General features: G+C 72.1%; 56 protein-coding genes (2 of these 56 running past the window's edge). 27 read left to right on the top strand and 29 right to left on the bottom strand.

Annotation, left to right across the window (positions count from 1 at the left end; genetic code table 11):
• The 5 genes from B5D80_RS12350 to B5D80_RS12330 form a co-directional block, all read right to left on the bottom strand.
• Positions 1-275, bottom strand: the start of a protein-coding gene (locus B5D80_RS12350; RefSeq protein ID WP_088643980.1) for a rhomboid family intramembrane serine protease. It extends 379 nt beyond the left edge of the window; only the first 275 of its 654 coding nucleotides appear in the window; it begins with the start codon at positions 273-275; the stop codon falls past the left edge of the window.
• Between the two features lie 114 nt (positions 276-389).
• Complete coding sequence (locus tag B5D80_RS12345) at positions 390-1,085, bottom strand: aggregation-promoting factor C-terminal-like domain-containing protein (protein WP_088643979.1); 696 nt, start codon at positions 1,083-1,085, stop codon at positions 390-392.
• Positions 1,086-1,372: 287 nt separating this feature from the next.
• Positions 1,373-2,788, bottom strand: coding sequence for an RNA 5'-3' helicase PhoH2 (gene phoH2 / locus B5D80_RS12340; RefSeq protein ID WP_088643978.1), 1,416 nt, complete (start codon positions 2,786-2,788; stop codon positions 1,373-1,375).
• A gap of 342 nt (positions 2,789-3,130) precedes the next feature.
• A complete protein-coding gene (locus B5D80_RS12335) occupies positions 3,131-3,472 on the bottom strand; it encodes a hypothetical protein (protein ID WP_088643977.1) in 342 nt (113 codons plus the stop codon).
• A gap of 31 nt (positions 3,473-3,503) precedes the next feature.
• A complete protein-coding gene (locus tag B5D80_RS12330; protein WP_088643976.1) occupies positions 3,504-3,848 on the bottom strand; it encodes a hypothetical protein in 345 nt (114 codons plus the stop codon).
• Between the two features lie 265 nt (positions 3,849-4,113).
• Here B5D80_RS12330 and B5D80_RS12325 point away from each other — a divergent pair, with 265 nt between their 5' ends.
• The 3 genes from B5D80_RS12325 to otsB all read left to right on the top strand — a co-directional run bounded on the left by B5D80_RS12325 (position 4,114) and on the right by otsB (position 5,985).
• Positions 4,114-4,554: an XRE family transcriptional regulator gene (locus tag B5D80_RS12325; protein ID WP_088643975.1), complete on the top strand. Its 441-nt coding sequence runs from the start codon at positions 4,114-4,116 to the stop codon at positions 4,552-4,554.
• Between the two features lie 162 nt (positions 4,555-4,716).
• Positions 4,717-5,070 carry a hypothetical protein gene (locus B5D80_RS12320; RefSeq protein ID WP_088643974.1) on the top strand — a complete coding sequence of 118 codons (354 nt, stop codon included), beginning with the start codon at positions 4,717-4,719 and terminating at the stop codon, positions 5,068-5,070.
• Positions 5,071-5,160: 90 nt separating this feature from the next.
• Positions 5,161-5,985 (top strand): trehalose-phosphatase, encoded by an 825-nt coding sequence (otsB, locus tag B5D80_RS12315; protein WP_088643973.1) that lies wholly within the window; start codon positions 5,161-5,163, stop codon positions 5,983-5,985.
• 55 nt (positions 5,986-6,040) lie between these two features.
• Here otsB and B5D80_RS12310 read toward each other — a convergent pair whose 3' ends face one another.
• From B5D80_RS12310 to B5D80_RS12300, 3 genes are all read right to left on the bottom strand, one after another.
• Positions 6,041-6,811, bottom strand: coding sequence for an isoprenyl transferase (locus B5D80_RS12310; protein ID WP_088643972.1), 771 nt, complete (start codon positions 6,809-6,811; stop codon positions 6,041-6,043).
• 112 nt (positions 6,812-6,923) lie between these two features.
• Positions 6,924-7,784 carry a hypothetical protein gene (locus B5D80_RS12305; RefSeq protein WP_088643971.1) on the bottom strand — a complete coding sequence of 287 codons (861 nt, stop codon included), beginning with the start codon at positions 7,782-7,784 and terminating at the stop codon, positions 6,924-6,926.
• 40 nt (positions 7,785-7,824) lie between these two features.
• Positions 7,825-9,666 (bottom strand): phosphoenolpyruvate carboxykinase (GTP), encoded by a 1,842-nt coding sequence (locus tag B5D80_RS12300; protein ID WP_088643970.1) that lies wholly within the window; start codon positions 9,664-9,666, stop codon positions 7,825-7,827.
• 139 nt (positions 9,667-9,805) lie between these two features.
• Here B5D80_RS12300 and B5D80_RS12295 point away from each other — a divergent pair, with 139 nt between their 5' ends.
• Entirely contained in the window at positions 9,806-10,561 is a 756-nt protein-coding gene (locus B5D80_RS12295; protein WP_211291467.1) for a GtrA family protein, read from the top strand.
• Between the two features lie 62 nt (positions 10,562-10,623).
• Positions 10,624-11,349: a GtrA family protein gene (locus B5D80_RS12290; protein WP_088643968.1), complete on the top strand. Its 726-nt coding sequence runs from the start codon at positions 10,624-10,626 to the stop codon at positions 11,347-11,349.
• A 42-nt stretch (positions 11,350-11,391) separates the two neighbouring features.
• On the opposite strand, the gene B5D80_RS12285 is transcribed toward B5D80_RS12290, so the two are convergent.
• Positions 11,392-11,964 carry a PH domain-containing protein gene (locus B5D80_RS12285; protein ID WP_088643967.1) on the bottom strand — a complete coding sequence of 191 codons (573 nt, stop codon included), beginning with the start codon at positions 11,962-11,964 and terminating at the stop codon, positions 11,392-11,394.
• A 116-nt stretch (positions 11,965-12,080) separates the two neighbouring features.
• Positions 12,081-12,956, bottom strand: a complete 876-nt coding sequence (locus B5D80_RS12280) for a biotin--[acetyl-CoA-carboxylase] ligase (protein WP_088643966.1) — start codon at positions 12,954-12,956, stop codon at positions 12,081-12,083.
• A 110-nt stretch (positions 12,957-13,066) separates the two neighbouring features.
• On the opposite strand from B5D80_RS12280, the gene B5D80_RS12275 reads away from it, so the two are divergent.
• Positions 13,067-14,647 (top strand): acyl-CoA carboxylase subunit beta, encoded by a 1,581-nt coding sequence (locus tag B5D80_RS12275; protein WP_088643965.1) that lies wholly within the window; start codon positions 13,067-13,069, stop codon positions 14,645-14,647.
• Positions 14,648-14,748: 101 nt separating this feature from the next.
• On the opposite strand, the gene B5D80_RS12270 is transcribed toward B5D80_RS12275, so the two are convergent.
• The 4 genes from B5D80_RS12270 to B5D80_RS12255 all read right to left on the bottom strand — a co-directional run bounded on the left by B5D80_RS12270 (position 14,749) and on the right by B5D80_RS12255 (position 18,084).
• Positions 14,749-15,657: a hypothetical protein gene (locus tag B5D80_RS12270; protein WP_088643964.1), complete on the bottom strand. Its 909-nt coding sequence runs from the start codon at positions 15,655-15,657 to the stop codon at positions 14,749-14,751.
• Entirely contained in the window at positions 15,654-16,151 is a 498-nt protein-coding gene (locus B5D80_RS12265; RefSeq protein ID WP_088643963.1) for a SigE family RNA polymerase sigma factor, read from the bottom strand. Before B5D80_RS12265 ends, B5D80_RS12270 begins: the two co-directional genes overlap by 4 nt.
• A 72-nt stretch (positions 16,152-16,223) precedes the next feature.
• The gene (locus B5D80_RS12260; protein ID WP_088643962.1) at positions 16,224-17,216 is read right to left on the bottom strand and encodes a ketopantoate reductase family protein; all 993 of its coding nucleotides are present in this window, start codon (positions 17,214-17,216) and stop codon (positions 16,224-16,226) included.
• A 124-nt stretch (positions 17,217-17,340) separates the two neighbouring features.
• A complete protein-coding gene (locus tag B5D80_RS12255; protein ID WP_088643961.1) occupies positions 17,341-18,084 on the bottom strand; it encodes a M50 family metallopeptidase in 744 nt (247 codons plus the stop codon).
• A gap of 100 nt (positions 18,085-18,184) precedes the next feature.
• On the opposite strand from B5D80_RS12255, the gene B5D80_RS12250 reads away from it, so the two are divergent.
• A complete protein-coding gene (locus tag B5D80_RS12250; RefSeq protein WP_245854488.1) occupies positions 18,185-18,736 on the top strand; it encodes a Uma2 family endonuclease in 552 nt (183 codons plus the stop codon).
• Between the two features lie 163 nt (positions 18,737-18,899).
• A complete protein-coding gene (locus B5D80_RS12245) occupies positions 18,900-19,652 on the top strand; it encodes a GH25 family lysozyme (RefSeq protein WP_088643960.1) in 753 nt (250 codons plus the stop codon).
• Positions 19,653-19,753: 101 nt separating this feature from the next.
• On the opposite strand, the gene B5D80_RS12240 is transcribed toward B5D80_RS12245, so the two are convergent.
• Both B5D80_RS12240 and B5D80_RS12235 read right to left on the bottom strand, forming a co-directional pair.
• The gene (locus B5D80_RS12240) at positions 19,754-19,987 is read right to left on the bottom strand and encodes a hypothetical protein (protein WP_088643959.1); all 234 of its coding nucleotides are present in this window, start codon (positions 19,985-19,987) and stop codon (positions 19,754-19,756) included.
• Positions 19,988-20,078: 91 nt separating this feature from the next.
• Positions 20,079-22,175, bottom strand: coding sequence for a serine/threonine-protein kinase (locus B5D80_RS12235; protein WP_088643992.1), 2,097 nt, complete (start codon positions 22,173-22,175; stop codon positions 20,079-20,081).
• Between the two features lie 91 nt (positions 22,176-22,266).
• On the opposite strand from B5D80_RS12235, the gene B5D80_RS12230 reads away from it, so the two are divergent.
• The 6 genes from B5D80_RS12230 (at position 22,267) to B5D80_RS12205 (ending at position 26,877) form a co-directional block, all read left to right on the top strand.
• Positions 22,267-22,479 (top strand): acyl-CoA carboxylase subunit epsilon, encoded by a 213-nt coding sequence (locus B5D80_RS12230; protein WP_088643958.1) that lies wholly within the window; start codon positions 22,267-22,269, stop codon positions 22,477-22,479.
• A 124-nt stretch (positions 22,480-22,603) separates the two neighbouring features.
• Positions 22,604-23,074, top strand: coding sequence for a hypothetical protein (locus tag B5D80_RS12225; RefSeq protein WP_088643957.1), 471 nt, complete (start codon positions 22,604-22,606; stop codon positions 23,072-23,074).
• Positions 23,071-24,423 (top strand): hypothetical protein, encoded by a 1,353-nt coding sequence (locus B5D80_RS12220; protein ID WP_088643956.1) that lies wholly within the window; start codon positions 23,071-23,073, stop codon positions 24,421-24,423. The genes B5D80_RS12225 and B5D80_RS12220 overlap by 4 nt, the downstream gene beginning before the upstream one ends.
• Before the next feature lie 11 nt (positions 24,424-24,434).
• A complete protein-coding gene (mycP, locus tag B5D80_RS12215; RefSeq protein WP_088643991.1) occupies positions 24,435-25,547 on the top strand; it encodes a type VII secretion-associated serine protease mycosin in 1,113 nt (370 codons plus the stop codon).
• 10 nt (positions 25,548-25,557) lie between these two features.
• On the top strand, positions 25,558-26,214 hold the full coding sequence (locus B5D80_RS12210; protein WP_088643955.1) for a Maf family protein: 657 nt from the start codon (positions 25,558-25,560) through the stop codon (positions 26,212-26,214).
• 9 nt (positions 26,215-26,223) lie between these two features.
• Entirely contained in the window at positions 26,224-26,877 is a 654-nt protein-coding gene (locus B5D80_RS12205; RefSeq protein ID WP_088643954.1) for an O-methyltransferase, read from the top strand.
• Between the two features lie 113 nt (positions 26,878-26,990).
• Here B5D80_RS12205 and B5D80_RS12200 read toward each other — a convergent pair whose 3' ends face one another.
• The 3 genes from B5D80_RS12200 to B5D80_RS12190 form a co-directional block, all read right to left on the bottom strand.
• Positions 26,991-27,746 carry an ABC transporter permease gene (locus B5D80_RS12200; protein ID WP_088643953.1) on the bottom strand — a complete coding sequence of 252 codons (756 nt, stop codon included), beginning with the start codon at positions 27,744-27,746 and terminating at the stop codon, positions 26,991-26,993.
• Between the two features lie 17 nt (positions 27,747-27,763).
• Positions 27,764-28,723, bottom strand: coding sequence for an ATP-binding cassette domain-containing protein (locus tag B5D80_RS12195; RefSeq protein ID WP_088643952.1), 960 nt, complete (start codon positions 28,721-28,723; stop codon positions 27,764-27,766).
• A 116-nt stretch (positions 28,724-28,839) separates the two neighbouring features.
• Positions 28,840-29,502 (bottom strand): PadR family transcriptional regulator, encoded by a 663-nt coding sequence (locus B5D80_RS12190; protein ID WP_245854487.1) that lies wholly within the window; start codon positions 29,500-29,502, stop codon positions 28,840-28,842.
• A 131-nt stretch (positions 29,503-29,633) separates the two neighbouring features.
• On the opposite strand from B5D80_RS12190, the gene B5D80_RS12185 reads away from it, so the two are divergent.
• Positions 29,634-31,385: an acetyl/propionyl/methylcrotonyl-CoA carboxylase subunit alpha gene (locus B5D80_RS12185; protein WP_088643950.1), complete on the top strand. Its 1,752-nt coding sequence runs from the start codon at positions 29,634-29,636 to the stop codon at positions 31,383-31,385.
• Positions 31,386-31,463: 78 nt separating this feature from the next.
• Complete coding sequence (locus tag B5D80_RS12180) at positions 31,464-32,903, top strand: GuaB1 family IMP dehydrogenase-related protein (protein WP_088643949.1); 1,440 nt, start codon at positions 31,464-31,466, stop codon at positions 32,901-32,903.
• 355 nt (positions 32,904-33,258) lie between these two features.
• Here B5D80_RS12180 and B5D80_RS12175 read toward each other — a convergent pair whose 3' ends face one another.
• Positions 33,259-33,828, bottom strand: a complete 570-nt coding sequence (locus tag B5D80_RS12175) for a TetR/AcrR family transcriptional regulator (RefSeq protein ID WP_088643948.1) — start codon at positions 33,826-33,828, stop codon at positions 33,259-33,261.
• A gap of 84 nt (positions 33,829-33,912) precedes the next feature.
• On the opposite strand from B5D80_RS12175, the gene B5D80_RS12170 reads away from it, so the two are divergent.
• The 4 genes from B5D80_RS12170 to B5D80_RS12155 are packed head-to-tail and all read left to right on the top strand — an operon-like array spanning position 33,913 to position 38,672.
• On the top strand, positions 33,913-34,359 hold the full coding sequence (locus B5D80_RS12170) for a DoxX family protein (RefSeq protein ID WP_088643947.1): 447 nt from the start codon (positions 33,913-33,915) through the stop codon (positions 34,357-34,359).
• Positions 34,360-34,384: 25 nt separating this feature from the next.
• A complete protein-coding gene (locus tag B5D80_RS12165) occupies positions 34,385-34,915 on the top strand; it encodes a MarR family winged helix-turn-helix transcriptional regulator (RefSeq protein ID WP_088643946.1) in 531 nt (176 codons plus the stop codon).
• Positions 34,909-36,642, top strand: coding sequence for an ABC transporter ATP-binding protein (locus B5D80_RS12160; protein ID WP_088643945.1), 1,734 nt, complete (start codon positions 34,909-34,911; stop codon positions 36,640-36,642). Before B5D80_RS12165 ends, B5D80_RS12160 begins: the two co-directional genes overlap by 7 nt.
• A complete protein-coding gene (locus tag B5D80_RS12155; protein ID WP_088643944.1) occupies positions 36,639-38,672 on the top strand; it encodes an ABC transporter ATP-binding protein in 2,034 nt (677 codons plus the stop codon). The genes B5D80_RS12160 and B5D80_RS12155 overlap by 4 nt, the downstream gene beginning before the upstream one ends.
• Before the next feature lie 51 nt (positions 38,673-38,723).
• Here the strand turns inward: B5D80_RS12155 and thrS are convergent, their stop codons facing one another.
• Both thrS and B5D80_RS12145 read right to left on the bottom strand, forming a co-directional pair.
• Positions 38,724-39,938: a threonine--tRNA ligase gene (thrS, locus tag B5D80_RS12150; RefSeq protein WP_088643943.1), complete on the bottom strand. Its 1,215-nt coding sequence runs from the start codon at positions 39,936-39,938 to the stop codon at positions 38,724-38,726.
• A gap of 195 nt (positions 39,939-40,133) precedes the next feature.
• Positions 40,134-40,412 (bottom strand): excalibur calcium-binding domain-containing protein, encoded by a 279-nt coding sequence (locus tag B5D80_RS12145; RefSeq protein ID WP_088643942.1) that lies wholly within the window; start codon positions 40,410-40,412, stop codon positions 40,134-40,136.
• Between the two features lie 479 nt (positions 40,413-40,891).
• Between B5D80_RS12145 and B5D80_RS12140 the strand changes: the two genes are divergently transcribed.
• Positions 40,892-41,260, top strand: a complete 369-nt coding sequence (locus B5D80_RS12140; protein WP_088643941.1) for a type II toxin-antitoxin system RelE/ParE family toxin — start codon at positions 40,892-40,894, stop codon at positions 41,258-41,260.
• Positions 41,257-41,589, top strand: coding sequence for a helix-turn-helix domain-containing protein (locus tag B5D80_RS12135; protein ID WP_088643940.1), 333 nt, complete (start codon positions 41,257-41,259; stop codon positions 41,587-41,589). The genes B5D80_RS12140 and B5D80_RS12135 overlap by 4 nt, the downstream gene beginning before the upstream one ends.
• 69 nt (positions 41,590-41,658) lie before the next feature.
• On the opposite strand, the gene B5D80_RS12130 is transcribed toward B5D80_RS12135, so the two are convergent.
• On the bottom strand, positions 41,659-43,062 hold the full coding sequence (locus tag B5D80_RS12130) for an NAD(P)H-quinone dehydrogenase (RefSeq protein ID WP_088643939.1): 1,404 nt from the start codon (positions 43,060-43,062) through the stop codon (positions 41,659-41,661).
• Positions 43,063-43,168: 106 nt separating this feature from the next.
• Here B5D80_RS12130 and B5D80_RS12125 point away from each other — a divergent pair, with 106 nt between their 5' ends.
• A complete protein-coding gene (locus B5D80_RS12125; protein ID WP_067304651.1) occupies positions 43,169-43,624 on the top strand; it encodes a gamma-glutamylcyclotransferase in 456 nt (151 codons plus the stop codon).
• Positions 43,625-43,747: 123 nt separating this feature from the next.
• On the opposite strand, the gene B5D80_RS12120 is transcribed toward B5D80_RS12125, so the two are convergent.
• From B5D80_RS12120 to B5D80_RS12105, 4 genes are all read right to left on the bottom strand, one after another.
• Entirely contained in the window at positions 43,748-44,704 is a 957-nt protein-coding gene (locus B5D80_RS12120; protein ID WP_088643938.1) for a GNAT family N-acetyltransferase, read from the bottom strand.
• 183 nt (positions 44,705-44,887) lie between these two features.
• Entirely contained in the window at positions 44,888-45,637 is a 750-nt protein-coding gene (locus B5D80_RS12115; protein WP_088643937.1) for an SCO6745 family protein, read from the bottom strand.
• Between the two features lie 31 nt (positions 45,638-45,668).
• Positions 45,669-46,649: a hypothetical protein gene (locus B5D80_RS12110; RefSeq protein WP_088643936.1), complete on the bottom strand. Its 981-nt coding sequence runs from the start codon at positions 46,647-46,649 to the stop codon at positions 45,669-45,671.
• Between the two features lie 3 nt (positions 46,650-46,652).
• The gene (locus B5D80_RS12105; RefSeq protein WP_088643935.1) at positions 46,653-47,282 is read right to left on the bottom strand and encodes an MBL fold metallo-hydrolase; all 630 of its coding nucleotides are present in this window, start codon (positions 47,280-47,282) and stop codon (positions 46,653-46,655) included.
• 121 nt (positions 47,283-47,403) lie between these two features.
• Between B5D80_RS12105 and B5D80_RS12100 the strand changes: the two genes are divergently transcribed.
• A complete protein-coding gene (locus B5D80_RS12100) occupies positions 47,404-48,420 on the top strand; it encodes a DUF4349 domain-containing protein (protein ID WP_088643934.1) in 1,017 nt (338 codons plus the stop codon).
• Here B5D80_RS12100 and B5D80_RS12095 read toward each other — a convergent pair.
• Both B5D80_RS12095 and B5D80_RS12090 read right to left on the bottom strand, forming a co-directional pair.
• Positions 48,377-49,639 carry an amidohydrolase gene (locus B5D80_RS12095; protein ID WP_088643933.1) on the bottom strand — a complete coding sequence of 421 codons (1,263 nt, stop codon included), beginning with the start codon at positions 49,637-49,639 and terminating at the stop codon, positions 48,377-48,379. The two genes, B5D80_RS12100 and B5D80_RS12095, sit on opposite strands and share 44 nt — an antisense overlap.
• Positions 49,640-50,311: 672 nt before the next feature.
• On the bottom strand, positions 50,312-51,895 hold the full coding sequence (locus B5D80_RS12090; protein ID WP_088643932.1) for an acyl-CoA mutase large subunit family protein: 1,584 nt from the start codon (positions 51,893-51,895) through the stop codon (positions 50,312-50,314).
• 230 nt (positions 51,896-52,125) lie between these two features.
• On the opposite strand from B5D80_RS12090, the gene B5D80_RS12085 reads away from it, so the two are divergent.
• The 3 genes from B5D80_RS12085 to B5D80_RS12075 all read left to right on the top strand — a co-directional run.
• Positions 52,126-54,285 carry a serine/threonine-protein kinase gene (locus B5D80_RS12085; RefSeq protein ID WP_088643931.1) on the top strand — a complete coding sequence of 720 codons (2,160 nt, stop codon included), beginning with the start codon at positions 52,126-52,128 and terminating at the stop codon, positions 54,283-54,285.
• 86 nt (positions 54,286-54,371) lie between these two features.
• Positions 54,372-56,048, top strand: coding sequence for a phospho-sugar mutase (locus tag B5D80_RS12080; RefSeq protein ID WP_088643930.1), 1,677 nt, complete (start codon positions 54,372-54,374; stop codon positions 56,046-56,048).
• 530 nt (positions 56,049-56,578) lie between these two features.
• Positions 56,579-56,673: the 5' end (the start) of a helix-turn-helix domain-containing protein gene (locus B5D80_RS12075; RefSeq protein WP_342747108.1), read on the top strand. 766 nt of this gene lie beyond the right edge of the window; 95 of the gene's 861 nt are visible here — the first part of the coding sequence; it begins with the start codon at positions 56,579-56,581; its stop codon lies off the right edge, out of view.

The following is a 56,673-nucleotide window of genomic DNA, read 5'->3' as shown; positions in this document are numbered from 1 at the left end:
GTGCCGAGCAGGATCAGCGGGATGCTGTTGCTGTAGAGGTGGTCGAAGCCGTGGTGCAGGAACGGCGAGAAGAACACCCCGTCGAGCCCCTGGACGCGCTGCGGGATGATCCCGGCGGCCACGTCGAGCCCGAAGCCGAGCCCCTGGTCGAGGGCCTCGATGAGGAAGAGGAACGGCACCACCGCGCACATGGCGACGAAGGCCCGGCCGAGCGACGCGTAGAACGCCTCGGTGCCGAACCGGTCGGGGTCGCCGCCCGTCGGGTGCAGGGTCACCCCACCATGGCTATCAGCATTCTTCGCCGACCGCCACCCGGGTCCCGTGCCACCGGGGGTACGACGACGGCGGGGCGGGTGGTCGCCCACCCGCCCCGCCGTCTGTGTCGTCGCTCAGTACCAGCCTTCGCTCTGGCTCTTGGCCCAGGCGCCGCACGGGTTGTCGTACCGGCCCTCGATGTAGCCGAGGCCCCACTTGATCTGGGTGACCGGGTTGGTCCGCCAGTCGCTGGCGATCGAGCTCATCTTGCTGCCCGGCACCGCCTGCGGGATGCCGTAAGCGCCGGACGAGGAGTTGCTGGCCTTGGGGTTCCAGCCGCTCTCCTTGTTCCAGAGCTTGTCCAGGCAGGGCATCTGGTCGATCTTGAAGCCCGCCTGGAGGAGCATCGCGCAACCGGTCTTGCGGTGCCCGCTGTACGAGCTGCACGAGGCGGGGACCGGGCCGGCGTAGGCCTTGATCTTCCCGTCCTCCGCCTTGGCCTTGGCCTCGGCCTCGCGCTCCTTCTTCCGCGACGCGGCGGCGGCCTCGGCGGCCTTGGCCCGCTGGGCGGCCTCCTTGGCCGCCGCGGCGGCCCGCAGCTTCGCCTGGTACTCGGCGGCCCGCTGCTTGGCGGACTCCCGCCGGTGGTCGGCCTGCCGGTCGCGCTGGTAGTCGTACTCGGCCTGGTCGACCTGGAGGCCGACCTGCGCGGTCAGGCCCTGTTGCTGGGTTTCGCGGTCTTCGCCCAGATAGAAACCGCCGGCAACGCCCACGGAGAGCAGTGCGACGGCGGCCGTACGGGCACCGAACCGGCTCCACAGCCGACTCACGAAGTGTCCCTTTCGTCGGGGGCAAGGACGCGGCGCGGACCGGCCCTGGACGGGCGCGGTCGTGCCGCGAGCGCCCCGACCTGAGCCGGTCGCCACCGACGCACCGGCAGAGGGCGGCGACCGGCCCCAGGACGGGACGAACGGTCACCGACACCCCCACCGGGACGTGGGCGCTCGTGGGACACGATCGCGCACAGTGAGGCCGATGGGAAACCCGGCACGCATATTGTGACCTGCGCCACAAAGTGAATGCGGACGATGGCGGGCGGACCCCGCCCCCGCGACGGTCAGCCCGGGATGTCCTCCAACAGATCCGTCACCATCGCCGCGATCGGGGACCGCTCGGACCGGTTCAGCGTGACGTGCGCGAAGAGCGGATGACCCTTCAACGCCTCGATCACCGCCGTCACCCCGTCGTGCCGCCCGACCCGCAGGTTGTCCCGCTGGGCGACGTCGTGGGTGAGCACCACCCGCGAGCCCTGCCCGATCCGGGACAGCACGGTGAGCAGTACGCCCCGCTCCAGCGACTGGGCCTCGTCGACGATGACGAACGCGTCGTGCAGGCTCCGGCCCCGGATGTGGGTCAGCGGAAGGACCTCCAGGATGCCCCGCGAGGTGACCTCCTCCAGCACGTTCTCGTGCACCACCGCCCCGAGGGTGTCGAACACCGCCTGCGCCCAGGGCGACATCTTCTCCGACTCGGACCCGGGCAGGTAGCCCAACTCCTGCCCGCCGACGGCGTAGAGCGGCCGGAAGACCACCACCTTCTTGTGCCTGCGGCGCTCCATCACCGCCTCCAGCCCGGCGCACAGCGCCAGCGCCGACTTGCCGGTGCCGGCCCGGCCACCCAGCGACACGATCCCGATCGACTCGTCGAGCAGCAGGTCCAGCGCGATCCGCTGCTCGGCCGAGCGGCCGTGCACACCGAACGCCTCGCGGTCGCCCCGCACCAGCCGGACGGTCTTGTCGGGCAGCACCCGCCCCAGCGCCGACCCCCGGGTGGAGTGCAGCACCAGGCCGGTGTGGCAGGACAGGCCGGCGGCGGCGTCCAGGTCGAGGCAGTCCCCGGCGTAGAGCCGGCCGATCTCGTCCTCGCCCAGCTCCAGCTCGGCCATCCCCGTCCAGGTCGGGTCGCTGGCCTGGCCGTGCCGGTACTCGTCGGCCCGCAGGCCGACCGAGGCGGCCTTGACCCGCAGCGGCATGTCCTTGCTGACCAGCGTCACCTCCCGCCCCTCGGCGGCCAGGTTCAGCGCCACCGACAGGATGCGCGCGTCGTTGGACTCGTTGCGGAACCCGGGGGGCAGGACGCCGTCGTCCGAGTGGTTCAGCTCCACGGTGAGCGTGCCGCCGGACTCGTTGGCGGGCACCGGACGGTCCAGGCGACCGTGCCGGACCCGCAGCTCGTCGAGCATGCGCAGGGACTGGCGGGCGAACCAGCCCAGCTCCGGGTGGTGTCGTTTGCCCTCCAGCTCCGAGATCACCACGAGCGGCAGGACCACCTCGTGCTCGGCGAAGCGGTGGAAGGCCGCCGGGTCGGACAGGAGCACCGACGTGTCCAGAACGAACACCTGGCCGGCTGGGCCGGGCTCCTCGGGGCCGGGCGGGGCGGCGGCCGCCGGACGGCGGCTCCGGGTGGCTCGGCGGGTCGTGGCAGTCGCGGCCGGGATCTGGTCGACACCGGCGGGCGTACGGCGAGTCGTCACAGGCCTGCTCCGACGGACGGGCATCCGCCATCCGCGTTCCGCCTCCTCCGGTGCCCGGGGACACGGGGTCGGATGCGGAACCCCGTGCGCGAGGTCGCAGATCCGGGCGGCCGGCTGACCCGGGAAAACCCCGGGTCATGCCTAGACGCTAGCGGCGCCGGGCCGCCTCGGCTAGAGGGTGGACGAGGATCTCCCCCGCACCGGGCAGGCGGCCTGGCGGCGGGCGACGCGGACCGGCCGGGATGCCTGCCCCCTGCGCGCATCCCGGCCGGTGGCACCGCGTCACGGGTCGACGCGGCAGGTGTCGGCACGCCGTACCGACGGCCGTCGGCTCCCGTGGGTTCAGCCGGTCCGGCGGACCAGGGTGCCGGTCGGGTGCCGGCCGGCGACCGGGCCGGGTGGGGCCGCGAACGAGGAGCCGGTGTACGTGGTGCCCTGGCGGACCGCGGGGGTGGGACGCCGCGCGGCGTTGGCCGGCACGGCCGGGGCGGTGAGCGCCGAGGCGAGCACGGCCTGGGCGTCGCGCCGCCGCCGGTTCCAGGCGCCCCGGTCCCCGTCGAAGTAGCCCTGCCGGTAGCCGAAGCGGTACCCGATGCGGTAGCTGAGCTGGCCGTGCAGCCGGCCGGCGGCGTAGCTGGCCGCTCCGAGGACGAGGACGAGGAACAGGGCGAGCAGGGGGCTCATCGGGCGGCTCCGGTGGGCCGCGGCGGCCGGGTCACCGGTCCTCCGGCTCGGCCGGGCTCGGGTCGACGACCAGCAGCCGTTCCAGGTCCTCGGTGCTGACCTCCTCGACCAGTTCGACGCTGATCCGACAGCCGTCCAGCACGACCTCGGCCATCGAGGAGCGGCGGATCTCACCACCGGCGTCGTAGACCCGGACGCTCATCTCCGGGCAGCCGAGATGGGTCCGCCAGGCGTTCCACTCGTCGCGGTCGCCGACGCTCAGTGACAGGTAGCGGCAGCCCCGGGCGAGGTAGAGCCGCCAGGGCGCGCTCAGCCCGGCGGCGACCCCCTCCGCGATCAGGCCGAAGGCCTGGGCACGGGTCGCGAGTTCGGTCACCGCGTCCCCCTCGCACCGGGAGCGTGACGCATGTGAGCACTGATCGTCTCAAGCACGTGACACACCGTAGGTTGTCCCATGAGCGTGACAGTATCAGCTTTTCGTCTGGTTCCCGGCCGCCTCGCTCGGCGGTATTATGCCCAGGTGAGACCCCTTCGTACCGACTCCTGAGCGGGTGCGGTCGACCCGGTGAGCGCGTCTCATATGCGTGACAAAGATCCGCCCCGGGCAGCCCGGACGGGCACTACGGTCGTACGGTTTCGGGGTGACCGAGACCGCCCCCGCCCGGAAGATCGCATTCGCCACCTTCGTTCGTCGGGCGCTCGACGATGCCCGGGCGATGCGCGCCTGGACCGGCACCGAGGTCTCCCGCCGCACCGGTGTCTCCCGCCAGACGATCAACCGGTGGGTGCGCGGCGACTGGGCCAGCGACCCCGAGGCGGAACGGGTGGTGGCGTTCTGTGAGGGGCTGGGCCTCAACCCGGCCGCCGCGTTCGCCGCCCTCGGCTGGGACCGCGCCGCCACCCCCCGGGGTGCCCCCGGCGCGCCCCCGATGGACCCGGACGTCGAGGCGCTGCTGCGCCGGCTGGTCGACCCCGCCGTGTCGGACGCGGAGAAGTTCCACATCCGGGAAACCATTCGTTACCTCGCATACCGCCCCACTCTCCCGCTCGATGTCCGAAAGGGCGGAGAGCAGGCCGGGTAGTTCCTCAGATGGCGAAAGAACGCCTGATCAGACCCGATCGTTTCGCTCCGGGGCGGCAACGGGCACGCTAGCGTCCCTATTCGTACTGCTTGGGCTCGTCGTCGGCGGGGGGACGGGACAAGGCCGAACTCAGCCCTGCGGGACAGAAGGAGGGGTCTGTCCATGACCCTGAAGTGGTGGGCAGTCGTGGTCGCGGCAGTCTCCCTGACCGCGTGCGTGACCGCGAACCTGGTGGCCGGCGTGGGCGGGGGCGGGCAGATCCCGCTGGTGTTCAACCTCTTCGCCCTGACCGTCGCCGGCACCGCCGTCGTCCTGGCGGTGGTCGCCGAACTGCACGACCGGCTCGACGACCGGGTCAGCGCGCTCACCGAGTTCCTGGTGGCGCGGCTCAACGAGATCGAGACCCGCACCGGCGACCGGAACACCGGTTTCGTCGAGGGTTACCTGCTCAACCAGGGCCGCGAGGCCACCGTGGTGCCGTTGGGGCGGCGGGGGCGGGGAGCCGCCGAACGCTGAGGAGAACTCGCGGACCACACACCCCGGCGGTGTCAAGAAGCCACTCCGAAGCCACGAATCAGCCACCGCCGCCGGGGTACGCTGTCGCGCGTGCCGCCGTTGAATCTGGGTAACCAGCAGCCGCAGACCCCGCTGGATGCTGAGCACGCCTGGCGTACCACCGCCGAGCGGGCCGCCGACACCGTCCTCTTCTTCGACTTCGACGGCACCCTCGCGCCGGTCGACGACGACCCCACCGCGGTACGCCCCGCGCCCAAGGTGCTCGCCGCCCTGGAGGCGCTGGCCCCGGTGGTGCAGCGGGTGGCGATCGTCTCCGCCCGTCCCGTCGACTTCCTCCGTGACCACCTCGGCGGCCTCACCGGGATCGACCTCTACGGACTGTACGGACTGGAGCACAGCCACTCCGGCGGCGAGACCGTCACCGAACCCGCCGCGCTGCCCTGGGTGCCCACCATGGCCGAACTGGCCGACCGGGCCCGCGCCGAGCTGCCCGCCGGGGCGCTGGTGGAGTTCAAGCGGCTGAGCGTGGCGCTGCACTGGCGTACCGCGCAGCAGCTCGGCCCGGCGGTCGAGCAGTGGGGGCGGGCGCAGGCCGAACGGCTCGGGCTGCGGGTGCAGGCCGGCCGGATGGTGCTGGAACTCAAGCCCCCCGTCGACCGGGACAAGGGTCTGGTCATCGGCGAGGTGGTCCGGGACGCCGGCGGGGCGTGGTATTTCGGCGACGACGTCTCCGACATCAAGGCGTTCGCGGCGTTGCGCGCCCGGTCGGCCGCCGACCCGGGGTTCCTCGGCATCTGCGTGGCGGTGGCCAACCCGGAGACCGGCCGGGAGGTCGCCGAGGCCGCCGACCTCACCATCGACTCCCCCGCCGCGCTTGGCGACTTTCTCACCCGGGCCGTGGGCCACCTCACCTGACCGCACCCGCGCGGGCGTCGCTCCGGGGTGCCCGGGGTGCGGGCCCCTCGGCGGGTCAGGTGCCGTAGCGGCGTTGCCGGGTGCCGTAGGACCGCAGGGCACGCAGGAAGTCGACCCGCCGGAAGTCGGGCCAGTTCAGCTCGCAGAAGTAGAACTCCGAGTGCGCCGACTGCCAGAGCATGAAACCGGACATGCGCTGTTCGCCGCTGGTCCGGATGATCAGATCCGGGTCGGGCAGGCCCCGGGTGTAGAGGTGCTCGGAGATGTGGTCGACGTCCAGCGTGCCGGCCAGTTCCTCGATGGTGCCGCCCTTGGCCGCGTGCTCCACCAGCAGCGACCGCACCGCGTCGGTGATCTCGCGCCGGCCGCCGTAGCCGACGGCGATGTTGACCTGTGCGCCGCCGGTGCGTTCCCGGGTGCGTTCCTCGGCGGCCTTGAGCGCCTGGGCGTGCTGGGTGGGCAGCACGTCGAGCGCGCCGACCATCCGCAGCCGCCAGGGGTTTCCCTCCTCGGCCAGTTCGGTGCTGAGATCCTCGATGATCTGGAGCAGCGGGTCCAGCTCCTCCGCCGGCCGGGACAGGTTGTCGGTGGAGAGCAGCCAGAGCGTGACGTGACCGACGCCTGCCGCGTCGCACCAGCGCAGCAGCTCCTTGATCCGCTCGGCACCCATCCGGTGCCCGTCGTTCGGATCGACGAAGCCCATCTCCCGCGCCCACCGGCGGTTGCCGTCGCACATCACGCCGACGTGCCGGGGCACCGGTCGACCCGCGAGCCTGGCCGTCAGCCGGCGCTCGTAGACGGAGTAGAGAAGTTTCCGCAGAGTCATCACCTTGCAGGGTAGCGACCCGTGCCGAACATCAGTGCCTCGGTGGCGCACTCCGCGCGTGATCAAGAGAAATACGTCGTCGGCGGGCCGTCCACTGACCGGAATCTCTTGATCACCGGGGCGGGGTGGTGGGGGTGGCGGGGGCGCGGTGCAGGGCGTAGAGGGCGAGGGTGGCCGCCGCCAGCAGGGGTGCGCCGTCGCGGACCAGGCCGTCCAGGCCGAGCAGCCACCAGCACAGCGGCAGGTTCACCGCGAGCACGCCCAGGGTGATCGTGACCAGCAGGCGGCGGGCCCACCGCCTGCCGCGCAGCAGGAACGCCGTACAGAACAGCACCAGGTAGCTGACCACGATGCCGGCGGCGAACCAGGCCAGCACCACCGGGACGACGGCGAGCCGGCCGTCCAGCACCGCACCGCCGGCCACCAGCGCCGGCACCAACATCAACGGGCTGTACGTGAACGCGGCCACCCGGCTGGTCAGCAGCCAGCCGGTCACCTCGGGACGTTTCGGGGCGACCTCCCGCCAGCTGATCGTGCCGCCCTCGACGACCAGGCCCCGGCGGTGGCGCACCAGGTGCCCGGCGACCGTGTCGGAGCGGTAGAGCAGTACCACCACGGCGAGGCAGAGCGCGGTGAGCACGGCGAAGCCGACCAGGCCGGGCAGCGGCGGGACACCCTGCCGGGGCACCACCAGCCGGCCGACCGCGAACACGGTGGTCACGGCGAGGATCAGCCCGAACGGTCTGGCCCCGGCCCGCCCCCGGTTCACCTGCCCGATCAGCACCAGGAAACCCAGCGACCGCAGCATCGCCCAGCCGGTGCGCACCGCCAGGCCGAACTCCTGCTCCGGGGCGTACCACCAGTTCAGCAGCTCGACCACGACGGTGGCGGCGGCGGTCGACGCGAGCAGGGTGGTCAGCGCCCGGACGGCGGACGGCCGCCGGACCGGTGGGGTCACGGCGGCCGTCCTCATGGTTTCCGGTCTTGCCCGGTACGGGCGACCGGCACACCTGCTACCGGGGCTGCTCCGCGTCGAGCCGGGCGCGCAGCGCGTCCAGCTCCGACCAGAGGACGGCCGGCAGCTTGTCACCGAACTTCTCGAACCACTCGGTGACCAGCGGCAGCTCGTCGCGCCACTCCTGCGGGTCGACCTTGAGGGCGATCCGGACGTCCTCCGGGGTCATGTCGAGCCCCTCGACGTCCAGCGCGTCGGCGGTCGGCACCATGCCGATCGGGGTCTCGACCGCGTCGGCGCTGCCCTCGATGCGCTCGACCACCCACTTGAGCACCCGCGAGTTCTCGCCGAAGCCGGGCCAGAGGAAGTTGCCCTCGGCATCCTTGCGGAACCAGTTCACGTAGTAGATCTTGGGCAGCTTGGCGGCGTCGCCGTCGACGCCCTTGCCCATCTCGATCCAGTGGTTGAAGTAGTCACCGGCGTGGTAGCCGATGAACGGCAGCATCGCCATCGGGTCGCGGCGCACCACGCCGACCGCGCCGGACGCGGCGGCGGTGGTCTCCGAGGACAGCGTCGCCCCCAGGTACACCCCGTGCACCCAGTCGCGGGCCTCGGTGACCAGCGGGATGGTGTCCCGGCGGCGGCCACCGAACAGGATCGCGTCGATCGGCACGCCGTTCGGGTCGAAGTAGTCGTCGGCCAGGATCGGGCACTGGGTGATCGGGGTGCAGAACCGGCTGTTCGCGTGGGAGGAGAGGTTCTCGCTCTCCGGCGTCCAGTCGTTGCCCTTCCAGTCGATCAGGTGGGCCGGCGGCTCGCCCATGCCCTCCCACCAGATGTCGCCGTCGTCGGTGAGGGCGACGTTGGTGAAGATCGAGTTGCCCCGGTCCAGCGTCCGCATCGCGTTGGCGTTGGTCTTCCAGTCGGTGCCCGGGGCGACGCCGAACAGGCCGTACTCCGGGTTGACCGCGTAGAGGCGGCCGTCGGGGCCGAACCGCATCCAGGCGATGTCGTCGCCGATGGTCTCGACCTTCCAGCCGGGGATGGTCGGCTCCAGCATGGCCAGGTTGGTCTTGCCGCAGGCGGACGGGAACGCGCCCGCCACGTGGTAGACCTTCCCCTCCGGCGAGGTGATCTTGAGGATCAGCATGTGCTCGGCGAGCCAGCCCTCGTCCCGCCCCATCACGCTGGCGATCCGCAGCGAGTAGCACTTCTTGCCGAGCAGTGAGTTGCCGCCGTACCCGGAGCCGAAGGACCAGATCTCCCGGGTCTCCGGGAAGTGCGAGATGTACTTCGTCTCGTTGCACGGCCAGGCGACGTCGGACTGGCCGGGGGCGAGCGGTGCGCCGATGGAGTGCAGCGCGTGCACGAACTCGGCGTCGTCGCCCATCGCGTCGAGCACGCTGGCGCCCATCCGGGTCATGATCCGCATCGAGGCGACCACGTACGGGCTGTCGGTGATCTCGACACCGAACATCGGGTTCTCGGCCTCGACCGGGCCCATGCAGAACGGGATGACGTACATCGTCCGGCCGCGCATCGCACCCCGGTACAGCTCGGTCATCGTCCGCTTCATCTCGGCCGGCGCCATCCAGTTGTTGGTGGGGCCGGCGTCCGCCTCGTCCACGGAACAGATGAAGGTGCGCTCCTCGACCCGGGCGACGTCCGTGGGGTCGGTGCGGGCGTAGAAGGAGTTCGGCTTCTTTTCCGGGTTCAACCGGACGAGGGTGCCGTTGTCGACGAGTTCGTCGGTGAGACGCCGCCACTCCTCGTCTGACCCGTCCACCCAGACCACCCGGTCGGGGGTGGTGAGTTCCGCGATCTCCCGGACCCAGGCGAGCAGCTTGGGGTGGGTCGTGGGGGCCTGATCGATCCCCCGCACAGTAGCCGGAGCAACCATGACTCATCTCCTTGTGGTCGACGCTGACCGATTTATGGGATGCACGAGTCTCGGCGGACGCGGGCCGCGTCGCCTTCGTGGAAACCTGGGATTGGCCTCAGCGTAAACCGGGCGGACCCGCGAGTCAGTGGGACTGGTTGTGAAGAACTGCACAAGGTGCGGCCCGGCTGCGGTAACACGAGCTGATACCCGCTTTCACGCGCACTTTCACGCAAATCCTTCGACGAACTGTCGACGGGCGCGGGAACGCCCCCCGGACAACGGGGGACGCGGGTCGGGCAACGGCGCGGCGGCGGCTCGCCGGTGGCGCCCCGTCCGCGGCGCCGGTTACCGGTACGCTCGCGAGGTGGCCGCGACGATGACCGGGGACCAGCCGGGTGCCCCACGGACCCGCCCGGGTCTGGTTCGGTCGTTGCTGGACCGGTTCGGTCACCTGCTGCGCGAGTTGAGCAAGTTCGCCACCGTGGGCGGGGTGGCCTTCCTGGTCGACTTCGCGCTGTTCAACTACCTCACGCTGGGGCGCGGCGTCGAGCCGGTGACCGCGCGGGTCGTCTCCACGGTGATCGCGGCGACCGTCGCGTTCGTGGGCAACCGGTTCTGGACCTGGCGGCACCGGGTCCGCTCCAACCCGGCCCGCGAGTACGCGCTGTTCTTCTTCTTCAACGCGGTCGGTCTGGGCATCGCGGTGGCCTGCCTGGCGGGCAGCCGGTACGGGCTGGGCAGCATCTGGCCCGGCGTGTTCCGCACCCCGCTGGCCGACAACATCGCCAGCTACGTGGTGGGCACCGCGCTCGGCACGCTGTTCCGGTTCTGGTCGTACCGACGGTTCGTCTTCGTCGAAGCGGGAACTCCCGCCGTCACGGAGGCGACCAGCGACCCGTCGTCCGGGTCGTGACCGGTCGCCCACCCCGTCCAGCCGGAGTTCCCGGCACCGTCCTCAGCCCTAAGGTGTTGCGCATGCGTCTTGTCCGTCTGCTGCCCGAGCGCTGGCAGAAGTTCATCCGCGAGGCGCTCAAATTCGGCATCGTCGGGGGCGTCAACACCGTCATCAATTACGCGGTGTTCAATGCTCTGGCACTCACCGTTTTTGTCGACGGTCAACTGAAGGCGACGGTCATCGCCACCATCGTGGCGACTATCACGTCGTATCTGATGAATCGTCACTGGACGTACCGGGACCGACCGAAAGCAGCCCTTCGGCGCGAATACGCCCTGTTTTTCCTGTTCAATGGCGCCGGTCTGATCATCGAACTCGGCGTCCTCGCCGCCGCCAAGTACGGCCTCGGGTTCAACAGCCTGCTCGCGCTCAACGTGGCCAAGACCGGCGGCGTGCTGCTCGCCACCCTGTTCCGGTTCTGGTCCTACCGGACCTTCGTCTTCCAGCCGGTCCCCAAGCACGCCGAGGAGACCTGGCACTCCATCAAGCGGGACGAGTGGGACACCATGGCCGAGCTGGACCCGGTCGCCGAACTGGCCGAATCGGTCAGCGAGCTGGAGGAGGCCCAGAGCCAGGCCGAGGACCGCACCGTCCCGGCGACCGGCACGCCGGCCCCGACCGTCGAACCGGTGTTCAAGCAGGGCCGGGGCGGCACCCTCGGCCCGGCCGTCGCCGGCGGCGACCTGGAGGCGGAACTGGCCGCCGAGCTGCACGCCGGCACCACCCCCCGCACGCAGCGCCCCTGACCGGCCCCGCGACACCCGGGGTCGGCGGGCCGGTCCCACGGATCAGCCGCTGGTGTCCCGCAACGGCTTGCCCTCCCGCATGTCGGCCAGGATGTCGCGCATCTCCCCGTCGCCCAGCGTGTGCTTGTCGTGCTGCGCCTCCACCAGCTCGTAGAGGGTGGTCTGCACCCGGTCGACCCGGGGCACGTCGACGAGCACCGACTGCCCCCGCTCGCCGGCCGACTCGATGGTGAGCGTGCCGCAGCCCAGCAGCCGCTCGGTGAACCGCTGGGTCATCGAGTGGTCGTTGATCCGGGCCAGCGGCAGGTCCCGCCGGTGCCGGGAGAAGACACCCTCCTGGAGCAGCACCCGCTCGTTGGTGAACAGGTAGTGCGTGCTGCGCCAGACCAGGAACGGCCACAACCCCAGCCAGAGCACCGCGATCAGGAACAGTCCGGCGACCACGGCGAGCACGAGCGTGCCACCGTCGCCGTCGGGCAGCAGGAGCCAGCCCGCCACCACCGCCGCGACACCGAGGACCAGCACCAGGACCGGCCGCAACAGCGCCTTCGGATGCGGGTGCAGGTGCAGGACGACGTGCTCGTCCTCGGTGAGCACGTCTTCGGGGAACGCCACGGGAACCTCCTCGGCGACAATCGGACGCGCTGACCGTAACCGGTCGGGGCGACCCACCGGATCAGCCGGGCGGTCGGCCGTGCACCCCGCGCACGAACCGACCGCGGGCCCGCCGGTCACCGCAGGTGCAGCACGTCCCCGGCCGCCAGCCGGCGCTCCCCGGCGGCGGTGTCGACGAGCAGGTGCCCGTCGGGGTCCACCCCGGTGGCGAGCCCGGTCAGGTCGGTGCCGTCGGGCAGCAGCACCCGCACCCGGCGGCCCACCGTGACGCAGGAGGCCAGGTACGCCGCCCGCAGGCCGCACGCGTCGGCGTCCCCGCCGGCCAGCCGCCACCTGTCGTACCAGTCGGCGAGGGCGCGCAGCAGGGCCCGCAGCAGCGGGTCCCGGTCGGTGGCGGTGGCCCCGGCCAGTTGCAGCGACGTCGCCGGCAGCCCGGTCGGGTTCTCCGGCAGCTCCTCGGCGCGCAGCGTCACGTTCAGCCCGATGCCGAGCACGATCGCGGGGGGCTCGGCCGCACCGGCGGCCGGCACCGCCTCGGCCAGGATGCCGGCGCACTTGGCGTCGCCGATCAGCAGGTCGTTGGGCCACTTCAGGCCGGCGTCCAGTTCGGCCAGCCGGGAGACCGCCTCGACCAGCGCGACCCCGGCGAGCAGCGGCAGCCAGCCGTACCCGGTGGGGGCGGCCGGCGGCCAGTCGCGGTCGGTGACGGCCTCGCCGGGCCGCAGCAGCACGCTCGTCGCGAGACCCGCCCGGGGCGGTGACTGCCAGGCCCGGCCGCGTCGGCCCCGGCCGGCGGTCTGCCGCTCGGCCACCACGACCAGGCCCTCCGGCTCGCCGGCCCGCGCGGCGTCGACCGCGTCGGCGTTGGTCGAGCCGGTCTCCGGCCGCAGGTCCAGCCGCCGCCAGGGGCCCAGCGGCGCGGTCAACGCCCGGGACAGCCGCGCCGCCGACAGCGGCGGTCGGTCCAGATCGGTGTACGGCGAACCCGGCATCCCGCCAGCCTACGGCCCGGCCCGACACCACCGCCCGGCCCGCCTCCGGCGCAGGCCACTGAGGCGTACTGCACAGCGGCGTCGGCCTGAACCATCGTTATATTCCCAGGGTGACTACCGAGACCGGGACCAACATCCACAGCACCGCGGGCAAGCTGGCGGACCTGGAGCGCCGGGTCGACGAGGCGGTGCACGCGGGCGCACGCGGCGTCGAGAAGCAGCACGCGCGGGGCAAGAAGACCGCCCGGGAGCGGATCGACATGCTCCTGGACGAGGGCTCCTTCGTCGAGTTGGACGAGTTCGCCAGGCACCGGTCCACCAACTTCGGGCTGGACCGCACCCGCCCGTACGGCGACGGGGTGGTCACCGGCTACGGCACCGTCGACGGCCGGCAGGTCTGCGTCTTCGCGCAGGACTTCACGGTCTTCGGCGGCTCCCTCGGCGAGGTCTTCGGCGAAAAGATCGTCAAGGTGATGGACCTGGCCATGAAGATCGGTTGCCCGGTGGTCGGGATCAACGACTCCGGCGGGGCGCGCATCCAGGAGGGTGTCGTCTCGCTCGGCCTCTACGGCGAGATCTTCTTCCGCAACGTGCGGGCCAGCGGGGTCGTCCCGCAGATCTCCCTGATCATGGGCCCGTGCGCGGGCGGCGCGGTCTACTCCCCGGCGGTCACCGACTTCACCGTGATGGTCGACCAGACCTCGCACATGTTCATCACCGGGCCGGACGTCATCAAGACGGTCACCGGCGAGGACGTGGCGATGGAGGAACTGGGCGGCGCGCGTACCCACAACACGCGCAGCGGCAACGCGCACTACCTCGCCACCGACGAGGACGACGCGGTCGACTACGTCAAGGCGCTGCTGTCCTACCTGCCGTCGAACAACCTCGACGAGCCGGTGGTCCTCGACGCCCCGGCCGACCTCGACGTCACCGACGCCGACCGGGAACTCGACACGCTGATCCCCGACTCGGCCAACCAGCCGTACGACATGCACCGGATCATCGAGCACGTCCTCGACGACGGCGAGTTCCTGGAGGTGCAGCCGCTCTACGCGCAGAACATCGTGGTCGGCTACGGCCGGGTCGAGGGCCGTCCCGTCGGGGTGGTCGCCAACCAGCCGATGCACTTCGCCGGCACCCTGGACATCGCCGCCTCCGAGAAGGCCGCCCGGTTCGTACGCACCTGCGACGCGTTCAACATCCCGGTGCTGACCTTCGTGGACGTTCCCGGGTTCCTGCCCGGCACCGGCCAGGAGTGGGACGGCATCATCCGCCGGGGCGCGAAGCTCCTCTACGCGTACGCCGAGGCGACCGTCCCGAAGGTCACCGTGATCACCCGCAAGGCGTACGGCGGGGCGTACGACGTGATGGGCTCCAAGCACCTCGGGGCGGACCTGAACTTCGCCTGGCCGACGGCGCAGATCGCGGTGATGGGCGCGCAGGGCGCGGTGAACATCCTCTACCGGCAGGAGCTGGCCGCCGCCGAGGACCCGGCCGCCGTCCGCGCCGAGCGGATCGCCGAGTACGAGGACACCCTGGCCAACCCGTACGTCGCCGCCGAACGCGGCTACGTCGACGCGGTGATCCCGCCGCACGAGACCCGGACCCAGATCGTCCGGGCGCTGCGGGTGCTGCGGACCAAGCGGGAGACGTTGCCGCCGAAGAAGCACGGCAACATCCCGCTGTAGCCGGGCGGCCCGCCGGCCGCGCGCCGGCCCGCCGCGCGTCGTTGGCGGGCCGGCGCGGACAGGGCGGCCGGGCAGGCCCGGCCAGGGTCCACACGGACCGGTCAGCAGGGGGCGTCGGCGGCCGGGCAGAGGCGTTTCGCGGCGGTCCCGCCCAGCCCGAGCAGGTCCTGCTGGCTCATCCCGGTGTCGTCGACCCCCTCGGCGACCGTGTCCGGGGCGGGCACCACCACGGTGACCAGGTCACCGACCCGGACCACCAGGGTGGTCTCGACGCTCGCCGCCGCGCCGACCGGTCGCCCGCCGGTCTGCGCCCGGGGCTGCGACGCGACGTGCCGCAGCAGCACCGACTGGTCACCGGCGAAGTCCCGCGCCGCCGGCTCCCAGTGGTGCTCCTGTTCGGTGGCCACCGGCTGCTGGTCGGCGGCGAGCGTGGACGCGTTGAGGGTCCACTCGGCGCAGGCGTTGAGCAGCCGGTCGATCTCGCCGAACAGCCACCGCCCCCGGGCCAGCTCGATGCGGTAGACGTCCTGGCTGAGCACGGGCGTGGCCGGCTGGCCGGCCCGGGTCGTCGGGCGGAGCAGGGTCTGCGACCGGGAGGCGCGGGACACCGACAGTTGGGCGCTGACGTCGCGTTCCCGCCCACACGATTCGAGCAGCGGGTCGATCCGGACGGCCTCCCCCAGGCCGGTGTCGCCGAGCCGCTCGCCGGTCTTCGTGGGCAGGTCGGCGGGGGTCAGCAGGGCGTCGAGGGGGATCTCCGTCCGCGCCGGGGCCGACGCGGGGGCGGACCCGGGGGCCGCGACCGGGGCGGTGGGCGTCGCCGGCCCGGTGGGCCGTTCCCGTACCGCCACGGCGGCACCGGCCAGCACGACGAGCACCGTCACCGTCGACAGCACCGCCGTACGGCGGCTGCGGCGGCGGGCGCGGGCCCGCAGCTCCGCCGGCTCGGGCCAGCGGACCTCGCGTAGGTCCCGGTGCAGCCGGTCGACGAAGGTCAGCTCCTCACTCATCGGACCTCCTCCAGGTCGCCACCGGCGAGCAGCCCGGCGAGCGCGGCACGCCCCCGGGAGAGCCGGGCCTTGACCGTGCCCACCGGGGCGGCGGTCTCCCGGGCCACCTCGGCCACGGGCATGCCGAGCAGGTAGTAGAGGGCGAGCGCGGTGCGCTGCTCCTCGGGCAGTTGCCGCAGGGCGGCGACCACCTCCAGGGTTTCGGTGCCGGGGCCGGGCACGCTCTCGGTCGTCACCCCGTGCCGCAGGTAGGCGCGGGCCCGGCTGCGCAGGCTGCGCCACCTGCTCACCGCGATCCGGGAGGCCACCACGCGTACCCAGGCTTCCGGGTCGTCGTAGCCGCTCACCGTCGCCCAGCGTTGCCAGGCCCGGATGTACGCCTCCTGCACGGCGTCCTGCGCCTCGGCCAGGTTGCCGGTGAGCGCGTAGACGAAGCCGAGCAGCCGTTGCCGGCTGCCCCGGTAGAACTCGTCGAAGCCGTCGACGTCCGGCACCCTGGTTACCTCCCCCGTGGCGGTCGCCTGTGACACGCGTGCCGCGCCCCGGTGGGTTGCGTGGTCAGCCGGTCATTCTGCCCCGTCGAGCAGGTCGGTCAGCTCGGCGAGCGGGAAGGTGCCGGCGGGGAGGCGTTCCCGGGCCAGCCGCCGGACCGCCGTCTGCACGGCGGCGTTGGCCGGCGTGGGCACCCCGTACCGGCGGCCGAGCAGCACGATCTCGCCGTTGAGGTGGTCGACCTCGGTGCTGCCGGCCGCCCGGGTCAGGCTCTGCCAGGTGGAACTGCCGCTGCGCGGTTGCCCGTCGACCGGCCGGGTGCCGACCCGGTCCCCGCGTTCGGCGCGTTCCTCCTCGTCGGAGGGGTGGGCGATGCCAGCGGCGGCGAGCACGGCGACCCCCTCGGCCCGGACCCGGTCTAGCAGCCAGTCCGGCAGGCCGGCGCCGAACAGGGCCTGCACCCCGTTGCCGAGGTTGTTGAGCAGCTTGCCGTACTTCCACCGCATCACGTCGTCCCGGACGGGGGCGAGGAACCCGGCGGCGGTCAGGTCCGCCGCCACCGCCGCGTCGACCTCGTCGGCACCGCCCGGGTAACGGCCCACGTGCAACATCCCCGGGTACGGGTGACCGCTGGCGATCACCACGCCCGGGTCGAGGTGGGTGGCCGGCAGCCACACGCAGACCGGATGCACGTGGGCGAACAGCCGCAGCGCGGTGGGCTCGTTGGCCACCCCGTTCTGCGCGGTGAACAGGGGCAGCCGCTGTCCCGCCGTACCGCCCCCGGCGACCGGGGCGTCCACCCAGGTGTCCAGGGCCGCCCAGGTGTGCTGCGACTTGACCGTCAGCACCAGGACGGTGTCGGCGGGCAGCGGCTCGGTCCCCGGCCCGTCGGTGGCCGGCCCCCGCCAGGTCACCGCCCGCTCGGGGGTACGCAGGGTGAGCCCGTCGCGCCGGATCGCCGCCAGGTGCGGCCCGCGCGCCACCAGCGTCACGTCCCGGCCGGCCTCCCCCAGCAGTACGCCGATGGTGCCGCCGACCGCGCCCGCTCCGATGACCAGGTATCGCATCCGACCGATTCTGCCCGCATCCGCCCAGGTCGGCGACCCGAGGTCGGGGTGCCACCGGTCACCCGGGCCCGCTCCCGGTCGGCGCGGAGTGGCCGCCCGGTCGAAGCGGGATGCCGCACCGGGGTCAGAGCGGGATGCCGGCCTCGGCGAGCAGCGGGCCGGCGAGCAGGACCGCGCCGACGGCGAGGGCGAACAGGTTGACCAGCCCGAAGACGAGCACCCAGAGCAGCGCCGGGAAGGGCGTCAGGTGGGCCAACTGGTCGGCGTCGGACTCGGGCATCCGGCCCCGGCTGCGCAGTCGTTGCAGCTCGAAGACCGGCCGGACGCCGCCGATCAGCAGGAACCAGACCGAGGTCCAGGCGAACACGGCCTGCACCTGCGGGGTGGCGTACCAGGAGACGACGAGCACCACCCCGCCGGTGACCAGCAGGGACAGCACCCCGAACACGTTGCGGACGAGCAGCAGCATGGCGAGCAGCAGCGCGACCGCGACCCAGAGCAGCAGGGTGATCCGGTTGCCGCCGAGCAGCCAGGCGCCGCCCAGGCCGACCAGGGACGGCGCGACGTACCCGGCGAGCAGGGTGAGGATCATGCCGGGGCCGGTGGGGCGGCCGGCGCTGAGGGTGAGGCCGGAGGTGTCCGAGTGCAGCCGGATGCCGTGCAGCCGCCGCCCGGTGAGCAGCGCCGCCAGGGCGTGGCCCCCCTCGTGGGCGATGGTCACCGCGTTGCGGGCGACCCGCCAGGTCGACCGGACCGCGACGACCGCCAGCGCGGCCAGGGCGGTGAGCACCACCAGCAGGGGCGGCGGGTCGGGTTGGGCACTGAACAGCCGGTCCCAGAGGTCGCCCAGCCCGTCGATCGACACCATGGCCGGGGAGCCTACCCGGCCGGATCGTGTCGCTCGACGGTCGTCGCCTCGTATCGTGTGAGACTGACCGGGCGGCGAGCGGAGCGGGAGGTGAGGGCCGGTGAGCGCGGCTCCTCTGGAACACCACGTCGGCCTCTGGACCGAGGCCGACTACCTCGCCATGGCCGACACCCCCAACCGGATCGAACTGCTCGACGGGAGCCTGATCGTGAGCCCTGCTCCGAGCAAGCGGCACCAGTTGGTGTCGTGGAGCCTTGTCGACAGTCTTCGGCCAGCCGCCCGGCCCCTCGGTCTGCTGGTGTTCGAGGCGGTGAACGTGCGGCTCGGGGTGGACCGGATCGTCATTCCCGACGTGGTGGTCGCCGACACCGACGACGAGGGCACGGTGGTCGAGGCCGGTGAGGTCGCGCTGGTCTGCGAGATCGTCTCCCCGGGCAACGCCGCCGCCGACCGTCTGGTCAAGATGCAGCTCTACGCGCTCGCCGGCATCCCGTGGTACCTGCTGGTCGAGCAGGACGGTGACGCCCACTCGTTGCGGCTCCACCGGCTCGACGGCAGGCACTACGTGGAGGACCAGGTCGCGAAGGCCGGCGAGACGCTGACCCTGGCCGAACCGTTCCGGTGGCAGCTCGACCCGGCCACGCTGCGCTGAGCCGATCCGCTGCCTGATACCACCTCCGACCTGCCCTGACCGGTTCGGATCACCGTACGTCAACTCGACCGTTGTCGATGAAAGTTTCCTTAGGACCTCTTGCGATCAAGGGCAGGAATCTCCAAAGATTGGCGTCAATCGATTGGCGTCCCTGGAGGAATCCATGACCCGTACCAGTGTGTCGTTGCGCCGGCTGTTCGCCGCCGGTCTCACCGTGGCCGCCACCGCGGCCGCGGCCCTCGTCGTCACGGCCGGACCCGCGGCCGCCGCCACCACCGCCGGCGTCGACGTCTCCCACTACCAGGGCTCCATCAACTGGACCAGTGTCCGCAACGCCGGGATCGAGTTCGCCTACATCAAGGCCACCGAGGGTTCGAGCTACAAGGACCCGAACTTCAACGCCAACTACGTCAACGCGTACAACGCCGGGGTGATCCGGGGGGCCTACCACTTCGCCCGGCCGAACATCTCCTCCGGCGCCACCCAGGCCGGCTACCTCGCCAGCAACGGCGGGGCCTGGTCGGCGGACAGCCGCACCCTGCCGGCCGCGCTCGACGTCGAGGCCAACCCGTACAGCGGCGGCACCTGCTACGGGCTGTCCACCACCGGGATGCGCAACTGGATCCAGGACTTCCTCAACACCTACCGCTCCCGCACCGGCCGGTACGCGGTCATCTACACCACCACGAGCTGGTGGAACCAGTGCACCGGCAGTTGGACGGGCCCGTGGGCCAACCACCCGCTCTGGCTGGCCCGCTGGGCGAGCGCGCCGGGCACCCTGCCCGCCGGCGCCCCGGTCTGGAGCTTCTGGCAGTACACCAGCAGCGGCAGCGTCTCCGGGATCAGCGGCAACGTCGACCGCAACTACTGGAACGGCGACCGCTCCCGGCTGATCGCGCTGGCGAACAACACCTGATCACCCCCCCCGGACGCGGCTCGGCGGCAGCGGGACCGGTCATCACCGTACGGTCGATGGCTGGTCCGGCTGCCGCCGTCGCGGTCGACGACCCCGTCGGGTCAGGCGCTCTTCCGGCTGGTCAACGGCATGGTCACGGCATCCGTGGCGGTGGGCATCGCGGTCCGGCGGCTCAGCCGCCAGGCGGCGACCCCGGCGGCGGCGACCGTCACGACGGCGATCGACACGACCAGCGCGGCCACGCCGGCGCTGAGCAGCAGCAGGACGACATCGCCGAGGGCGACGAGCATCCACAGTGCCAGTCTCGGCCGGGCGTCCCTGCGTCGGTAACTCATCTCGCTACCTCCTTCCGTCGTCCCGGGAGAGATACCCCGTACGACGGAAAGTCATGCGAAACGATTTCACCCCCAGCGGGAATCCCCGGGATCAGTTCCTCCGGTCCGGCACGAACCGGCTGGTGATCAGGGCGAAGTTGTCCAGGTTGGCGTTCCAGTCCTTCGCCGCCACCTCCCACCGGATCGCGTACCCCCGGTTGGTGGCGGTGACGAAGCCCCGGTTGCGGACGTGGATGCGGGTGTTGTCCCGGGTCTCCAGCCAGTCCCAGTCCGCGCAGGTGCGGTAGCCGCCGCACGCCTTGATGTCGAGGTACTGGTAGTTGGTGACGTAGTTGCTCCGGTTGGGTTCCTGCTCCCTCCAGTCGGCGACCGCGTCCTTCTTGGGACTGGACGTCCACTGGATGAACAGCTCCCGCACCCCGTTCGGCTCGGTGATGACCACCGCATCGGAACGGACACTGCGCCGCCAACCCTTCGGCACCGGGACCTTGAACGTCGGCCCCTGGTACATCTCCCAGCCCTCGGGCAGCGCGTTCGGGTCGGTGGAGGGGGTGGCCGACGGCGTCGGGCTGGGCGCGGCGCTGGTCGGGGGCGGGGGTGCCGGAGCCGACGTGGGGGCGGCGGAGGAGGCGGCGGCGCTCGTCGGGTCGCCGGCCTGCGGGGTGCCGTTCCCCGGGTCGTCGGAGCGGGTGAGCAGCGGGACGGCCAGCGCCAAGCCCACCAGCAGCACCGCGACCAGCGCGCCGATCAGCAGGTTACGGCGCTTGTGGTCCGGCGGCGTCCCGTCGTACACCGGGACGGGGGCGACCCCGGCGGACCCGGCGGGCGGGCTGACCGGCGCGTCCAGCACGGCGGTGGGGTTGGCCGGCGGGGGTGGGTCGGCCCGGCCGGCGCGGACCGGCGGGTCGATCTTGCTAGTCGGTGCGGCGTCCGGATCGGCCGGTGCGACAGCCTCGCCGGTCGACCCGGCGTCCTCGGCGGCCGGCGGAGCGCCGGCCGAATCGGCCGGGCCGGTCGACGCGGCATCGGCCCCGGTCGGCGGGGTGACCTTCGTGGTGGGACCGGCGTCCACCCCGGCCGGCACCGTCGCGGTGGCGTCCGCACCCCCGGTCGACGCGCCGGTGACGACCGTCGGCTCCGCCGCGCCACCCGTCGCGGTGGCGCTGTCCGCCGCCGTCTTGGCGGCTGCCGCCTTCGCGGCTGCGGTGCCAGTTGCGGCTCCCGCTGCGGCGGCCAGGGACGACGAGGTCTTCGCGCCGGTCCCGCCCTGCGCCGGGCGGGGCGCCGGCACCACCGGGGTACGCGGCTCACGCGGACCGTTCGGCCCCGGCCGGCGTACCCCGTCGAGCAGGGAGATGCCCCTGGCCCGCTTACCGGCGGCCCGGCGCAGCATCCGCTCGGCGACCTCGGCGGTGATCCGCTCGGCCGGGTCCTTGCGGAGCAGACCGGTCAGCACCGGCTTCAACGGGCCGGCATTCCTGGCCGGCGGCAGCGGCTCGGTGGCCAACGCGGCCAGGGTGCCGATCGCCGACGGCCGGGCGTACGGCGACTTGCCCTCCACCGCCGCGTAGAGCGTCGCCCCCAACGACCAGAGGTCCGCCTCCGGCCCGGCGGTGCCGTCCCGGGCCCGCTCCGGCGCGATGTACGCAGGTGAACCGAGCACCATGCCGGTGCGGGTGACGTTCGGGTCGCCGGGGATGGTGGCAAGTCCGAAATCGGTCAGCACCACCCGGCCGTCGGTGCCGAGCAGCACGTTGCCCGGCTTGACGTCCCGGTGCATGACACCGGCCTTGTGGGCGGCCTTCAACGCGCCCAGCACGCCCAGGCCGATCTCCACCGCGCGGGCCGGCGGCACCGGACCGTCCTCGGCGAGGGTGTCCTGCAACGACTTCGACGCCACGTACTCCATGACGATCCACGGGTCGCCGTCGGTGCGCAGCACGTCGAAGATGCGGACCACGTTGACGTGGTTGAGCCGGGCGATCGCCCGCGCCTCACGCAACGACCGCTCCCGCATCTCGCGGCGCTCGTCGTCGGTCAGGCTGGGCGGCGGGACGAGTTCCTTGATGGCGACGTCCCGGTGCAGCACCTCGTCGCGGGCCTTCCAGACCCGGCCCATGCCGCCCTGACCGAGCGGCGAGAGCAGCCGGTACCGGTCAGCGACGAGTTGGGAAGGTACGTCAGACATCGGTGAGACGGTACCCGGCCCCACCAACGCGTACACCGCCGGCACGCCACTGTGCGACGTGGGTCAACTTGTCGACGCGTACCCTGGCGGCATGTCTGCCGAAGAGCCGCTGTTCCGAGTCGTCCGGGGGATCCCGACCGCCGAGGAACTCGCCGCGCTGGTGGGTGCGATCGCGCTCCGTTCCCGGCCGGCCGGTCCGCCCCCGCCGGTGGCCAGGTCCACGTGGGCGCGCAGCGCCCGCCCGGCCGGCGCGGCCCCCGCGCCCGGTCACGGTGCCTGGCGCGCCTCCGGCCTGCCCCGCTGACCCTCTCCCCCGCTGCGCGACCCGGGTACGCGCAGCCGACCCCGGGCCGCTCGGGGCTGCCGAGACCGACGCCTTGCCACTAATCTCACTCTGGGAGATGGCGTCGTGACGGTCGGGAGGACCAGTGATCCCAGAGGAGGGCCGCCCAGCTTCCGGGGTGGGTGACTTCGGCGGCATCGAGGCCGACATCCGGCAGATGCGGGAGTTCGCCGACCGGCTCCAGCACGAGGTCGACCGGAACTACACGCCGCACCTGCGCTACATCGCCGACGACATGACCGCCGCCGTGCCCAACCCGTGCGACGCCTTCATCGAGCTGGTGCACTTCCTCCAGGCACACTGGGAGACCCAGCAGGCCACCTCCGACCTGGTGCACGGGCTCGCCGGCAACACCGGCCGGCTGGCCGCCGCCGCGCACCGGATCGCCACCGACTACCAGGGGGCCGACGCGTTCGCCGACGCCCGGGTGGCCGACGTCGAACGCGCCCTGCACAACCCGCAGATCGCCGCGTCCACCCTGGTCACCGACCGTTCCTCGTGGACGGCCCCCGAACCCAACAGCCCGGAGAACCCGGGCCCGGTGGTGCTGCCGTGATCGAACGGGGCAGCGGCCGGACGTCCGGCCTCACCGACTGGCAACTGATGGACGTGCTCAGCATGTGGGCGTGCCTCCAGGACCAGGAGACGCCGGGGCACTGGAAGCACGTCGCCGGATGGCGCAAGGTCTGTGAACTCGCCCAGAACCACCTGCGGCAACTCCGCCAGTACCGCGCCGGCCTCGCCGAGGCGTGGCCGCCGGCCACGAACGCCGCCGCCAGGACGTACCTCGGAGAACTCGACGAACTCATCAGCAAGGTGCAGCGCACCCACGACACGGCGGCAGCCAACCACGACGCCCTCGCCGCCGTCGCCCGCGCCATCGACAGCACCAGACCGGAACTCAAGCGGATACGCGACGACTACGCCGAGAAGCTCGCCCGCAAGCGCGGGTACGAGGCGACGTTGGCTGACCCTAAAGCGGCGGCCGGCAGCCGGGTGGTGGACCCGCCGGTGACCGACGCGGACCTGGAACGGCTCAACGTGCAGGCACGGGGGCTGATGTTCGGGCTCAGCGGCGAACTCCAACAAGCCCAAGCCATGCTCCAAAAACCCCCTCCTCCACCTCGCCAACTCCCAGTAAAAGATGCCTCAAATTCAGATGTTTACAACAACACGGGAAATGTGGTAATTCCTCCCGTAATTCCGGTTTCATTGAACACTGCTGGGGACACCCGTCAGCCATCATCCACAAAACAGACTCTGCTGACTCCACCAGCTCCTCAGAATGGACCAGTGCTGGGCAATGCGGGCGCTACATCCACCCAACAAATTCCCACTGGGACAGGCTACACTCCTTCGGTAGGGACACCTCCGAACGGCGCACAGCAGCCAATTTCTTCGGTCACGCTTCCACCAACCCACCCAAGTTACACCGGTCCCAAAAAGTGGCCACCCGCAAGCCCTCTCCGATCACTAACAGAAAACCAATCGGGAGCCCACCAGCGGGTCCCTCCGCGCGTCACGCCTCTGAATGGGCTGATCGGCAGCATCCCTGGCATGGGCGCTCCTCACGAGCCTGCCGACCCACCAACGCGGAAGATTAATCCAGTTGGAGGCGTAATCGGTGGCGGGGCCGCCGGAACCGCTCCAACTGGAGGAGCCGGATCACGACCGGGCGGGCGGCAACCAGGGGGCCTACACATTCCTCCCATTGGAGGCAGCCCCAGCGGGGCCATGAACGCGGCACCGACGAGGAGCGGTCGGTTCGGCGGTTCCGACACGCCTAAGAAGCACTGGGACCCTGATCAGCCATGGGAGATTGAAGAGGGCATAACGCCGATCGTTCGACCGCCCGAAGATGGCCCCCCGATAGACCCCGGCCCAGCAATCGGGTTCAACCGGTGAGCCGGATATCGATTATCACGTTAGCGGCAGTCGCAACGTTCGGAGCCTCACTCCCCCATACTTACTTCCCATCGGATAGCTCGGATCGAATCCGGGCAGACCAGTGGCACCTTCGCTACCTCAAGACAACAGAAGCGCAGTCAATTAGCCAAGGGGAGGGCATCGTAGTCGCACTCCCAGACACTGGCGTATCACCGCACCCAGACCTATCTGACAATCTTCTTCCGGGAGTGGACCTAGTCACAGGGGAAGGCGTTGGGCACCGAGACCGCGATGGTCACGGAACTGGCATGGCTGGCCTAATTGCAGCTCATGGCAAGGGACGCAAAGGCGCCTTGGGTGTCGCCCCGAAGGCGAAAATACTACCTATCTACGTATCACCAGAAGGTGAGTCCACCGCAAATACAATGGCTGCCGGCATAGAATTTGCAGCCAGACAGGGCGCAAAAGTAATCTGCATATCCAGCGGCGGACCCGCGAACGACCGCCTTCGAGCGGCAGTCAAAACCGCACTTCAAGCAGACGTGGTCATCGTTGCAGCTGCTGGCAACACTCCCGATGACAGCACTGTCACATACCCCGCAGCAGTGGATGGCGTGTTAGCAGTCGGGGGAATTGGGCGCGATGGTAAACATGCACCGATTTCTGTTAGCGGGCCGGAGATTGATGTTGTCGCTCCGGCCGTGGATATCTACAGCACCAGCATCAACGGCAGGTACCGGAAGGGCACCGGGACGTCCGATGCCACTGCCATCGTGGCCGGGGCGGCAGCGTTGGTCCGGTCGAAGTACCCCTACCTCCCCGCCGCCGAGGTCATCCACCGGCTCACCGCGACCGCTGTCGACAAGGGTCCGCCCGGCCGGGACGACGAGTACGGCTACGGCGTCATCGACCTGGTGGCCGCGCTCACCGCCGACGTACCCCCGCTTGGTTTCGAGGGTGCGACGGCGACCCCGCCGGGCGGCGCGACGAGTGCCGCGCAGCCTGCCGGCGCTGACGGCGACGGCGGTGCCGCCGTGCGGGGGTGGGTCACGTTGGGGGTAATCGTGGCGGCCGGAGGCGGGTTCCTGGTGTGGCGTCGGCATCGACGTGCCGACGACCCGCCGCCGAGAATCAGCCGGTAGCGTCGGCCCCGTGTCGAACTCCCTGCCGCTCCGTCTCGTGCTCGCCTCGCAGAGCCCCGCCCGCCGCAAGTTGCTCCAGGCTGCCGGGATCGAACCCGACGTGCTGGTCAGCGGCGTCGACGAATCCCTGGTGGTCGCGGAACGGGCCGAGGATCTGTGCCTGGAGTTGGCCCGGCTCAAGGCGCAGGCCGTCGCCGACCGGCTGCGTTCCACTGCGGACGTGCGGACGCTCGTGTTGGGCTGTGACTCGGTGCTCGCGTTCGACGGTGAGATTCTCGGCAAGCCGGCGGACGCGGCCGACGCGACGCGCCGTTGGGAACGGATGCGGGGATGCAGCGGGGTGCTGCACACCGGCCACTACCTGGTCGACGTGGGGCACGAGTCGCGGGTCGGGGCGGTGGCCTCGACGGTCGTGCACTTCGCCGACGTCACCGATGCGGAGATCGCGGCGTACGTGGCCACGGGCGAACCGTTGGCGGTGGCCGGCGCGTTCACCATCGACGGGCTGGGTGGGGCGTTCCTCACCGGGATCGAGGGTGACGCGGGCACGGTGGTCGGGTTGTCGTTGCCGCTGCTCCGTCGGCTCCTGCACGATCTGGGGCTGAGCATCACGGACCTGTGGACGAAGGTCGCGCCGGGAGCCCAGGAGGTCGAGCCGCTCGGCTAACGTCCGGTCATGACCACGAAGCCGTTGCCGCTGACGCCGGAACTACAGGCCTATCTCGTCGCCCATGGTTCTCCACCGGACGAGATCATCCGTGACCTGGCGGAGGAGACCCGGGCGGTGCTGCCGGCGCACGCCGAGATGCAGGTGGCGCCGGAGCAGGCGGCGTTCCTCACCTTCCTGACCCGGTTGCTGGGTGCCCGGCAGGCCGTCGAGGTGGGCACGTTCACCGGGCTGTCGTCGCTGGCGATCGCCCGGGGGATGCCCGAGGACGGCCGGTTGACCTGCTTCGACATCTCGGAGGAGTTCACCGGCATCGCGCGGTCGTACTGGCAGCGGGCGGGGGTGGCCGACCGGATCGAGCTGCGCATCGGCCCGGCTGCCGAGACGCTGCGGGAGCTGCCGCACGAGCGCCACCTGGACTTCGCCTTCATCGACGCCGACAAGGTCGGCTATCCGCTGTACTGGGCGGAGCTGGTGCCCCGGATGCGCGCCGGTGGGGTGATCGCGGTCGACAACACGTTGCGCGCCGGCCGGGTGCTCGCCCCGCGCGACGAGGCCGACCGGGCGATCGCCGCCTTCAACGACGAGGTGCTTGCCGACGTACGCGTCGACGCGGTGCTGCTGCCCCTCGCCGACGGCGTCACCCTCGCCCGGGTGCGCTAACCGGGCACCAACGCCGAGGTCACATCAGGTGCGCCGATGTAGCGGTGTCGGCGAGCGTTGACACCGCTACATCGGCGACATTGAGCCGATCCGGTCGCCCTGGCGACCGCCCCTCAGCGGACGCTGCGGGCGAACTGGCGGGCCGCCCAGAAGACCCCGGCGGCGGCGAGCACCGCGATGATGGCCAGCCCCTGCCACACCTTCTCGTTGGCGAGGTCACCGGCGAACAGCGCCCGGGTGCCGTCGACCGCCCAGGAGAACGGGTTCCACTCGGCGACCCCCTGGAGCCAGCCGGGGGCGAAGGTGAGCGGCAGCAGGATGCCGGAGAGCAGCAGCACCGGCTGGGCCACCGTGTTCATCAGCGGGGCGAGCGCGTCCTCGCTCTTGACCTTGAGTGCGACGCCGTACGAGACGGCCGAGGTCATCAGCGCGATCAGGGCCAGCATCAGGTACGCCAGCAGCAGGTCCCCGATGAACACCCGCAGGTCGAACAGGAGCGCCAGCAGGGTGATGATGACCGCCTGCACGATCAGCGAGACGACGTCGCGCAGGCTGCGGCCGAGCAGCAGGGCGAGCCGGCTGATCGGGGTGACCCGGGACCGCTCGATGACCCCGGCACGCAGCTCGGCGATCAGGCCGAAGCCCTGGAACAGCCCGCCGAAGATGGCCAGCAGCACCAGCAGGCCGGGTACGAAGATCTTGTAGGCGGCGGCCTGGGTGGGCGCGTTCAACGCCGGCTTGAGCAGCGGGGCGAAGAGCAGCAGGTACATCACCGGCTGGAAGACGCCGACGAAGACCCAGACCGGGTTGCGCAGCAGCAGTTGGAGTTGGCGTTGGAAGATCAGCCAGGTGTCGCGGGCGAATTTCATCCGTGGTCTCCGGTGTCTCAGGACTCGCGCAGCGAGCGGCCGGTCTTGGTGAGGAAGACGTCGTCGAGGCTGGGGCGGTGCAGCTCGATGGAGCTCATGACCAGCCCGGCGTGGTCGAGCCGGCGCAGGATCTGCGGGATGGCAGTGGCGCCCTCGTCGACGTAGAGGCGCAGCCCGCCCTCGTCGACGGTCTCCAGCTTGTTCAGGTACTCCTCGCCGTCGAGGAGCTGGGCGGCCTGCGGGGTGTTCGCCACGTCCAGGCCGACCAGCACGACGTCGCCGGAGATCTCCCGCTTCAGCTCGGCCGGGGTGCCCTCGGCGACCACCTCGCCGTGATCCATGATCGCGATCCGGTCGCAGAGCGCGTCGGCCTCGTCGAGGTAGTGGGTGGTGATGAAGACCGTCATCCCCTCGGTACGCAGCCGCCGGATCTCGTCCCACATGTGTGCGCGGCTCTGCGGGTCGAGGCCGGTGGTCGGCTCGTCCAGGAAGACGATCTTCGGCTCGTGGATGATGCCGAGGGCGATCTCCACCCGCCGCCGCTGGCCGCCCGAGTAGGTCTTGCACTTGCGGTCGGCGTACTCGGTGAGCTGGAAGGCCTCCAGGGCGCGGACGGCGCGGCGGTGCGCGTCGGCCTTGCCGATGCCGTACATCCGGGCGTGCAGGACGAGTTCCTCGCGGGCGGTGCTCTCGTCCCAGGTGCTGCCGCCCTGGGCCACGTAGCCGATCCGGCGGCGCACCTCGGCCGGGTCCTTGCGCAGGTCCGCGCCGGCGATGGTGGCCTCCCCACCGTCCGGCTCGATCAGCGTGGCGAGCATCCGCAGGGTGGTGGTCTTGCCGGCGCCGTTGGGGCCGAGGAAGCCGAAGATCTCCCCCGCCGGGACCTGGAGGTTCACCCCCCGGACGGCGTCGACCGTTTTGGTCTCCCGACCCTGCCGGGAGCGGAACGACTTCCGCAGCCCCCTGGTCTCGATCATCTCTGCTCCTGGTCGTCCGGGCCGGGTGGTGCCGGCCGTCGTCTGCCCCCGTGACGCCATGCGGCGCGCTCCCGCCAACGGGCCGAAAGCAGGCTAACGCGATATAACTCTTATGGTCAACGTTGATTATTACTTTTCTCGCCGAGCGGAGGAGCGCCGTCGGTCGCGCCGCGCGGTGGAGCGCCGTCGGTCCAGCCGGGCCAGACCTCCGTCCCCGTCAGCCCAGCAGGCAGGTACGACACCCCCGAGTCGATCCGCTCGGCGATCCGCCCGCACCACGCCATCTCCGCCTCGGCCCGGGCCAACCACAGCTCGAACATCCAGGTCACGTGCACCGGTCTGCTGTTGCGCACCCAGTCGGAGTCCAACGAGGCACGCATCGACTCGACACCGGCACGCAGCAGGTTCGCCCGGTTGCGCAGCGCCGCCGCCGCCTCCTCGCGGGGCATCGCCGGCAGGAACGAGAAGGCCGACGCGAACGGGTCCGACGCCTCGTGCAGCTGCCACCACTGCGCCCGCAGCAGGGTCTCGAACTCCTCGTCCCCCTTGGGCGTGACCTCGTACGTGGTGCGCGCCGGGCGGGCACCGACCTGCTCGGTGGCGACCGCCCGCAACAGTCCCTCCTCGGCCAGCTTGCGCAACGCGTGATAGATCGAGCCGGGCTGCACGTTCGCCCACCTGTCGGCACCCCAGCTCAACAACTCGCGGCGTACGTCGTAGCCGTGCACGGGCTGCATCCACCGGACCAGCCCCAGGATCATCAACCGAGTCGCAGACACCACACAAGCGTAATAACCAAGTTTGACTAGCCGACCGGTCCCACAGTGCGACATCCCACACTGAGTGATCGTTAGGGGGCCTCCGGGCTGCCGATACACTCCCGAGGCAACGACCCCGGGAGGAGCACCAGGTGCGCAAGGTACTCATCGCGAACCGTGGCGAGATCGCCGTCCGTGTCATCCGGGCCTGTCGCGACGCCGGTCTGGGCAGCGTCGCCGTCTACGCCGACTCCGACCGGGACGCCCTGCACGCCACCCTCGCCGACGAGGCGTACGCCCTCGGTGGTGACACCGCCGCCGACAGCTACCTGCGCATCGACAAGCTGATCGAGGTGGCCCGGCGGGCCGGCGCGGACGCCGTACACCCGGGTTACGGCTTCCTCTCCGAGAACGCCGACTTCGCCCAGGCCGTGCTGGACGCGGGCCTGACCTGGATCGGCCCGACCCCGCAGGCGATCCGCGACCTCGGCGACAAGGTCACCGCCCGGCACATCGCCCAACGGGCCGGCGCGCCCCTGGTCCCCGGCACCGCCGACCCGGTCGCCGACGCCGACGAGGTGACCGCCTTCGCCGTCGAACACGGCCTACCGGTCGCCATCAAGGCCGCCTTCGGCGGGGGCGGGCGGGGCCTCAAGGTGGCCCGCACCCTGGAGGAGATCCCGCACCTGTTCGAGTCGGCCACCCGGGAGGCGGTCGCCGCGTTCGGGCGTGGCGAGTGCTTCGTCGAGCGCTACCTCGACCAGCCCCGGCACGTCGAGGCGCAGGTCCTGGCCGACCGGCACGGCAACGTCGTCGTCGTCGGCACCCGGGACTGCTCCCTGCAACGACGGCACCAGAAACTGGTCGAGGAGGCCCCCGCGCCGTTCCTCACCGACGCGCAGCGCCGCCAGATCCACGACAGCGCCAAGGCGATCTGCCGGGAGGCCGGCTACCACGGCGCGGGCACGGTGGAATACCTGGTCGGCGCGGACGGCACCATCTCCTTCCTGGAGGTCAACACCCGGCTCCAGGTGGAACACCCGGTCACCGAGGAGACCGCCGGCGTCGACCTCGTCCGCGAGCAGTTCCGGATCGCCGACGGCGAGAAACTGCGGTTCACCGGGGACCCCACCCCGCGCGGGCACGCCATCGAGTTCCGGATCAACGGCGAGGACCCGGGCCGCAACTTCCTGCCCGCTCCCGGCACCATCACCGCGCTGCGCCTGCCCACCGGCCCCGGCGTCCGGGTCGACACCGGGGTGGGCGCGGGCGACGTGATCGGCGGCAACTTCGACTCGCTGCTGGCCAAGGTGATCGTCACCGGCGAGACCCGCGCCGAGGCGATCGAGCGGGCCCGCCGGGTGCTCGACGAGATGGTCGTCGAGGGGATGGCCACCGCGCTGCCGTTCCACCGCCTCGTCGTCCGTGACCCGGCGTTCACCAGCGAGCCGTTCACCGTGCACACCAGGTGGATCGAGACCGAGTTCGACAACACCGTCCCGGCGTTCACCCCGACCGCCGGCCCCGCCGAGGCGGCGGCGGCGCGCGAGACCGTCGTGGTCGAGGTGGGTGGCAAGCGACTGGAGGTCACCCTCCCCGCCGGCCTCACCGGGGGTACGACCACCGCCGCCCCCGCGGCCCGCAGGCCGACCCGCCGGGGTGGCGGCACCGGCACGGGTACGGCGGTCAGCGGCGACGCCCTCACCTCCCCCATGCAGGGCACCATCGTCAAGATCGCCGTCGCGGACGGGGACACCGTCGCCGAGGGAGACCTGGTCGTCGTCCTGGAGGCGATGAAGATGGAGCAGCCGTTGCACGCCCACAAGGCGGGCACCGTCGCCGGGCTCGCCGCCGAGGTGGGCGCGGTGCTCACCGCCGGCGCGGCGATCTGCACCATCTCCTGAGCCGTACGCTCCGCAGGGGCAGGGTGGTGTGAGCCACCGACGGCGGCGGGACGGGCCGGAAGCGGGAATGATGGCCGGGTGAGGTTCCTTCATGGCGCGGTGCCCGCGCACGACCTGACCTACAACGACGTCTTCATGGCCCCGGCCCGGTCCGAGGTGGGTTCGCGGCTCGACGTCGACCTGTCCACCGGTGACGGCACCGGCACCACCATCCCGCTGGTGGTGGCGAACATGACGGCGGTGGCCGGCCGCCGGATGGCCGAGACGGTGGCCCGGCGCGGTGCGATCGCGGTCATCCCGCAGGACATCCCGATCGAGGTGGTCGCCACCGTGGTCGAGTGGGTCAAGCAGCGGCACCTGGTGCACGACACCCCGATCACGCTGGGCCCGACCGACACCGTCGGCGACGCCATCCACCTGCTGCCCAAGAAGTCGCACGGCGCGGTGGTGGTGGTCGACGAGGCCGGCCGCCCGGTGGGGGTGGTCACCGAGGCGGACACCCACGAGGTGGACCGGTTCGCCCAGCTCCAGCACGTGATGTCGACGGAGCTGCACACCGTGCCGGCCGACGCCGACCCGCGTACCGGATTCGAACGGCTCAACGCGGGACGGCGGCGACTGGCCCCGGTGGTGGACGACGACGGCCGCCTGGTCGGGGTGCTCACCCGGCAGGGCGCGCTGCGGGCCACCCTCTACAAGCCGGCCGTCGACGACCGGGGACGGTTGCGCATCGCGGCGGCGGTCGGCATCAACGGTGACGTCACCGGCAAGGCCGAGGCGCTGCTCGCGGCGGGGGTGGACACCCTGGTGGTGGACACCGCGCACGGGCACCAGGAACGGATGATGTCCGCGCTACGGGCGGTCCGCAAGCTCGACCCCCCGGTCCCCGTGGCGGCAGGCAACGTGGTCACCGCCGAGGGCGTACGCGACCTGGTCGAGGCGGGCGCGGACATCGTCAAGGTCGGGGTGGGCCCGGGGGCCATGTGCACCACCCGGATGATGACCGGGGTCGGCCGGCCGCAGTTCTCCGCCGTGCTGGACTGCGCGGCGGCGGCCCGCGCCCTCGGCCGGCACGTCTGGGCCGACGGCGGGGTGCGCCACCCCCGGGACGTGGCGCTGGCGCTGGCCGCCGGGGCGTCCAACGTGATGGTGGGCTCCTGGTTCGCCGGCACCTACGAGTCCCCCGGTGACCTCTACACCGAGCCGGACGGGCGACGCTACAAGGAGAGCTTCGGGATGGCCTCGTCACGGGCGGTCAGCGCCCGGACCGCCGAGGACAGCGCCTTCGACCGGGCCCGCAAGGCGATCTTCGATGAGGGCATCTCCACCGCCCGGATGTACCTGGACCCGGCCCGCCCCGGCGTCGAGGACCTGATCGACGAGATCGTCTCCGGGGTACGCAGCGCCTGCACCTACGCCGGCGCCCGCACCCTGGACGAGTTCCACGAGCGCGCCCTCGTCGGCGTCCAGAGTCACGCCGGCTACACCGAAGGCATGCCCCTGCCCACCAGCTGGTAACTCCCCCTTCCGCCTCTTTTTCTCCTCCTGCCCTGCCTGACCCCCGTCCCGGTCTCTCCCTCGCCCCGGTCTGGCCCCGGTGATCAAGAGATTTGCGTCACCCCCACCCCCGCCCGTTGACGCAAACCTCTTGATCACCACCCACGCCCCGCCCCCTCTCGCCCCGGTGATCAAGAGGTTTGCGTCATCCGCACCCCGCCGGTTGACTCTTTTCTCTTGATCACCGCCCCGGTGGTCGGCGATCAAGAGGTTTGCGTCAACTCGGAGCGGTGATCTGACGCGAATCTCTTGATCACCGGGGCGAGAGGGGGCGGGGCGTGAGGGGCGGGGCGTGAGGGGAGGCGCGGGTGGGGGGTCAGGGTGGGGGGAAGAGGCGGCGGATGACGGTGCGGGCGGCGATGCGGGGGTCGGCCTCGACGTCGGCGGGTAGTGCGCCGGAGAGCCAGAGGGTGGCGAAGCCGTGCACGATCGACCAGGCAGCCAGCGCGTCCGTGCGCGCCTCGCCCGGCTCGGCCCGGTCGGGCGGTAGCGTCGCCACGCCGGTGTGCAGCGCCGCGCCGGCCCGTTCCTGGGCGGCCCGGACCTCGGGGGCGTCGGCCCGGTAGAGGTCGGGTCGGAACATCACCTCGAAGTGCGCCCGGTGACGGACGGCGAAGTCCACGTACGCCACGCCCACGTCGAGCAGGTCGTCGCCGGCTGCGGTCAGGGTGGCGGCGAGCAGGTCGAACCCCTCGACGGCGAGGGCGGTGAGCAGTCCCGCCTTGTCGCCGAAGTGGTGGGTCGGGGCGGCGTGGGAGACGCCGGTACGGCGGGCGAGGTCGCGCAGGCTCAGGGCCGCCGGCCCGGCTTCCTCGATCGCCGTCACCGCCGCCTGGAGCAGGACGCGGGGCAGGTCGCCGTGGTGGTAGGGCCGGGTGACGGTCATGACACCAGGATAACTTTGCATTGACAAGAAGACCATCGGCGATCCAATCTTGCCAGCATAAAGATTTGCGCCGAGGAGGTATCCGTGGTTCCGTTTATCGCCCTGATCGTCGGCACAGCCGTCGCACGCCTGGCCGGACTGGCCGGCGTGGACGCGCTCGACGGCTGGCACCCCGCACTCCGCGTCGGGCTGGCACTACTTTTCATCATGACCGGTTTCGCCCATTTCGTGTCACCTCGTCGGGAGGATCTGATCGCCATGGTCCCGCCCCGACTGCCCCACCCCGGCACGCTGGTCACGGTCACCGGGGTGCTGGAGCTGGCCGGCGCGGCCGGGTTGCTGATCCCGGCCACCGCCCGTCCCGCCGCCGCCGGGCTGGCGCTGCTACTGGTGGCGATGTTCCCCGCGAACGTCTCGGCGGCCCGGCGACGTCTGACGCTGGCGGGCCGCCCGGTCACCCCGCTCGGCACGCGTACGGCGATGCAGATTCTCTACGTCGGCACCGCCCTGACCATTCTGTTTGGCCCCTGACGATTTGGGAGCTAACATACTCAGCGTGCAGAGGGAACCACTGATCGTCTTTCCCGCCGTGCTCCGTGACGTGCCGATCGGGCGGCTGCTGTCGGTCGCCGGCCACCTCGTCGACCAGCGCTGGGGTCGATACCTGGCCGAACACCACGGCCTGACCCCGGCCGGGATGCGGGTGCTGTTCACCCTGAACCACCTCGACGACGCCACCCACCGGGACGTCGCCGACCGCTGCTTCGTCCGGCCGGCCACCCTCACCGGGATCGTCGACACCCTCGAACGGGACGGCTTCGTCGAGCGTCGCCGCGACGACGCCGACCGGCGCAGCGTACGACTGGCGCTCACCGACAAGGGGCGGGAACACATCCGCTCCCTGGTCGACCGGATGCGCACCGACACCCCGCTCACCTCCGTCGACGCCGACCCGGCCCGACGCGAGGTGATCCGGGATTTCCTGATCGAGGTCATCACGACCATGTCCGACGGGGAGGACAAGAGGTTGACAACACAGCACCAGGAAACGACCGACCACCCGAGGCCCGGGAGCCATCCGTGCTGATCAGCCTGCTGCGCCGCTACCTGCGGCCCTACCACCGGCCACTGGGCGCGGTGGTGCTGCTCCAGTTCGTCGGCACGATGGCCTCGCTCTACCTGCCGAGCCTCAACGCCGACATCATCGACCTGGGGGTGGCCCGGGGCGACACCGACTACATCATCCGTACCGGCGGCTGGATGCTGCTGGTCAGCCTGGTCCAGATCGCCTGCGCGGTGACGGCGGTCTACTTCGGCGCGCGGACCGCGATGGCCTTCGGCCGGGACGTCCGGGCGGCGATCTTCGGGCAGGTCAACCGGTTCTCCGCCCGCGAGGTGGCCCGCTTCGGCGCGCCCTCGCTGATCACCCGCAACACCAACGACGTGCAGCAGGTGCAGATGCTCGTGCTGATGAGCTGCACCATGCTGGTCGCCGCGCCGATCATGAGCGTCGGCGGGGTGGTGATGGCACTGCGGGAGGACATCGGCCTGTCCTGGCTGATGCTGGTCAGCGTGCCGGTGCTCGCCGTCGCGCTGGGTCTGGTCATCCGCCAGATGGTGCCCGGTTTCCGGCTCATGCAGACCCGGATCGACACGGTCAACCGGGTGCTCCGCGAGCAGATCACCGGCATCCGGGTGGTCCGGGCGTTCGTCCGCGAGCCGTACGAGACGCAGCGGTTCGGGGTGGCCAACGCCGACCTGACCGCCACCGCCCTGCGGGTCGGCCGGCTGATGGCGCTGATCTTCCCGGTGGTGATGCTGGTGCTCAACGTCTCCAGTGTCGCCGTGCTGTGGTTCGGCGCCCAGCGGGTCGACTCCGGGCAGATCCAGATCGGCGCGCTGACCGCCTTCCTGGCGTACCTGATGCAGATCCTGATGGCCGTCATGATGGCCACCTTCATGCTGATGATGGTGCCGCGCGCGGCGGTCTGCGCCGAACGCGTCACCGAGGTGCTGGACACCGAGTCCTCGGTGGTCCCGGCGGCCAACCCGGTCACCCGGGTCGACGGCCACGGGGAGCTGGAACTGCGCGGCGTCGCCTTCCAGTACCCGGGGGCCAGCGCGCCGGTGCTGCACGACATCTCGTTCCGGGCCACCCCGGGGCGGACCACCGCCGTGATCGGGTCGACAGGTGCCGGCAAGACCACCCTGCTGACCCTGATCCCCCGGCTGGTCGACCCGACCGCCGGCACGGTGCTGGTCGACGGGGTCGACGTCCGCGAGCTGGCCCCGGAGGAGCTGTGGCGGCGGATCGGCCTGGTGCCGCAGAAGCCGTACCTGTTCACCGGCACGGTGGCGAGCAACCTGCGCTACGGCAACCCGGACGCCACCGACGAGGAACTGTGGACGGCGTTGGAGATCGCCCAGGCCCGGGACTTCGTGGCCCAGATGCCCGGTGGCCTGGACGCGGCGATCGCGCAGGGCGGCACGAACGTCTCCGGTGGGCAGCGGCAACGCCTCGCCATCGCGCGGGCACTGGTCCGTAAGCCGGAGATCTACCTGTTCGACGACTCGTTCTCGGCGCTCGACCTGGGCACCGACGCCCGGTTGCGGGCCGCGCTGCGGCCGGTAACCGCCGACGCGGCCGTGGTGATCGTGGCCCAGCGGGTCTCCACGATCATCGACGCCGACCAGATCATCGTGTTGGAGGACGGAGGCGTGGTCGGAATGGGCCGACACGACGAGCTGCTCGACACCTGCCCGACGTACGCCGAGATCGTGGCGTCGCAGCAGACGGCGGGGGTGCCGGCATGACCGCCGTACCCGAGCAGAAGAAGGCCCCGGAGGCGACCACGCCGGAGCGGCTGCCGGCGGCCGGCCGGCGCGGCGGTGGGCCGCCGTGGATGAGCGCCGGCATGCCGGCGGAGAAGTCGATGAACTTCGGGCCGTCGGCCCGCCGGCTGCTCGGCCGGCTGCGACCGCACCGGGTGACCCTGAGCGGCATCATCGCCCTGGCGGTGACCAGCGTCGGGTTCAGCGTGATCGGGCCGAAGATCCTCGGCCACGCCACCGACATCATCTTCGCCGGGGTGATCGGCCGGCAGCTTCCCCCCGGCACCACCGTCGACCAGGCGGTGTCCGGGATGCGGGCCGCCGGCAACGACAACCTCGCCGACATGGTCGCCCGGATGGACGTGGTCCCCGGGGTGGGCATCGACTTCGACGCCCTCGGCCGGACGCTGCTGTTCGCCCTCGGCCTGTACGTGGCCGCCAGCCTGCTGATGTGGTGGCAGGGCTGGCTGCTCAACGGGGTCGTGCAGGCCACCGTGCTGCGGCTGCGCGCCGAGGTGGAGGAGAAACTCAACCGGCTGCCGCTGCCCTACTTCGACAGGCAGCCGCGCGGCGAACTGCTCAGCCGGGTCACCAACGACATCGACAACATCTCGCAGACCCTGTCGCAGACGCTGAGCCAACTGCTCACCTCGCTGCTGACCGTGGTCGGCGTGCTGGCGATGATGTTCTGGATCTCGCCGCTGCTCGCGCTGGTCGCGCTGGTCGCGGTGCCGCTGTCGGTGATCGTGACGCAGCAGATCGCCAAGCGGTCGCAGCAGAAGTTCATCGCCCAGTGGACCCACACCGGCGAGCTGAACGGCCAGATCGAGGAGGCGTTCACCGGCCACGAACTGGTCAAGGTCTTCGGCCGCTCGCCGGAGGTGGAGGCCACCTTCCACGCCAAGAACGAGGAACTGTTCCGGGCCAGCTTCGGTGCCCAGTTCATCTCCGGGATCATCATGCCGGCGATGATGTTCGTCGGGAACCTCAGCTACGTGGCGATCGCCGTGGTCGGCGGGCTGCGGGTGGCCTCCGGGGCGATGAGCCTCGGTGACGTGCAGGCGTTCATCCAGTACTCGCGGCAGTTCACCCAGCCGCTGACCCAGGTCGCCTCGATGGCGAACCTGCTCCAGTCCGGGGTGGCCTCCGCCGAGCGGGTCTTCGCCGTGCTCGACGCCGACGAGCAGAGCCCCGACCCGGCCACCCCGGCCCGGGTCGTCGAACCGCACGGCCGGGTCGAGTTCGAGAACATCTCCTTCCGGTACGACCCGCAGACCCCGCTGATCGACGACCTGTCCCTGGTCGCCGAACCCGGTCACACCGTGGCCATCGTCGGCCCGACCGGCGCCGGCAAGACCACCCTGGTCAACCTGGTGATGCGCTTCTACGAGCTGGACTCCGGGCGGATCACCCTCGACGGGGTGGACATCACCACACTGCGCCGCGACGACCTGCGCGGCCGGATCGGCATGGTGCTCCAGGACACCTGGCTGTTCGGCGGCACCATCCGGGACAACATCGCCTACGGCCGCCCGGACGCCACAGAGGAGGAGATCCTCGCCGCCGCGCGGGCCACCTTCGTGGACCGGTTCGTCCGTAGCCTCCCCGACGGGTACGACACCGTCATCGACGAGGAGGCCAGCAACATCAGCGCTGGTGAGAAGCAGCTCATCACCATCGCGCGGGCGTTCCTGGCCGAGCCGTCGCTACTGATCCTGGACGAGGCGACCAGCTCGGTGGACACCCGTACCGAGGTGCTGCTGCAACGGGCGATGGCGGCGCTGCGCTCCGACCGGACCAGCTTCGTCATCGCCCACCGGTTGTCCACCATCCGCGACGCCCACCTGATCCTGATGATGGAGAACGGGCGGATCGTCGAGCAGGGCACCCACCGGCAACTGCTCGCCGCGCGGGGCGCGTACCACCGGCTCTACCAGGCGCAGTTCGCCGCGGCGGTGGTCGACGACGAGGCCACGCCGGCAGCGGCGGCACCGGCTCCGGCCCGGGGCTGAGTGACGGGCCGGTGCGGGGGCCGGGGGCGTCGTCCCCCGACCCCCGCACCGTCAGCCGGCGGGGAGCAGCTCCGCCGAGCGGGCCGCCACCACCGCGCCGATCAGCCGCACCGCGTCCGCCGCCGGCATCGGGTCGAGGCTGCGGCCGTCGCGCAGCCGCAGGGCGACCGCGTCGTCGGCCGCCTCCCGGGCACCGACCACCCCGACGTACGGCACCCGGCGGCGGGCCGCGTCGCGGACCCGGGCACCCAGCGAGCCGCCCGCGTCCACCTCGACCCGCAGGCCGGCGTCGACCGCCCGCCGGGCCAGCCGGTCCACCGCGCCGGCCTGCCCGGCGTCGACCGGCAGGAGCAGCAGCTGCACCGGGGCGTACCAGGGCGGGAAGGCGCCCCCGTGCGCCTCGATCAGGTAGGCGAACAGCCGTTCCATGCTCCCGACCAGGCTGCGGTGCACCAGCACCGGCCGTTGCCGGGCACCCGCCGCATCGGTGTACGACAGGTCGAACTTCTCCGGTTTGTCGAAGTCGATCTGCACGGTGGAGATGGTCGACTCCCGGCCGGCCGCGTCGACCACCTGGATGTCGATCTTCGGGCCGTAGAACGCGGCCTCGCCGGGGGCCGCCACGTGGTCCACCCCGTCGAGGGCGGACCTCAGCAGTTCCTCGGCGCGGGCCCAGGACGCGTCGTCGCCGACGTACCTCGCGCCCGGCCCGCGCAGCGACAGCCGGAACCCGGCCGGGCGGACGCCGAGCGCCGCGTGCGCCTGGCGGATCAGCCGCAGGATCTCCCGCACCTCGTCGCCGACCTGCTCCAGGGTGCAGAAGTTGTGCGCGTCGTTGAGCGAGATCGCCCGCACCCGGGCCAGGCCGCCGAGCACCCCGGACCGTTCCGCCCGGTACATCCCGCCCAACTCGCCGACCCGTAGCGGCAACTCCCGGTAGGAGCGGCCCCGGGCCCGGTAGACCAGGGCGTGGTGCGGGCAGAGCGCCGGCCGGAGCAGCAACTCGTCGCCGCCCAGCCGCATCGGTGGGAACATCTCGTCGGCGAAGTGACCGAGGTGCCCGGACAGCGCGAACAGCTCGCGCCTGCCCAGCGGTGGCGAATACACGTGCTGGTAGCCGGCCCGGCGCTCCAACTCGCGGACGTACTCCTCGACGGCGTGCCGGGCCGCCGCGCCGGCCGGCAGCCAGATCGGCAGCCCGGCACCCACCAGCGGGTCGGAGACGAACAGGTCCAGTTCGCGGCCGAGCTTACGGTGGTCGATCATGTCGCGCTCCTTGATCGGGTACGACCCGGAGGCGACCGTGCCCGGAACGCCACGAGGCCCCGGGCGGATCGCCCGGGGCCTCGTCGACGGAAGACGTCAGTGCGGCACGCCGGGATCTCCCGGCGTCGTGGTCACCACAGCACTGCGCATGCCGCCACCGTACGACCTCCGCGACGCCCCGGGCGACCGCATTTTTCAGCGCTTCTCGCAGGCGACCTTGTCCTTGTCCCGGTCCAGGTGGGTGTTCTTGGCATAGACCGAGTCGGACACGGTGAAGTTCGTGACGGGCTTGGTGCTGCCCCGGACCTTGTCCTTCGCGCCCTTCCTGCCCACCCCGTGCTTGTACTTCTTGTTCAGCGCGGTGCAGTTCTTGTACCTCGTCGCCCCCGCCTCGGCCGGGCCGGTCACGACGACGAGGGTGCTGCCGAGCGCCAGGGTCACGACGAGCGCACCCCGCACCAGCGTGGAAAGCATCTGCGAGCCTCCGGAAGAAATGTCGGTTGGGCCCGGCACGCTATCCGAGCGGCACCCGTGGGCGGAGCCTGCTGTCCGCGTGCCGACAAGCGCCGTGACCGAACGGCGATCATCCCTCCGCCGATTTCGGCGCGGATGCGCCGCACCGGCAGTGACACACGTACCCGTCGTGGTGGCGGTGCCGGAAAGGGGGAGGGTCGCCGGCACGGGACCTGCCGGCGACCCTCGGCGGCCCGCTCGTCAGGAACGGGGGACCTGACGGTGTGGGGGCCGCGTACTCAACGGTACGCCGACGCCCTCCGCTTCGCCGACCCCCTCCCGACGGCCGCGCCGGGCGGCAGCCGTCGTGCGGCGGGCGGCACACCACCCTGGTGTGCGCAGCCACGCGGTCACCGACGGTGGCCGTGGCCAGCGCGACCGGCCCGGTCTCCGGTGCGGGAAACCTCGGCAAGCCCATAAGGATCGCTTATATTTGGCAGGTGTGGGACGTCAGGCTGCATCCCGAGGTGGAGGCGTGGTTCCTCGACCTGTGCCGCGTCGATCCGGCCAGCGCGGATCTGGTGGGTGAGGCCATCGACCTGCTCGCCGAGCACGGCCCGGCGCTGGGACGTCCACTGGTGGACCGGCTCAAGGGCAGCTCGTTCCATCACATGAAAGAGCTGCGACCAGGGTCGAGTGGCACCACGGAGATCAGGATGATCTTCGCCTTCGATCCGCTACGTGAGGCGGTCTTCCTGGTCGCCGGCGACAAGTCGGGTCAGTGGCAGAGCTGGTACCGGAAGGCCGTGCCGCTCGCCGACACAAGGTTCGAGGAACACCTGATCGCACTTAAGGAAGCGCAACGATGAGCAACGGTTCCGATTGGCGTGAGGTCAGGGCCAAGGCGCGTGAGATCGACCCATCCTGGGACGACCCCGAGCGGGTCACCCGTCGTGGTCGGTTCCGGGAACGGATGCTCGCCTCCGTCAGCGGCGCGCAACTGGCCGACATCCGCCGGCAGCTCGGCATGACCCAACAACAGCTCGCCGAGGCCGCCGGCCTGTCCCAGGCCCGAATCAGCCAGATCGAGAACGGCGAGCACACCAGCCTGGAATCGCTCCGCGCCTATGTCACCGGCCTCGGCGGCCAGGTGGACGTGGTCGCCCGCATCGGAAACATCCGGCTCAACGTGGCCTGACCGCACGCCGTCCCGGCCCGGGTCGGATATCGGCCGGAGCACGACCGACGCCCGACCCGGGCCAGGGGGTCATTCGAGTTCGTGGAGCATGAGCTGGCGGGCGGCCTCGGTGATCGAACCGGACAGGCTCGGGTAGATCGTGATGGTCTGGGCCAGTTCGTTGACGGTGAGGTTGTTCTCGATCGCCATGGTGATCGGCAGGATCAGCTCACTGGCCTTCGGAGCCACCACCACGCCGCCGACCACCTGGCCGGTGGACGGGCGGCAGAACAGCTTGACGAAGCCGTCCGCCAGGTCGTCCATCTTGGCGCGGGCGTTGCCGGTCAGCGGCAGCATCACCTGGCGGGCCAGGGTACGGCCGGCGTCCGCCTCGTCCTGGGAGACGCCGACGGTGGCCAGCTCCGGGTCGGTGAAGACGTTCGCGGCGACGGTCCGCAGCCGCAACGGCCGGACCGCCTCGCCGAGGGCGTGCCACATCGCGATCCGGCCCTGCATGGCGGCGACGCTGGCCAGCGGCAGGACCCCGGTGCAGTCGCCGGCGGCGTAGATGCCGGGGACGTTGGTACGCGACACCCGGTCGACGGTGACGTAGCCGCCCTTGGCCAGCTCGACGCCGTACTCGGCGAGGCCGAGGTCGGCGGTGTTCGGGATCGAACCGACGGCGATCAGGGCGTGCGAACCGGTCACCACCCGACCGTCGGAGAGCACCACCTCGACGCCGTCGCCGACGCGTCGGACCGCGTCCGCGCGGGAGTTGTTGAGGATGGTCATGCCCCGGCTGCGGAAGACGTGCTCGATGGCCATCGCCGCGTCGGCGTCCTCGTGCGGCATCACCCGGTCCCGGCTGGACACCAGGGTCACCTCGACCCCCATCGCCAGGTAGGCGCTGGCGAACTCGGCCCCGGTGACGCCGGAACCCACCACGATCAGGTGGGCGGGCAGCTCGGGCAGGTCGTACACCTGCCGCCAGGTGAGGATGCGCTCCCCGTCGGGCAGCGCGGTGGGGAGCTGACGCGGGGTGGCGCCGGTGGCGACCAGCACGGTGGAGGCGTCGATCGTGTACTGGGCGCCACCGTCGGCGGGGGTGACCACGACCCGGTGGGTATGACCGAGAGTGTCCTCACCGATCCGGGCGGTGCCCGCGACGAAGGTCACGCCCGCCTTGATCAGCTTGGTGTGGATGTCGGCGGACTGGGCCAGGGCGAGCCGCTTCACCCGCGCGTGCACGGCCCGCGCGTCGACCGTGACCGCCTCCAGGCCGTCGGAGTGGATGCCGAACTCCTCGGTGTCCCGGTAGCCGGTCACCACCTCCGAGCTGGCGATGAAGGTCTTCGACGGGACGCAGTCGGAGAGCACGCACGCCCCGCCGGCACCCTCGGCCTCCACCACGGTGACGTCGGCGTCCAGCTGGGCGGCGACCAGGGCCGCCTCGTAGCCGGCCGGCCCCCCGCCGATGATCACGATGTGGCTCACAGCCCTCGTCCTTCCTCGGTGCTCACAGTGACTTTCTTCTCCCCGACCCGTCCGACACGCACTGTCGTATTCTCCCCCACCCGTCCGCCGGGCTATCGTCATCGCCGTGCGTCACTACGCGGCCTACGGCTCAAACCTGGACCCCGCCCGGATGCGGGCCTACTGCCCGCATTCGCCCATGGTGGGCGTCGGCTGGCTGGAGGGGTGGCGGCTGACCTTCGCCGGTGAGGACGTGATCGGCTGGGAGGGGTCCGTCAGCACCGTGGTCGAGTCCCCGGGTGACCGGGTCTTCGTGGCGCTGTACGACATCGACCCGTACGACGCCGCCCAACTCGACGAGCTGGAGGGCGTCACCGCCGGCACGTACCGCAAGCTCACCGTGCGGGTCTCGACGCTGGACGGGGACGTGACCGCCTGGGTGTACGTCTTCGACGGCTACGAGGGTGGCCTGCCGACCGCCTGGTACCTGTCGGAGATCGCCAACGCCGCCGAGAAGGCGGGCGCGCCCGACGACTACGTCTCCGAGCTGCGGTCCCGCCCCACCGGCACCGCCTCGGCGTAACGCGTATCGCACCCGTCCAGTGTGCTCCCGGCGGCGGGGCCACCCGACGGCGACCCCGCCGGGCGTCACCCGGCCCACACCGGGCCGGCCGACGGCAGCCCGCCCGCACCGGTGCCGGCCCGCTCAGGCGGCGGGCACGCTGCGCTCGTACAGGTCGATCCAGCGGGTCTCGCGCAGCCCGACCGCGCGGTAGAGGGTGACCGGGGTGGTCGGGTTGGCCAGGTCGAAGCCGAGCCCGGCGTGCCCCCGGCCCTTGGCCGCGTACACCGCGAACGCCCGCCGCAGCAGCGCCGCCCCCACCCCGCGCCGCCGGTACGCGGGCAGCACCGACAGCGTGCGCACCCAGCCCATGTCCTGTTCCAGCGCCTGGTCCGACGAGTTGAGCGCGCCGGCCGGCTCGCCGTCGACCTCGGCGACGAACCACTCGTCCCAGACCCGCCCGCCGTCGGTGAGCCGGTCCCGCCAGCCCTCGAACCCGGCCGGCTCGTAGTCCGGGGTGTCCCGGAAGGCGGTGTCGTGGATGTGGTGGAACAGCCGCAGGTCGGCCTCGTCACCGGCCCGCAGCGGCCGGACGGTCACCCCGGGCGGGGGCGGCGGCTCGGCGGGCAGGTCGGCCAGCGACCGGCTCATCCGCACGTACCGTTTGGCCCGGGTGAACCCGGCGGCGGTCAGCTCGCCGGCCCAGCGGGTCTCCGGCGCGCAGGCGGCGGCGCGCACGGTCAGCGCCGGCCGGCCCCGCTCGGTGGCGCGTTCGGCGACCCGGTGCAGCATCCGGTCGAGCAGCACGGCCCGCAGCGCCGTCGCCCGCTCCGGGTCGACGAACACGTCGACGTACTCGCGGCCCACCCCGGTCGGGTTGTCGACCACGCTCCAGCCCACCACCTGCTGATCAGGATCGGTCAGCAGCCAGGAGTCGTGCTGCGGGTCGAAGAACGGCGCGGTCAGCGCGGCCCGGACGTCGTCGGCGTCGAAGTCGGGGTGGCCGATGGCGAACGTGTCGGCGGCGTGCACCACGGCGAGCAGCGCGGGCACGTCGTCCAGGGTGGGGCGGCGGGCGGTCCAGCCGGCGGGGAGCGTCACGCCGCAGATCCTGGCAGCCGGCCCGCCGCCCCGCCGCCGATTTTCCGGGCCACCGGCCGGTCACGCCGGGCCGCCGTCCATCGGGCCGGGCCGGGACCAGCCGGGCCTCCGGCGCATCAGGTCGGGCCGAGACCGGTCGCGCCGGGCCGGCGGGGAGTCGGCCGACCGGGCCGGGTGGGCGGGTCAGCCGTCCGCCTCGGCGCGGAGCCGGGCCCGTACGTCGGTGAGCAGCTCGATCAGTTCCCGGCCCTCCGCCGGGCGCAGTGCCCGGAACCCGGCCGCGGCCAACCGGTCGGTCACCGCCTCGGCCCAGAGCCGACGCCGCACCAGCGGCCCGACCGGCGGATACGGCGGGGACCACCCGCACGCCGCCGCCCCGGCCTCCCCCTCCGGCCCGGCCAGCACCGCCTCCAGCGGGGTCATCCCGGCGGCCCGTACGGCGAGCAGGTAGGCCCCGGTGAAGTGTTCCCGCAGCAGCAGCAGCGCCACGGCGGCACGGGCGCCCTCGGCGTGCGCGGGCAGCGGCATCGCCCGCCAGGCGGCGAACAGCGGCATGCCCGTCGCGTCGGCGGCGGCCACCACCCGTTCCAGCAGGGCGGTCAGCCGGGGCGTGCCGGGCAGGTCGTCGAGATGCTGGGCGCCCCACCGGCAGCACTCGGTCAGGTGGGCGGTGGCCACCTCCAGCGGCCGGACCACCCGCACGGCGGTGTCCCATCCGTCGGCGACCGCCTCCGGGGCGAGGAAGCCGAGCGCCGCCGCCACCGTCTCGGCGCGGATGTCGCCCAGTGCGCCGGCCCGCCCGGTGACGTAGAACGCCCAGCCCGGGATGCCCATCGTCCTGGCCCGGCGCAGGGTCCCCGGGCAGCGGGTGAACAACTCCCCCAGCTCCAGCACGGCGGGTTTGCTCCCGGCGGCCACCTGTTCCGGCGTCATCCCGCACGCCCGTAACACGCATTCATCGCGTTCAGTCTGCCTCCTCACCGCCCGCCGTGGGGTCCGCCTCCTCGGCGTCCACCGCCTCGATCGCGCCCTGCACCTCACCGGTGCGGCGGCGGGCCGCGGTGAGCGTCCGCTCGGCCGCCCGGCGGGCCAGTTTCGCCCGGCTCAGCTCCTGTTCGGCGACGGCCCGACGACGCTCCAGTTCGGCCAGTTCACCCTCGATCCGGTCGAGCGCCGCGACGCTGTCCCGCTCGGCCGTCGTCGTGCCGTCCAGGTCCCGTTCGGCCTGACGCTGGGCGGCCCGTGCCGCCGCCAGCTCCCGGTCCAGGGCGCGGCGGCGCTTCGCCCGTTCGGCCCGCGCGGCCCGCGCCGCCGCCTGCGCGTCCCGGGCCCGCCGCGCCCCGCCCCGGTCGGCCTCCCGCTGCGGAACGCCGTGCGCCGCCCGGCCACCGGCACGCTCCGCCCCGCCGCCGGCAGCCGCCTCCCCGCCGCCGGTGACCAGTCGGAGCTGCGGACGGGGCACCTCGCCGAAGCCGGAGTGGTGCACCGCCTTCAGCAGCCGTCCGGTGCGGACCTGCTCGGCGACCGCGGTGTCGGCGAGCGCCGCGTGCAGGGTGGCCTCGACCTCGGCCAGCGGGAGCCGGGCGGCGGGCGGCGCGTCGGGAAGGTCGGCGACGATCCGGCGTACCTCGGTGACCAGGGCGGCGACCAGTTCCCGCCGCTGGGCGGAGAGTTCCCGCAGCCGGGGGCCCTTGAGGTCACGCTGGGCGGTGCGCAGCGCCTCGGCCAGCGGCCCGAGGTCGGCGACCAGCTCGGGACGGTCCAGGGCGAGCAGGTTCACCAGCCAGGCCGCCACCGTGGGCCGCTTCCAGCCGGCGATCCGCCGGGCGGTGGCCGGGTCACCGGCCCGTCGGGCGTCGGCGACGGCGGCGTCCCGGGCGGCCACGAACCGGTCGGGCGGGGTGCGGTAGAGCTGCCGGGCCAGCTCGGACTCGTCGACGGCCACGGGTCAGGCGTCGATCCGGCTGCCCGGCTCCAGCCGCTGGTAGTCGGTGCGGGACAGCGCCGTGTACTGCCGGTCGAGCACGCCGTAGCCGTTGTCGTTGAGCAACGCGTCGTGCAGGGCGTACGCCCGGCGCGGGGCGACCGCCCGGATGAAGTCGACCACCTCGGAGAACTTCGACCACGGCGCGTGGATCGGGGCGAAGAGGGTCTGCACCTCGACGTCGGTGGGGACGTGCAGCGCGTCGCCGGGGTGGTAGACCGTGCCGTCGAACAGGTAGCCGACGTTCTCCACCACCGGGATGTCGGGGTGGATGACGGCGTGCCGGCCGCCGACGGCGCGGACCGGGATGCCGGCGGCGGTGAACGTGTCGCCCGGGGCGACCGGGGTGAGCGCCTGCGCCGCGTCGCCGAGGACCGCGCCGAGCGCGGCCGGCCCGTACACCGGGAGCGGTTCCCGGTCCAGCCGGCGGGTGAGCGCGGCCACGTCGAGGTGGTCGGGATGTTCGTGGGTGACCAGCACCGCGTCCGCCCCGTCCAGCGCCGCCGCCTCGCTGAACACGCCGGGGTCGACGACCAGCACCGCCCCGTCGCGTTCGATGCGGAGGCAGGAGTGCGTGTACTTGGTGAGCCGCATCGTGACTCCTCGAATATCGAATCGTGATGTCCTCAGCGCAGTCTGCCGGAACCGGGGCGGCCGTGCGCCGCGTCCGAGCTATCGCCCCGGAACCGGGGGACGGACGACGACGGGAGCGGGGATGACACTGAGGACGGCGAGAACCGGGACGCGGGCCCTGGCGGCGCTGGGGTTGGCGGCGCTGCTGCTGGCCGGGTGCGGGGCGAACGACCGGGGCGGCGATTCGGCCGGCTCGGCACCGGCCGAGAAGGCACCGGTGCAGGGGGCGCCGGGCGGCGCGGCACCGGACCGGGACGCGGCCGCGGGACAGGCCGGTACGGGTGCGCCGGACCTGCGGGTCGACCAGCGGGCGATCATCTACACCGGAACGATGCGGGTGCAGGTGGACGACGTGGAGGCGGCGGCCCGGCGGGCGGTGGCGGCGGTCACCGCCACCGGCGGGTTCGTCGGTGGGGACCAGCGGCGCAGCGTCTCGGCGTCCGCGCAGGCGGAGCTGGAGCTGCGGGTCCCGGCGGCAAAGTTCACCGCGCTCGTCGACGAGCTGGCCACCTACGGGCGGCAGCAGCGCCGCGAGATCCGTACCCAGGACGTCACCGAGGAGACGGTCGACCTGGACGCCCGGATCACCACGCAGCGGGCCCGGGTGGACAGTGCCCGGCGGCTGCTGGCGCGGGCCGACACGGTGCCCGAACTGGTCTCCCTGGAGAACGAGGTGGGCCGCCGGGAGGCGGACCTGGCCTCGCTGGAGGCGAAGAAGCGTCGGCTGGCCGACCTGACCGCGCTCTCCACGGTCACGGTGACCTTCGTCGGCCGGGACGCCTCGACGGCCGACGACGAGCAGGAGGAGGACCGGACCGGTTTCATGGTGGGCCTGCGCGGCGGCTGGACGGTCTTCCTCGCCTCGATGGGCGTGCTGCTCACCGTGCTGGGGGCGTTGCTGCCCTGGGTGCTGCTCATCGGGCTGCCCGTGACGGCGGCCGTGGTGCTGCTGCGTCGGCGACGCCGCCAGCGGCGGCCCGCGCCGCCAGCGGGACCGGTCGGCGGGGGCCACCCGCCGGTGGGACCGGGCGGCGGCGGGGGCCACCCGCCGGTGCCTAGCGGACCGCCGCCAGTGCCCGCAACGCGGTCTGCACCATGAGCCGTACCCCGACCGGGATCGCCCGCTCGTCGACGTCGAACGACGCGCGGTGCAGGTCGACGGTGGGGCCGCCGACCCGGCCGACGCCGAGCCGGGCCAGCGCGCCGGGGACGTGTTCCAGGTACCAGGAGAAGTCCTCGCCGCCCATGCTCTGCGGGGTCTCCGCGATCCCCTCCGGGCCGAGCGCGGCGGCGGTGGCGGCGGTGAGGATGCCGATGGCGCGGGCGTCGTTGCTGACCGGTGGCCGGCCCCGCAGGTACTCCAGGTCGACGGTGGCGCCGGTGGGCGCGATGACGTCCCGGACGACCTGAGCGACGATCTGGGGGGCCCGCTCCCAGGTGTCGCGGTCCATCACCCGCAGGGTGCCGGCCGCGCACGCCTCGGACGGGATGACGTTGTACCGGGTGCCGGCCGAGGCGTGGCCGAACACCAGCAGCAGCCCGCTGTTGGCCGGCACCCGGCGGTTGACCAGGGCCGGAACCTGGGTGACCAGGCGGCCGAGCGCGTCGACCAGGTCGACGGTCAGGTGCGGGCGGGCGGTGTGCCCGCCGGGCCCGCTGAGTTTCACGGTGACGTTGTCGGCCGCCGCGGTGATCGGGCCGACCCGCAGGCCCACCTTCCCCACCGGCTGGTTGGGGTCGCAGTGCAGGGCGAAGATCTGGACGACGTCCTCCAGCCCACCGGCCTCGATGACCTCCAGCGAGCCGCAGGGCAGGATCTCCTCGGCCGGCTGGAAGATCAGCCGGACCCGGCCGTCGAGCTGGCCGGCGTCGGCGAGCTGGGCCAGCATCATGCCGACGCCGAGCAGCACCGCGGTGTGCACGTCGTGACCGCAGGCGTGGCAGACCCCCTCCACGGTGGACCGGTAGGGGACCTCCTTGGGGTCGGTCAGCGGCAACGCGTCGATGTCGGCGCGGAGCGCGACGACCGGGCCGTCCGGCCGCCCGTCGATGTCGCAGATCACCCCGTTGCCCTTGGGCAGCAGTCGGGGATGCAACCCGGCGAGGGTGAGTTCCCGGGCGATCAGCGCCGCCGTCTCGAACTCCTCCCCGGACAGTTCCGGGTGGGAGTGGAGGTGGCGGCGGGTGGCGATCAGACCGGGTACCCGCAGCGCGAGCAGGTGATCCAGATCGTGGGGCAGGGGCTGGGACCCGGACGGCGCCTCCGGCCAGGACGACGCCAGCTGGCTGCCGTTCGGCAGCGTCAACGCACTCGTCACGTCGAATTCTCGATCACTAGAAATGGATGGATCTTCGGGGAGGACAGCAGACAGCCTAGACCTCCGATGGTGACGCTGCGCAACCTCGTTACGGTAGCGATCAGAGCGCACAGCGTCACGTAAGCCCTGGTGGGAGGGCTCGAATATCTGCGGGACAGCAGGTAGATCGCGGTCGGACGCCGTCATCTGCCCCCCACCTCCTACAACGCGTAACCGATTGGGCGGTCGCGAAATCGGCGTCGATCCGGGGCCGTCGTATCCGAATTGTCGCATTGGTCGCCCCGGTTGGCCGCCGGTCCGACAATTAGCCGACGCCGCCGGGTGATCAACCGGTTCCCGACGGTGACACGGCGGCTCCGGGCGCGCCCGGACATGCTGTCCGTCCCGTTCACCCGCTCGGGTTTACCCACGAACCCCGCCCGGCACGCCCCGGCCACGCGGACCGCCCACCATCCGGGCGGCCCGACCGGCACACCATCGCCAGGTTGTCACCGACGGTAGCCCCGCCCACCCTGCCCGGCGACCCCTAGCGGCCCCGACCGGACGACGACGGCGACCCCTGCCGGCAGCGGACTGCCGGCGGGGGCCGCCGTGTGGGTCAACGTCGCGGTCGGCGCGCCCGCCGGGTCGCGGGCGGCGCACCGACCGGCACCGCGGCGGTCGGCCCGAAGATCAGAAGCGGTCGCTCGGACGGTACGTCCCCCAGACCTGGCGCAGCGTGCCGCAGACCTCGCCCACCGTGGCGCGGGCCCGCAGCGCCTCCTTCATCGGGTAGAGCACGTTCTCGTCACCCTCGGCGGCGGCCCGCAGCTCGGCCAGGGCCCGTTCGACCGCCGCGCCGTCCCGCTCGGCCCGCAGCCGGGCCAGCCGCTCCGCCTGGGTCGCCTCGATCGTCGGGTCCACCCGCAGCGGCTCGTACGGCTCCTCGGTGTCGATCTGGAAGCGGTTCAGCCCGACCACGACCCGCTCCCCCGCGTCGATCTGCTGGGCGAACCGGTACGCCGACTGCTCGATCTCCCGCTTCTGGAACCCGGCCTCGATCGCGTCCACCGCCGAACCGTGGTCGAAGACCCGGTCCATCAGGTCGTTGACCGCCGTCTCGATCTCGGCGGTCATCGCCTCCACCACGTACGACCCGGCGAACGGGTCGACGGTGGCGGTCAGGTCCGTCTCGTACGCCAGCACCTGCTGGGTACGCAGGGCCAGCCGGGCGGCCTTCTCGGTGGGCAGCGCGATCGCCTCGTCGAAGCTGTTGGTGTGCAGCGACTGGGTGCCGCCGAGCACCGCGGCCAGCCCCTGGATCGCCACCCGGACCAGGTTCACCTCGGGCTGCTGGGCGGTGAGCTGCACCCCCGCCGTCTGGGTGTGGAACCGCAGCATCATCGACTTCGGGTCCTTCGCGCCGAAGTCGTCGCGCAGCAGCCGGGCCCAGATCCGCCGGGCGGCCCGGAACTTCGCGATCTCCTCCAGCAGGGTCGTGCGGGCCACGAAGAAGAACGACAGCCGGGGGGCGAAGTCGTCCACCGCCAGCCCGGCGGCCAGCGCGGCCCGGACGTACTCCACCCCGTTGGCCAGGGTGAACGCGATCTCCTGCGCGGGCGTCGCACCGGCCTCGGCCATGTGGTAGCCGGAGATGGAGATGGTGTTCCACTTCGGCACCTCCTTGCGGCAGTACGCGAAGGTGTCGGCGACCAGCCGCAGCGACGGCTTCGGCGGGAAGATGTACGTCCCCCGGGCGATGTACTCCTTGAGGATGTCGTTCTGGATGGTGCCGTTGAGCGCCGAGCCGGACAGGCCGTTCTCCTCGGCGACGAGCTGGTAGAGCAGCAGCAGCACCGAGCCGGGCGCGTTGATGGTCATCGAGGTGGAGACCTTGTCCAGCGGGATGCCGTCGAAGAGCAGCCGCATGTCCTCGATGGAGTCGATCGCCACCCCGACCTTGCCCACCTCGCCGTGCGCGATGGCGTCGTCGGAGTCGTACCCCATCTGGGTGGGCAGGTCGAAGGCGACCGACAGGCCCATCGTGCCGGCCTTCAGCAGCTGGTGGTAGCGCGCGTTGGACTCGGTGGCGGTGCCGAAGCCGGCGTACTGCCGCATCGTCCACGGCCGGGAGGTGTACATCGTCGGGTAGACCCCCCGGGCGTACGGGTAACGACCCGGCTCGCCCAGGCGGGAGTCCAGCTCCGGGGGGAGGTCCGCAGCCGTGTACACACCCTTGATGGGGAACCCCGACTCGCTCGCCCGCGCTTCACTCATCCACGGATGGTAGGACGCGTGGGGCCGTCGGTGGGGTGAGGGATGGCGCACATCTCGGTTCGGCATCGGTCGACGGGAGGTGAACGGCCAGGTACACACCGTTCGACCCGGCGCTGGGTACGGTCGGATAGCACAAAGGTCCGCCGCGTCGGGTTTCGCATCGGGCGTCGGAACCAGCAAGATAGAGAGGTTGTGTCCCAGCCCCCTCGACTTTCCCGGTGGCTTTTCCTGTGACTCAGATCCCGACGTGGAGCGGCGGACCAGTGAGTCCTCCCAACGGACGCGCAGCACCCGGCACCACCATCGGCGGCCGGTACGAGTTGCGCTCCTCGGTGGGCAACGGCGGCATGGGCACGGTCTGGCGCGCGACAGACACCCTGCTGCGACGTGACGTGGCGGTCAAGGAGGTCGTCCTGCCGCCGGGGCTGGCCCCCAGCGACCGGGACGCGATGTACGAACGCACCCTGCGCGAGGCGCGCGCCGCCGCCGCGATCCAGCACCCGGCCGTGGTCCAGGTGTACGACGTGGTCACCGAGGGTGGCCGGCCGTGGATCGTGATGGAGCTGCTGGACGCCCGCAGCCTCGCCGACATGGTGATCGAGGACGGCCCGGTGGCCGGGCGCGCGGTCGCCAAGATCGGCATCGCGCTGCTCGGTGCGCTGGAGGTGGCGCACGCCAACGGGGTGCTGCACCGCGACGTCAAGCCGGCGAACGTGCTGATCTGCACCGACGGCCGCTGCGTGCTGACCGACTTCGGGGTGGCCCGGATGCCCACCGACGTCCAGCTCACCACCCCCGGGATGGTGCTCGGCTCGCCGCACTTCATCTCCCCCGAGCGCGCCATGGGGCAGGATTTCGGCCCGCCCAGCGACCTGTTCTCGCTCGGCGTGACCCTCTACACGGCCGTCGAGGGGCGTCCCCCGTTCGACAAGGGCGACCCGATCGAGACCATGCACGCGGTGGTCGAGGACCCGCCGGCCACCCCGCAGCGCAGCGGCCCGCTGACCCGGGTGCTGATGGGACTGCTGGAGAAGGACCCGGCCCGCCGGCTCGACGTGCACACCGCGCGGGCGATGCTGCGCGAACTCCTCGCCGGCCCGCTGACCAGCACGGCGACGGCGGTCAACTCGATCACCGACCCGTACTCGGTGGTGCCGGTGCAGCGGCCGTCGGGGCCGCCGGCCATCGCCGCGCCGCCGGCCGAGTCGAAGCCGAGCGGGCAGATCGGCGGCCGGGCGATGCTGGCCGCCGGCGAGTCGCTGACCGACCGGCTGGCGAAGCTGCGCCGGGGTGAACGCCCCGAGCCGGTGGCGACCTCCTCCGCCGCCGCCCTCGACGACACCAGCGCCGACGCGCTCGCCGGCCCGCTGCACACCCCGACCGGCGCGATGCCGCCGCCGACCGGGCCTGCCGCCGGCGCGTTGCCGACCGGCCCGACCGCCGGGACGTACGGCAGGACCGAGGCCACCCAGCGGATCACCCCGGACGCCACCCAGCGGATCGCCCCCGGCACCCCGGAGGCCACCCAGCGCATCGGTGGCGGCACCGCCGACGCCACCCAGCGGATCGGCACGGGCACCCCGGGCGGCCGCCCCGCCTACGGGGCGGCGGAGCCGACCCAGGCCATCTACGGCGGGAACGCCGAGCCGACCCAGGCGGTGTACGGCGGGCAGTGGTCCATCCCCGGCACCGGCCAGTCGTGGACGTCGCCGCCCCCGCCGCCGGGCGGGGCCGACGGTGGCGCGCTCGGGCGGGCGAAGGGCGTCGGCGGTCGACTCGTCGGCACGGTGAAGGGCTGGCCGCGCAAGCTCCAGCTCGCGGCGGCCGGCGGCCTGGTCGTGGTGCTGCTGATCGGCGCGGTGGCGCTGTTCAGCGGCGGCGACCCGGAGTCGACCCCACCCCCGCAGGCGGGCCCGAGCGCACCCACCGCCGGGGGCGGTGCGCTGCCGCCGATGCAGGAGCACAGCGCCCGGGGCATCCGGGTGAACGTGCCGAAGGACTGGCAGCGGGCGACCGGCGGGGTCTACATCGACTACGTCGACCCGCAGGACAAGGGCCGCAAGGTGCGCATCCTCACCGAGAGGTTCGGCAGTTCCTCGACCCGCTGGGCCGAGGTGGCGGCGGACAACCTCCGCAAACCGAAGAGTTCCTGCGCCAAGCCCTACGAGCAGTTGGCGATGGGTGAGAAGGAGCTGGCCGGCAAGTCGGCCGCCGAGTTCGAGTACACCTGCGGCGAGGGCGACGACAAGCGGCACGGGGTCTGGCGCGGGGTGGTGCACGACGGGAAGGTCTACTCGTTCTACCTCACCGCGAGCGACGCCAGGTTCGCCGAGAGCAAGCCGATCTTCGACGAGATGGTCAAGTCGTTCCAGCTCACCGGGTCGAGCTGAGCAGGCTCGCGGGGCGGGCCGGTCCGCCGGACGGGGTGATCCGGGTCGACCGGACCCGGTGATCCGCCGCCGTGCTATCAAGGGGCATGGCGGCGGAAACCACTGACCTCGACCGGATGCGCGACCAGGCTCGACGCTGGCTCGACGACGACCCCGACCCGGCCAGCCGGGACGAGCTGCGGGCCGTGCTCGACCGGCTGCCGGCCAGCGCGCCGGAGCTGGCCGACCGGTTCGCCGGCCCGTTGACCTTCGGCACGGCCGGGTTGCGCGGCCCGCTGCGCGCCGGGCCGAACGGCATGAACCTCGCGGTGGTCACCCGGGCGGCGGCCGGGCTGGTCGGCTGGCTCGCCGCCGAGGGCGGCGAGGGTCCGCTGGTCATCGGGTACGACGCCCGGCACGGTTCCCGGGAGTTCGCCGAACGCACCGCCCGGGTCGCCACCGGCGCGGGCCGGCCGGCGCTGCTGCTGCCCCGGCCGCTGCCCACCCCCGTGCTGGCCTACGCGGTGCGCAGGCTCGGCGGGGTGGCCGGGGTGATGGTGACGGCCAGCCACAACCCGCCGCAGGACAACGGCTACAAGGTCTACCTGGGTGCCCAGCTCGGTGGGGCGCTCGGCGCGGGGGCGCAGATCGTGCCGCCGGCCGACGCCGGCATCGAGGCGGCCATCCGGGCGGTCGGCCCGCTGGCGCAGGTGCCGTTGGGGCCGCCAGGCCAGGTGCTCGGCGACGACCTGGTCGCCGCGTACGTGGAGCGGGCCGTCGCGGTGATCGCCCCGGGCGGGCCGCGTGACCTGCGGGTGGCGTACACCCCGCTGCACGGGGTAGGGGCGGCGGTGCTGACCGCGGCCTTCGCCCGGGCGGGTTTCCCGACCCCGGGGGTGGTGCCCGACCAGGCGGAACCGGACGCGGCCTTCCCCACCGTCAGTTTCCCCAACCCGGAGGAGCCCGGCGCGGTGGACCGGTTGGTGGCCCTCGCCGACGCCACCGACGCCGACCTGGCGATCGCCAACGACCCGGACGCCGACCGCTGCGCGGTGGTGATCCGCGAGCCGGCGGGCACCGGGACGGGGTGGCGGATGTTGCGCGGGGACGAGGTGGGGGTGCTGCTCGCCGACCATCTGATGCGCCGTGGCGTCGACGGCCTGTACGCGACCACGATCGTGTCGTCGTCCCTGCTGCGGGCGCTGTGCACGGCCCGGGGCCGGGCGTACGACGAGACGTTGACCGGGTTCAAGTGGATCGTCCGGGCCGGGGGCGGTACCCCGCCGCTGGCGTACGGCTACGAGGAGGCGCTCGGCTACTGCGTGGCCCCCGACCACGTACGCGACAAGGACGGCATCACCGCCGCGCTGACCGTCGCCGAACTGGCCGCCGGGCTGAAGGCGCAGGGGCGCACGCTGACCGACCGGCTGGACGAGCTGGCCGCCGAGTTCGGCGTGCACCACACCGACCAGTTGTCGGTACGGGTGGACGACCTGCGGATCATCGCCGACGCGATGGCCCGGGTCCGGGCGGCCACCCCGACCACGCTGCTCGGTGCGCCGGTCACCGAAGCGCGGGATCTGCTGCCCGACGCCGACGTGGTGATCCTGCGGACCGCCGCCGCCCGGGTGGTGATCCGTCCCTCGGGGACCGAGCCGAAGCTCAAGGCGTACCTGGAGGTGGTGGAGCCGGTCGCGGAGGGGGACGTGCCGGCGGCCCGGACCCGGGCGGCGGCGGCGCTCACCACGCTGCGCGCCGAGGTCGCCACCGCCCTCGGCATCTGATCCCCGCCCGCCGCACCGTTCGCCACGCGGCAAGCGCATGATCAACTCAATGTCGCCGATATAGCGGTATCCGGACGGGGTGGATACCGCTATATCGGCGACATCGTGCGGCCTTATCGACCGAATCGGCCGACCGCGATAAGGCGGTCTTGTCGGGTGCGGTGCGCCCGGCCATGCGGTCAACCCGATGTGGGTTAAATAGCGGTATCCGCGCCCGGGGATACCGCTGTATCGGTGACATGGCGCAACTCTTCCCCGAATTCCCCCGAGCCCACCCCGGGCTGGTTGGGCAGCCTGCCGAGGGTGGCGGGGCAGGGCACGGTCGGGGCCACCGACCTGGGACCAACAGCGGCATCACCGGGTGTCACCTCTTGCACACCAACCGCTTGCGTGATTAGCATCAGCGCATCGATCTCGCCATTTCCTGACGTCACCGGTATGCGTTCTCTCTGATGTTGCATCGGCGGCGACCCGTTGTTTCATTTCAGCCGGAAAGGTGTTGCACGGTGCGTGAAACAAACAGTTCGACCGTGCCACGACGGCAGCTCGGCAGGCTGCTCACCCAATTGCGGGAGGATGCCCGGCTCAGCATCGAAGCAGCGGCCGGAGAGCTGGACTGCTCACG

The organism is Micromonospora wenchangensis (assembly GCF_002210435.1).
Taxonomy (GTDB): Bacteria; Actinomycetota; Actinomycetes; order Mycobacteriales; family Micromonosporaceae; genus Micromonospora; species Micromonospora wenchangensis.
Note: the sequence above shows the minus strand (reverse complement) of the source record. Positions and strands in the feature narration are given on the sequence as shown.

Bases quoted from the DNA above. Each gene is read 5' to 3' on its own strand.
- B5D80_RS12335 (WP_088643977.1), bottom strand. From the start codon at position 3,472: ATGAGCCCCCTGCTCGCCCTGTTCCTCGTCCTCGTCCTCGGAGCGGCC.
- B5D80_RS12320 (WP_088643974.1), top strand. From the start codon at position 4,717: ATGACCCTGAAGTGGTGGGCAGTCGTGGTCGCGGCAGTCTCCCTGACC.
- B5D80_RS12310 (WP_088643972.1), bottom strand. From the start codon at position 6,811: ATGACTCTGCGGAAACTTCTCTACTCCGTCTACGAGCGCCGGCTGACG.
- B5D80_RS12305 (WP_088643971.1), bottom strand. From the start codon at position 7,784: ATGAGGACGGCCGCCGTGACCCCACCGGTCCGGCGGCCGTCCGCCGTC.
- B5D80_RS12300 (WP_088643970.1), bottom strand. From the start codon at position 9,666: ATGGTTGCTCCGGCTACTGTGCGGGGGATCGATCAGGCCCCCACGACC.
- B5D80_RS12290 (WP_088643968.1), top strand. From the start codon at position 10,624: ATGCGTCTTGTCCGTCTGCTGCCCGAGCGCTGGCAGAAGTTCATCCGC.
- B5D80_RS12280 (WP_088643966.1), bottom strand. From the start codon at position 12,956: ATGCCGGGTTCGCCGTACACCGATCTGGACCGACCGCCGCTGTCGGCG.
- B5D80_RS12270 (WP_088643964.1), bottom strand. From the start codon at position 15,657: ATGAGTGAGGAGCTGACCTTCGTCGACCGGCTGCACCGGGACCTACGC.
- B5D80_RS12260 (WP_088643962.1), bottom strand. From the start codon at position 17,216: ATGCGATACCTGGTCATCGGAGCGGGCGCGGTCGGCGGCACCATCGGC.
- B5D80_RS12255 (WP_088643961.1), bottom strand. From the start codon at position 18,084: ATGGTGTCGATCGACGGGCTGGGCGACCTCTGGGACCGGCTGTTCAGT.
- B5D80_RS12245 (WP_088643960.1), top strand. From the start codon at position 18,900: ATGACCCGTACCAGTGTGTCGTTGCGCCGGCTGTTCGCCGCCGGTCTC.
- B5D80_RS12240 (WP_088643959.1), bottom strand. From the start codon at position 19,987: ATGAGTTACCGACGCAGGGACGCCCGGCCGAGACTGGCACTGTGGATG.
- B5D80_RS12235 (WP_088643992.1), bottom strand. From the start codon at position 22,175: ATGTCTGACGTACCTTCCCAACTCGTCGCTGACCGGTACCGGCTGCTC.
- B5D80_RS12230 (WP_088643958.1), top strand. From the start codon at position 22,267: ATGTCTGCCGAAGAGCCGCTGTTCCGAGTCGTCCGGGGGATCCCGACC.
- B5D80_RS12205 (WP_088643954.1), top strand. From the start codon at position 26,224: ATGACCACGAAGCCGTTGCCGCTGACGCCGGAACTACAGGCCTATCTC.
- B5D80_RS12200 (WP_088643953.1), bottom strand. From the start codon at position 27,746: ATGAAATTCGCCCGCGACACCTGGCTGATCTTCCAACGCCAACTCCAA.
- B5D80_RS12195 (WP_088643952.1), bottom strand. From the start codon at position 28,723: ATGATCGAGACCAGGGGGCTGCGGAAGTCGTTCCGCTCCCGGCAGGGT.
- B5D80_RS12175 (WP_088643948.1), bottom strand. From the start codon at position 33,828: ATGACCGTCACCCGGCCCTACCACCACGGCGACCTGCCCCGCGTCCTG.
- B5D80_RS12155 (WP_088643944.1), top strand. From the start codon at position 36,639: ATGACCGCCGTACCCGAGCAGAAGAAGGCCCCGGAGGCGACCACGCCG.
- thrS (WP_088643943.1), bottom strand. From the start codon at position 39,938: ATGATCGACCACCGTAAGCTCGGCCGCGAACTGGACCTGTTCGTCTCC.
- B5D80_RS12145 (WP_088643942.1), bottom strand. From the start codon at position 40,412: ATGCTTTCCACGCTGGTGCGGGGTGCGCTCGTCGTGACCCTGGCGCTC.
- B5D80_RS12135 (WP_088643940.1), top strand. From the start codon at position 41,257: ATGAGCAACGGTTCCGATTGGCGTGAGGTCAGGGCCAAGGCGCGTGAG.
- B5D80_RS12115 (WP_088643937.1), bottom strand. From the start codon at position 45,637: ATGACGCCGGAACAGGTGGCCGCCGGGAGCAAACCCGCCGTGCTGGAG.
- B5D80_RS12105 (WP_088643935.1), bottom strand. From the start codon at position 47,282: ATGCGGCTCACCAAGTACACGCACTCCTGCCTCCGCATCGAACGCGAC.
- B5D80_RS12100 (WP_088643934.1), top strand. From the start codon at position 47,404: ATGACACTGAGGACGGCGAGAACCGGGACGCGGGCCCTGGCGGCGCTG.
- B5D80_RS12090 (WP_088643932.1), bottom strand. From the start codon at position 51,895: ATGAGTGAAGCGCGGGCGAGCGAGTCGGGGTTCCCCATCAAGGGTGTG.
- B5D80_RS12080 (WP_088643930.1), top strand. From the start codon at position 54,372: ATGGCGGCGGAAACCACTGACCTCGACCGGATGCGCGACCAGGCTCGA.